Source organism: Chitinophaga vietnamensis, from assembly GCF_902167635.1.
Classification (GTDB): domain Bacteria; phylum Bacteroidota; class Bacteroidia; order Chitinophagales; family Chitinophagaceae; genus Chitinophaga; species Chitinophaga vietnamensis.
The window spans coordinates 60172-117842 of the sequence record NZ_CABHMS010000011.1; the positions used below are offsets into that span (position 1 = coordinate 60172).

Here is a 57671-nt window from a genome sequence, read left to right on the forward strand (position 1 = left end):
GCGGAGTGGCATCTTTGCGCCATTAAATCTTTTCATATGAAAATAGGTGTAATTGGTGCAGGCGCCATCGGGATGGCATTTGCCCGCAAGGCTGCAGCAGCAGGCTACGAAGTACTGATCAGCAACAGTCGCGGCCCCGCCTCGCTGGCGGCCGCTATCGGCGATACGCCGGGTCTCGCCGCCACTACAAATGAAGCAGTGGCCGCAGCGGATATCATTTTGTTATCAGTGCCCTGGCAACATCTCGATGCCGCCACGCAATCCCTGCCGGATCTCAGCGGCAAGGTGGTGCTGGATGCTACCAACCCCGTGATCCTGCCAGGTTTTATTTTGCCCGACCTGGGCGGCAAGGCTTCCAGTGAAATCGTGTCGGGAAAAGTAAAAGGCGCCGCCGTGGTAAAGGCCTTCAATACTTTATCACCCAAGCTGCTGGCGGCTCCTTCCTCGCAATTCGGCGGCCGCCGGGTGATTTTTTATGCTGGTGATGACGCTGCGGCCAAAGCCAGAGTAGCGGCCTTGCTGGAACAGATGGGCTTCGCCGGCATCGACCTTGGCGGCCTGCTGCAAGGCGCTGCTATGCAACAATTCCCGGGTGGCCCGCTGGCAGGATTACACCTGGAACTGTTCCCTTTTGAAAACTAGGTTCCCGCCCTTGAAGCGCTTGAAGCGCTTCAAGGGCTTTCTGCATTTCAGGTGTTTTGTTATGCGATAGATTTTGTTAATTCCCAAAAAATAATACCTTTGCAATCCTTTTTGAGCAACGAAAGGCAGCTCTTTTTATGTATTTTCGCGCGGCGTCCTTGAGGCGCGGCAAGTACAAAGCTCTTTTATTTAGCGGGTGTGGTGAAATTGGTAGACACGCCAGACTTAGGATCTGGTGCTTCACGGCATGGGGGTTCGAGTCCCTCCACCCGCACATCAACATATAATATTATGTGGCAATGTGTCAATATGGCAACGTGATAATGCTTCTGCTCTCCCTCACTATCATTGTCACTTCAGCACATGTTTGATACAGCCCCACCTGATTTATTAATTTTTTATTTCCTGCCATTCCTGCTTGCCGTTGTGACTTCATGGCAGAAAATCAAACAAGGAATCATTATTGCTTCATAAAGAACATTTTATACAATTCAATTATGGCAACCGTTACCAGAGAAAACATTGGTTTATTGAACGATAAGATCACTGTGAAAGTGAGCAAGGAAGATTACCTTCCTAATTTTGACAAGGCAGTAAAACAATTCAGCAAAAGCGCAAACATACCCGGCTTCCGTAAAGGAATGGTGCCCGCTGGTATGGTGAAAAAAATGCACGGTGCCGCAATTTTCAGCGATGAAGTGTTGAAAACTGTGGAAAAAGAGCTGATGGGTTATATCCAGACAGAAAAACTGGACCTCTTCGGCCAGCCACTGTCTATCGACAAAGAAGCTAAAAACCTCGACTTCAACGCCCCGGCTGATTATGACTTCAACTTCGAAGTAGGCGTGAAACCAGCTTTCAACGTAACACCACTCGAAAATAACAAAACCACCCTCACTAAATATAAAGTGACCGTTACCGACGACATGGTAAAGGACGAAATCGAGCGTCTGCAACTGAAAGGTGGTAAAATGACCGAGCCGGAAACAGTTGATTCAGAAGATAACGTGATCAACGTTACTTTCGAAGAATCTGATGCCAAAGGCAACCTCGTAGAAGGCGGTATCGTAAAAGAAAATGCCCTGCTGGTAAAATATTTCAGCCCTGCTATCCAGGAACAGCTGAAAGGCAAAAAGAAAGATGATTCCATCGTTTTCCAATTGGCTACTTCTTTCGACGAACAACGCCTCGGCTGGATACTGAAAGATCTCGGCTTTGGTACTGACGATAAAGAAGCTGCACAGAAATACTTCAAACTCACGATCACCAAAGTAGGCCTGATCGAGAAAAGAGCACTCAACGAAGAATTCTTCAAAGAAGTTTATCCTGCGGATAACATCACCACTGAAGAGGCTTTCCGCGCTAAACTGAAAGGAGAGATCGAAAAATACTGGGATAGCGAAACCCGTAACCACATGCACAACGACCTGTTCGAGATACTGGTTCACGAGACGCCCATAGATTTACCAAAAGATTTCCTGAAACGCTGGCTGCAGGTAGGCGGTGAAAAACCCAAAACCGCTGAAGAAGCAGAAAAAGAATTCCCGAGCTTCGACCATCAACTCCGCTGGACATTGATCAGCGATAAACTGGTTCGCGAAAATAAACTGGAAGTTTCTTTCGAAGAACTGAAAGAAAATGCCAAACAAAAAGTATTAGGCTATTACGGCGGCGCTGCTGCAGATGGTGCAGAATGGCTGGAAAGCTACCTGGAACGCCTGTTACAGGACGAGAAATTTGTTGACCAGACTTACCGTGAAATGATCACCCAGAAACTGTTCGACTGGGCTGAAAGCAAGGTGAATATTAAAGAAGAGGAAATCAAAGCAGAAGATTTTGTTAATTTACCTCATAAACATCACCATCATGAACATTAATAACGAATTTAGAAAATATGCCATCCAGCATCGCGGAATCAGCAGCCTGGTAGTAGATAGCTACGCAAAAAGCCACCAGATCAACAGCTTGACTCCCTATATCCTCGAAGAACGCCAGATGAACATGACCCAGATGGACGTTTTCTCCAGGTTGATGGCTGATCGTATTATTTTCCTCGGCGACCCTGTGAACGATTATGTAGCGAACGTGATCACCGCACAGCTGCTGTTCCTGGAATCATCCGACCGCAACCGCGATATTCAGATGTACATCAATAGCCCCGGTGGTAGCGTTTACGCCGGCCTGGGCATTTATGATACCATGCAGATCATTTCTCCTGATGTAGCCACTATCTGCACCGGTATGGCCGCCTCTTTCGGCGCTGTATTGCTGGTAGCCGGCACCAAAGGCAAACGCACTGCCCTGAAACACGCCCGCGTAATGATCCACCAGCCTCATGGCGGCGCAGAAGGCCAGACCTCCGATATCGAGATCACCGCCCGTGAGTTCGTTAAGTTGAAAAAAGAACTCAACGAAATCATCGCCGGCCACTGCGGTCAACCCGTGAAAAAAGTGGAAAAAGACTCTGATCGCGACTACTGGATGACTGCCGACGAAGCCAAAGAATATGGCATCATCGACGATGTGCTTCAGAAAAATCCGAAAAAACAACTGGATACTCCCCAGTAACCGGTTAAGATAACTTTAACAGTCCCGCCCGCAGCGGGACTGTTTTTATTTATCCCGGGCCGGGAATTTTAGTGTAAATTTGTAGGCCTGTGTTATTATCGCAGGAATGCCCAGGTTCGTCGAAAAATAATTTATTCCGAAATGAAAGAATCGAAAATTCGTTGTTCCTTTTGCAACCGCTCCAAGGAAGAAGTGCAGATATTGATCGCCGGTGCGGAAGGACACATCTGTGAAAACTGCGTCGCCAACGCCCAGGAGATCATCGACCAGGAGCTCTTCGCCCCCGGCAAAAAAGCTGCTGCCGCTGCTCCCTCCCACTTTGTGCCCAAAGTGTCCAAACCAATGGAAATTAAAAAGTTCCTGGATGAATATGTGATCGGACAGGACGATGCCAAAAAAATACTCGCTGTAGCTGTCTATAACCACTACAAAAGGTTGAACCAGCAGGTAGAAGATGATGAAGTGGAGATAGAAAAATCCAACATCATCATGGTGGGAGAAACCGGTACCGGTAAAACCCTCCTGGCCAAATCTATCGCCAAATTGCTCAACGTACCCTTCACCATCGTAGATGCTACCGTATTTACAGAAGCAGGTTACGTAGGCGAAGACGTAGAGAGTATCCTCAGCCGCCTCCTGCAGGTTTGCAACTACGATGTAGAAGCCGCGGAAAGAGGTATCGTATACATCGACGAGATCGACAAGATCGCACGCAAAAATGATAACCCTTCCATCACCCGCGATGTAAGCGGTGAAGGCGTTCAACAAGGCCTCCTCAAACTGCTGGAAGGCACCGAAGTGCTCGTACCACCGCAGGGCGGCCGTAAACACCCGGAACAAAAACTGATCAAACTCAATACCCAGAACATCCTCTTCATCTGCGGAGGCGCATTCGACGGTGTTGACAAGATCATTAGCAGAAGGATACAAACCCACTCCATCGGCTTCAATGTTAACAAGGAAAAAGAAGAAGAAAGCAAAAAACAGATCCTGCGCTATGTAAATTCACAGGACCTGAAATCTTTCGGCCTCATTCCTGAACTGCTGGGCCGTTTGCCGGTAGTCACCTACCTCAACTCTCTCGACAGAGACACCCTGAAAGCCATCCTTACACAGCCCAGAAATGCGCTCGTGAAACAATACAAAAAGCTCTTCAAGGTGGAAAACATCGACCTCGTGGTAGAAGACGATGCCGTGGAATATATCGTAGACAAAGCCATGGAGTACAAACTCGGCGCACGCGGCCTCCGCTCCATCTGTGAAGTGGTGCTTAGCGATGCCATGTTTGAACTGCCATCCGCCAATGAAACCACCTTCGTGCTCTCCAAAGAGTACGCACAGGCCAAACTGGAACAGTCTACCCTGGTAAAACTTAAAGTGGCGTAAGCACCATCATTCACCCGTCAAAAATTACTATTCACTATGCAAGAACTTATTCAACAATTACAGGAAAAGGCTGGTCTTACCGCCGAACAGGCCGAGCAGTCTATCAACGTAATCAAGGAATACGTAAAAGGCAAACTACCTCCTTTCATCGCAGGCACTGTGGATAACTGGTTCGCAGGCATGAGCGGCAATAAAGCCGAAGGCAAATCAGACAGCATCACAGACAAAGCCAGCGACTTCCTGGAAAATGTGAAAGACAAAGCGGAAGACTGGGTAGATGAAGCCAAACATAAAGTATCGGACTTCTTCAATAAAGAGAAAAAAGATTAAAAGAAAAACCCTCGCACTTGCGAGGGTTTTTCTTTTATAAAGATAAATTTGATTGATCAGGGGGCTAACTGAGGGAAAGCTCAGTACTACAGATAACGTGGGATTACAGGCTATAACGTCTACTTACATTTACATCTATCTGAAACCTTTCTTAAAGAAAAGCACCCTTTTACAGGGTGCTTTCATTTGCGTAAAAGTGTTTCAAATCTTGATTTGATTTTGTGTTAAGGTTGATAAACGGTAAAGAGTGATGAATTAACCCAAATTTAACCTTCCTTTTGCAATTTTCTATAACACTAAAGGGGTAATATTTCATTTAATTGTCAAAAAAGATGAACGGTTTGTATGACGTCTCTTTTTACATTAAAAAAATCAACATCTTAAAAACGGATCAGGATCAGCTCTTATTTATCACCTACTTATCTTAATGCCTCTCTGGCGATTACAATCTTCTGTATTTCCGAGGTACCTTCTCCGATGGTACATAATTTTGCATCCCGATAAAATTTCTCCACGGGAAAGTCTTTCGTATAGCCATACCCTCCGAACACCTGTACTGCATCATTGGCCACTTTCACGGCTACTTCCGATGCATAGTATTTGGCCATGGCGGCTTGCTGCGTCATTTTTACGTGCCTGTTTTTCATATCGGCCGCCTGCATGGTAAGCAGTTCAGCCGCTTCTATCTCCGTACACATATCCGCCAGTTTAAAGGAGATGCCCTGGAAGCTGGCAATAGGTTGATCAAATTGGTGGCGTTCCTGGGCGTATTTAAGGGCTGCATCACGAGCGCCCTTGGCAATGCCCAGCGACAGTGCCGCAATGGAAATACGGCCGCCGTCCAGCACTTTCATGGATTGTATGAAGCCATCTCCCACCGCACCCAGCACATTAGCTGCAGGTACGCGGCAATTATCAAATATCATTTCCGCAGTTTCAGAAGCGCGCATGCCGAGTTTATTCTCTTTCTTGCCGCCACTAAAACCTGCTGTACCCTTTTCCACTACGAAGGCCGTCATACCGTGGCTGTCGCGCACATCGCCTGTACGGGCGATCACTACGGCCACATCGCAGCTCTTGCCATGCGTGATCCAGCATTTGGTGCCATTGATGATCCAGTCATCGCCATCTTTTTTGGCAATGCATTTCATATTCATGGCATCGGAACCGGTGTTTGGCTCAGTGAGGCCCCATGCGCCGATCCACTCTGCAGTGGCCAGTTTGGGGAGATAACGCTGCTTCTGTTCTTCATTGGCGAATTGCAGGATATGACCGGTGCACAATGAATTATGCGCAGCCACGCTCAGCCCGATAGCGCCACAGAAGCGGGCTATCTCGCTCACCACCGTTACATATTCAAGGTATCCGAGGCCGCTGCCGCCGTACTGTTCGGGCACCAATACGCCCATCAGGCCCAGCTCGCCCAGTTTCTTGAAAAGAGGAACCGGAAATTCCTGGTGTTCATCCCATTCCAACACGTAAGGCTGAATGTCTGTCTTGCCAAAATCGCGGATCGTTTGGGCAATCTGTTTCTGTATTTCCGTAGGCTCAAAGTTCATAACGCGTGGTTTAAAGTTTGATCACGATGTAATGTTCAATTTTACGATAAATAATATCATCCACCAACGGGAGCGTCTTCAGCTCTTCCACCCGGCTGAAACCCGCATGGGCACTGCGATACTGCACAATGAGATGGGCCAGTTTATAGCGTATATATGGATGTGCCGCCAAAGATTTTTCATCTGTGAGGTTGAGGTCCATTTTTTTTAGAGAACCGTCACTGATCTTCAAAAAAGGTTGAATTTTTTTGAATGTGGAATCTGGCAAGCCATAGGTTTCGGCTATCTGCGCTGTTTCGTAGAAGCCGCCGAGCCGATCCCGGAAGGCCACAATGCGCCTGGCAAAGCCGGGGCCGATCCCCGGCAAGGTTTGCCAGGCCAGCGTATCCGCTGTATTGATATCTATCGGTGCGGCATGCGATTTACCATGATAACTTCTCTGCAAGGTGTCCCGTTTATACGTCACCGTTAGGGCAGGCTTGCTAGGGTGCATTTCTTCCTTGATCATCACATAGGGCTGAAGTTGTTGATACAGGCGGGCAGAAAGGCCATACACCTTTTGCAGATCGGCCGCTTTGCGGAAATGACCGCCCTTCGCCAGGTAACGGCCGATGGTACGTACCGTTCTATCCGGCACGCCTAAACGTAACCAGCCTTCCGGCGGCAATGTATTAGGATCGAAGCGGAACAAGCTGTGTTTAACTTCCATAAAAGCCTTTTCAGGCAAGGGTTCCACGTTCCTGAGCTGCGCCTCGAATGTTTGTACTGCCGCATAAAATCCGGCGGTATCGGCTACGGGTACACGACGAAAATAAAAGATGATATCTGGTGTATAACAACTGGCCAGCACCAGCGCCAGCAGGGTAACAATACCGGCCCGCTCCTTTTTCGACAGCCGGAACCAGGCCCTCACAAATGGTTTCAACATGGGTTAACAAATTTTGATCACTGCAAAATACGGCAGCGATCCAGTGCATTCCTTTAGCAGATGTTAATCAGATATCGATCGTGAGGCCATCGTAAGCGAGCGCCACACCGTCTGGCAGCTCTTTCATCACTTCATCATGCAGCCCCATCTGGTGACTGATATGCGTGAAATACACTTGTGGTATTTCCAGCTCGCGGCCCAGCGCCATGGCCTCTTCGAGGGTAAAGTGGGAAATATGTTTTTCGCGGCGCAGCGCGTTCAGCACCAGCACTTTTGAGCCGCGGATCTTCTCCTTTTCTTCCGGGGCAATGTAATTGGCGTCGGTGATGTAAGTAAAATCATGGATGCGGAAACCCATCACCGGCATCTTGTAATGCATCACCTGCACCGGGGTAATGCGAAGGCCATTCACCTCGAAAGGCGCGTCGTCAATGGATTTCAGGTTGATCTCCGGGATACCGGGATATTTGAAATCAGCAAAGGCGTAGGCAAATTCGCGCATGATCACATTTTGCGAAAATTCTGTCGCGTAAATATCGATGGAGCTTTGCTGGAAATAGTTAAAGGCACGGATATCATCCATACCGGCAATATGATCTTTATGGGAATGGGTGATGAGCACGGCTTCCAGGTGTTTCACTTCAGCGCGCAGCATCTGGTAGCGGAAATCTGGCGTGGTATCCACCACGATATTACCTGCCGGCGACGACAGCAGGATGCTGCTGCGCAAGCGCTTATCTTTTTTATTGGAAGAGGTACACACTTCACAACCACAAGCAATAACGGGCACGCCCTGCGATGTTCCAGTTCCAAGAAATGTAACTTTCATTCCGGTATCATTTGTCATTTAAACCTGCTCTGTTGTATCTTCTTCTGTTCCCTTTTCTGTTGCCGTATCTGCTATATTGCGGTTTTCCACGATCTGCCTGTACAGCTTGTGTGATTCAGCGGTCAGCAGGTCTTCTTCCAAGGGTAGCGTGGAGAGGATATCCAGCAAGGTATTGATGCGGCCTTCCAGGTTCAGGAATTTGTTGATCACCACTACCTTTTTATGTTCCAGGATACAATAGCCGGAGGTGAAAGTGCCTTTTTCAAAACGCAGTACATACTTGGCGTCTTCAAAGATTTTTTCCAGCTTGGTCAGGTTATTAGGCGTGATCTTGATATTCATTCGGCAAAAATAATTAAAAAAGGGCTGGTTTTATTTCGATACCATCCGTGCTACGGGTACGATCATCTCTTCCAGTGAGATACCGCCATGCTGGAAGGTATTGCGGTAATAATTTACAAAATAGTTGTAGTTATTGGGATAGCAGAGATAACCATCTTCTCTGGCAAAGATATAAGATGAGTTGACGTTGGGCTTTGGAAGTCCAGCCTCGCGCGGATCGCGGAAGGCCAGTACTTCTTTGGGATCGTAGTTAAGATTGCGCCCGTGCTTGTAACGCAGGTTGGTGGTGGTTTGTTTATCACCAATTACTTTCACAGGTGTTTTGACTCTTACGCTGCCGTGGTCTGTTGCTACGATCAGGTTGATCTTTTTATCTGCAATGCGTTTGAGCGCCTGATGCAATGGCGAATGTTCAAACCAGCTGGCTGTGATAGAGCGGTAGGATGGTTCGTCGCCGGCCAGTTCCTTGAGCACCTCCATTTCTGTGCGGGCATGGCTGAGCATATCCACAAAGTTGTAAACGATTACGCTCAGCGGGTAATCCAGCATATTGTGGATATTGTTGAGCATCTGCTGTGCGTCGGCGTGGTTGGTCACCTTGGTATAGGAGAACCGTGTATCCATGCGCAGGCGCTGCAATTGCGCGGCAAAGAATTTTTCTTCATACAGGTTCTTTCCTCCTTCTTCATCGTCATTCTTCCACTCTTCCGGAAATTTATGTTCAATATCGATGGGCAGCATGCCGGCGAAAATGGCGTTGCGACTATATTGCGTACTGGTAGGCAGGATACTGTAAAAAGTATCTTCCTCCACCAGGCGGAATGATTCCTGGAAGATAGGCAGGATGGCTTTCCACTGGTCGTAGCGCAGGTTATCTATCAGCAGGAAAACATTGGGCGCATTGGGATCCATGAAGGGCACTACCTTATCACGGAACAGGGTATGCGACATCACCGGTACTTCTTTGGCTTTCGGATTGAGCCAGTTGCTGTAGTGGCGGGCGATGAATTTGGCAAACTCGGTATTGGCTTCGGCCTTTTGCGCATTGAATACTTCCAGCATTTCCGGGCTGTTGGCCTTGGTCATTTCCATCTCCCAATACACCAGTTTTTTGTAGATATCCATCCATTCATTGTAATCGGGATTGGAGCTGAGCGCCATGAAGAGGCTGCGGAACTCCTGCTGATAGGCGATGGTGGTCTTTTCCGCTACCAGTCTTTTATTATCGATGATTTTTTTCAGGGAGAGTAATACCTGGTTGGGATTGACGGGTTTGATGAGATAATCGGTGATCTGCGAGCCGATGGCGTCATCCATCAGGTTTTCAGCTTCGTTTTTCGTGATCATCACTACAGGGATCTGCTGGTCTATTTCCTTGATCTTTCCCAGGGTTTCGAGGCCGGTGATGCCCGGCATGGACTCGTCCAGCAGCACTACATCCACTACCTGATCTTTCAGAAATTCGAGGGCGTCATAACCGTTGGTGAGGGCGGATACTTTGTAGCCTTTGCTTTCCAGGAAAATGATCTGTGATTTTAATGATTCTATTTCGTCGTCTACCCAAAGTATATTTATCTGGCTCATAATTCAGTTTAAGCGTCTTTAAAAAAGGAAATTACCCCATTTTCTCGTCAAAAACCATTCCCTGCGGCAGAGAGACCGGTAATTAAATGTTAAAAAGGTACCGTGCATTCAAAAATGCATTTCCGGGCCGGAAAGTTATTTACCTTCGTAAACACGGCATTTTTATACCTGTAATTTACCAGTCACCCTTGCGGGATAGGGGTTTAACAGTTTAAAAACGTCTTATAAGTAAAAAAAATACATATAATTAATTCATGGTGTAGTTTTGTACACATTTTTGTAAATGTTGGATGCGGAAAACCCGTCTGAAATTGAATAACTGAATGCAATGACCGAACGCAAGCGAAAAATTGTTAATGATCCGGTGTATGGCTTTATTACCATAGATCACCCGTTGATTTTTAACCTTATTTCCCATCCATATTACCAGCGTTTGCGCCGTATACATCAGATGGCGCTGGCACAACTGGTATATCCGGGGGCAATGCATACCCGTTTTCATCACAGTATGGGCGCTTATCATCTGATGAGTGGCGCTTTGCAGGAGCTGAGGAGCAAGGGCGTAGAGATCACAGAGGAGGAAGAGGTAGCGGCCAAGCTGGCGATACTCCTGCATGATATCGGCCATGGGCCTTATTCCCATGCGCTGGAACACGGCATCATCGAAGATGTTTCGCACGAAGAGATCTCCCAGTGGATGATGGAGGCGCTGAACCAGGAAATGGACGGGGCCCTCACCCTCACCCTGGATATCTTCAACGGACGTTACTATAAAAAATTCCTGCACCAGCTGGTATCCAGTCAGCTGGATGTAGACCGGATGGATTACCTGAACCGCGACAGTTTTTTCACGGGCGTATCGGAAGGGGTGATCGGTTACGACCGCATCATCAAGATGCTGACGGTACACAACGGCGAGCTGATGGTGGAGGAGAAAGGAATTTATTCCATTGAAAAGTTCATTATCGCCCGGCGGCTCATGTACTGGCAGGTATACCTGCACAAAACGGTGCTGAGTGCGGAAAATATGTTGGTAAAGATACTCGGCAGGGCTAAGGCACTGGCACAGGGCGGCACGCGCCTGTTCTGTTCCCCGGCGCTGGAATACTTCCTGTATCACAACATTACCCGGGAAAATTTTGAACGCGAACCGGAATGCCTGCGCCAGTTCTGTATGCTGGACGACTATGACATTATGGGAGCCATCAAGGTATGGGCCTCTCATGAAGACAAGGTACTGTCCATGCTGTGTAAATGGCTGATCAACCGCCAGCTTTTCAAGGTGGTGCTAAGCCATGAACCCTTTGACCAAAGCGCATTGGAGCTGCTCCGGCAACAGGTGGCACAGAAATGGGACATCCATGGCCAGGATCTTGATTATTTTGTATTCTCAGACGCTGCCACACTAAGGGCTTATAATATCAACGACGAAAAAATCAATATCCTTTTCAAAGACGGAACTGTAAAAGACATTTCCTCTATTGACAATGCACTGATTAGCCATACACTGGCTATACCGGTAAAAAAATTCTACATTTGTCATCCAAAAATCTAGGCTAATAACGTTTTACCTGGCACTGAAACGTTAAAATTTTAGTTTATATAAACATGAAGGGCCTGGAAAACATTACAATTTTAAACTATGCAGTTTAGCGCATTACAATTAGCTACCATGCTAAATGGTAAGCTGGAGGGGAATCCAGATGTGAAGGTGAGCAACATCGCCAAGATCGAAGAAGCCGGTGAGGGCATGCTCAGCTTTATAGCGAATCCTAAATATGAAGAGTTCATATATACCACCAATGCTTCCATCCTTATCGTGAATGAAAGCCTGGTGATAGAACGACCTGTGAAATCAACCCTGATCCGGGTAAAGGATGCCTATAGCAGCTTTGCCCTCCTGCTGGAACAATACCGTTACCTCACTGGTAACAAAACCGGTATCCAGCAACCTTCCTATATACCCTCTTCCGTAAAAGTGGGAAAGAATGTGTTTGTGGGCGCGTTCGCCTACCTGGGTGAGAATGTGGTGCTGGGCGATAATGTGAAGATCTATCCGGGCGTATATCTTGGCGACAATGTGATCGTGAATAATGACTCCGTTATATATCCTGGCGTAAAAGTGTATGACAACTGTGTGGTGGGCTGCCGCGTGATGCTGCATGCCGGCTGCGTGATCGGCGGCGATGGCTTCGGCTTTGCCCCTCAGCCGGATGGCTCTTACAAAAAAGTACCGCAAATCGGCAATGTGGTGATTCATGATGATGTGGAGATCGGCGCCAACACAACGATCGACCGTGCTACGATGGGTTCTACTGTGATCCGTAAAGGCGTTAAGCTGGACAACCTGATCCAGGTAGCGCACAATGTGGATATCGGCACCAACACCGTTATTGCTGCACAGACGGGCGTTTCCGGCAGTACCAAGATTGGTCAGAACTGCGTGATCGGCGGCCAGGTAGGTATGGTAGGTCATATCCATATCGCTGATGGTACAAAGATCAACGCCCAGAGCGGATTGTCTAAATCTATCGCTACGCCGAACACTTCACTCACCGGCTCTCCGGCGTACGACTATAAAAGTTCGCTGAAAAGTCAGGCAATTTTTAGAAATTTGCCGGACCTTGAAAAGCGGGTGAAAGAATTGGAAGAGATGGTAAAACAACTGCTTCAGGAGAGAGCAGGCGTTTAAGTTTTGAAAGCTCAAACAGTTATACATTAGTAATATGATTGAAAATCAACAGGTGCAGAACCAGCATACCCTGAAAGGCGAGATCAGCATTTCAGGCGTGGGTTTGCACACAGGCGCTAAAGTGAACATGACACTGAAGCCGGCATCACCGGGCTTCGGCATCAAATTTCAACGTGTAGACCTGCCTAACCAACCAGTGGTAAAAGCAGACGTAGATTACGTAGTGGACACTGCAAGAGGCACCACCCTGGAGCACAATGGCGCCCGCGTGAGCACCGTGGAGCACCTGCTTGCCGCCCTGGTAGGCACCGGCGTGGATAACGTACTGATAGAACTGGATGGCCCCGAGATCCCTATCATGGATGGCAGCTCCCTGCCCTTCATTGAAGCGATCGAAAAAACCGGCACCCAGGACCAGGACGCCAAAAAGATCTATTACACCATAGATACCAACATCAGCTATTACGACGAGCAGAAAAAAGTAGAGATGGTAGCATTACCTGCCGTTGACTACCGTATCACCTGCCTGATCGATTTCAACTCTCCCGTATTGGGCACCCAGCACGCGAAAATGAAAGGCATTGAAGCATTCCGGAACGAGATCGCCTCTTCCCGTACCTTCTGCTTCCTTCATGAGCTGGAATACTTGCTGAGCAACAATCTCATCAAAGGCGGCGATATCAACAATGCCATCGTAGTGGTGGACAGGGCCGTGAATGAAGACGATATGAAACGCCTGGCCAAAGCTTTCAATCGTGAAACCATGTCTGTTCAGCGTGAAGGTATCCTCAACAATATCGAGTTGCGTTTCCCCAACGAGCCGGCACGCCACAAGCTGCTGGACGTAGTAGGCGACCTCGCCCTGATCGGTTTCCCTATCAAGGCGCATATCATCGCCAACCGTCCTGGACATGCTTCCAACGTGGAGTTTGCCCGCAAGATCAAGGCGTATATCAAAAAGAACAAGCACAACAAAGACGTACCTGTATACGATCCTAACCAGCCACCGATCTTTGATACGCCACGTATCGAAAGAACGCTGCCGCACCGTTACCCGATGCTGCTGGTAGACAAGATCATTGAGCTGACAGACGAGCGCGTGGTAGGTATCAAGAACGTTACCTTCAACGAGGGCTTCTTCCAGGGCCACTTCCCCGGAAACCCGGTAATGCCGGGCGTTTTACAGCTCGAAGCACTGGCGCAGGTAGGTGGTATCCTTGCGCTCAACAGAGTACCGGATCCACAGAATTACGACACTTATTTCCTCAAGATAGATAACTGCAAATTCAAACAGAAAGTGGTGCCAGGTGATACCATGATCCTGAAGATGGAGTTACTCAGCCCCATCAGGAGAGGTCTTGTAGAAATGCGGGGTACAGTATTTATCGGCAATAAAGTGGCTACCGAAGCTGACATGGTAGCTCAAATTATAAAAACAAGAGAAGGCAATTAACAGCAAATGATCCACCCGCTTACATACATACATCCTGACGCCAAAGTTGCGCCTAATGTAAAAATTGATCCGTTTACCGTTATTCACAAGAATGTTGAGATCGGTGAAGGCACCTGGATAGGCTCCAATGTTACCATCATGGAAGGAGCCCGCATCGGCAACAACTGCCGTATCTTCCCGGGCGCCGTTATCTCCGCGATCCCACAGGATCTGAAATACGCGGGTGAGGAAACAATTGTGCAGATCGGCAACAACACTACTATCCGCGAATTCGTCACTATCAACCGGGGCACTAAAGACAAATGGAAAACAGTGATCGGCAATAACTGCCTGATCATGGCCTACAGCCACATTGCGCATGATTGCGAAGTGGGCGACTACTGCGTGTTTTCCAATAACACTACCCTCGCCGGACATATTACAGTGGGCAACCACGTGGTATTAGCCGGTATGGTGGCCGTACAGCAGTTCTGCAAGATCGGCGACCATGCTTTCGTAACCGGTGGTTCACTGGTACGTAAAGATGTTCCGCCCTTTGTAAAAGCAGCCCGTGAGCCGCTCTCCTATGTAGGCGTGAACTCCGTAGGATTGAAAAGAAGAGGCTTCTCTCTCGAAAAGATCAATCATATTCTGGATATCTATCGTGTCATCTTCGTAAAAGGATTTAAATTATCCAAAGCGATCAGCATTATAGAGGCAGAATTTCCTGCTACCGATGAAAGAGATGAGATACTCTCCTTCATCCGTGATTCAGGACGTGGTATTATGAAAGGTTATACTTCACGCTCCAATGACGATCTCCCTTAACCAGGCCGGTAAACGCTTCAACTACGACTGGATATTCCGCAGGATTACTTACCAGTTCGAACAGGGAGAACGTTATGCCATCCTGGGGCCCAACGGCTCGGGAAAATCCACCTTACTACAAGTGATCAGCGGCGCCATTCAACACAATGAAGGCACCGTTACATACAACACGCCGGAAGGATCCATCGCGCCCGATGTATTCTTCCGGCATTGCGCTATCGCTACCCCTTATCTGGAGCTCATCGAAGAGCTTACACTCACCGAGATCATACAATTCCATTTACAGTTCAAATCATTCCTGCCTGGCATTACACCGCAGAAGGCGATGGAGCTGGCAGGCCTCGGAAAGGCCGCCAGAAAGCAGATACGGCACTTCTCTTCCGGGATGAAGCAACGTATCAAACTGGCGCTGGCCATCTTCTCCAATGTACCCGTGCTATTGCTCGATGAACCCTGCACCAACCTTGATGCTGCCGGCACCGCACTGTACCAGCAACTCATCAAAGACTATGGCGGCAACCGGCTTATCATCGTCAGCTCCAATGATGAACAGGAATACTTCATGTGCCCTCACCGTATTCACATCACAGACTATAAGTAGTTAAATGACTGATGGTGTGAAACACACCGCCAGTCATTTAACCCTTTACGATAGATAAATTTGTACATTAGCTCCGCTATCAACAAAAGCGTTTCGAGCATATGCAAACTGCCAATAAGAAAGTGATCAATGGCTGGGCGATGTACGACTGGGCCAACTCTGTGTATAACCTGGTGATCACCACTACTTTTTTCCCTATCTATTTTCTCGCGGTAACAAAAGAAAAAGTATCCTTTCTGGGGATGACCTTTGTAAACTCCGCCCTGTACAATTACACGATGGCAGCGGCTTTCCTGCTGGTGGCCATCGCCTCTCCCATCCTCTCTTCCATTGCGGATACAAGAGGTAACAAAAAGAATTTCCTCGTATTTTTCACGTTGCTGGGGTCCATATCCTGCAGTGCCTTGTATGGTTTCCACAGCGGTAACCTGGCCTATGGCGTCGTTTTCTTTATGCTGGCTACTATCGGCTATTGTGGCGGACTGGTGTTCTACAACTCCTATCTGCCCGAGATCGCCGCGCCGGAAGATCGTGACCGGGTGAGCGCCAAAGGCTTCGGCATGGGCTATGTAGGCAGCGTATTGTTGCAGCTCGTCGGTTTCGCGCTGGTGATGTACAAGCCTTTCGGGATGGACGACAGCACCGCCGTACGCCTCACTTTCCTGCTCACAGGCCTCTGGTGGCTGGGCTTTGCACAGATCACCTTCACCAGGCTTCCATCTGTAAAGGCAACGGTGGAAAAGCACTATGCCAGCGCCATCACAGAAGGATTCACTGAATTAAGGAAAGTATATGCACAGGTAAAATTGATGCCCGTGCTCAAGCGTTTCCTGCGCGGTTTCTTCTTCTACAGCATGGGCGTACAAACCGTGATGCTGGCGGCTACTATCTTCGGCAGTAAGGTGCTGCACCTCGAAAGCGACAAACTGATCGCTACCGTGGTAGTGATACAGCTGGTGGCTATCGCCGGCGCATGGGGCATGGCAAAGCTTTCCAGCCTGTATGGCAATCTTCGTGTATTGATTGGCGTGGTAATACTCTGGATCGGCATTTGTGTAGCGGGATATAAAATGCAGACCGCCATGCACTTCTATCTGCTGGCTACCGCGGTAGGTCTTGTAATGGGCGGTATACAATCGCTCAGCCGCTCTACCTACGCGAAGCTGATGCCCGAAACAAGCGATACGGCCTCCTTCTTCAGTTATTATGATGTAACAGAGAAATTATCCATCGTGGTCGGCATGTTCTCTTTTGCGTATATAGACGACCTCACCAACGATATGCGCAAATCCGTGCTGGCGCTGGTAGTGTTCTTCGTGATAGGATTGATATGGCTGATATCTGCGCTGGACAAGCAAAAGAAGTTAGCGCAGGAAAACTTACCTTCGGTAAAACCTTTGTAATGAAATTATACACCATAGAAACAGGATTCTTTAAACTGGATGGCGGCGCCATGTTTGGCGTGGTGCCTAAAAGCATCTGGAATAAATTGAATCCAGCGGATGACAATAACCTGTGCAGCTGGGCCATGCGCTGCTTGCTGATTGAAGACGGCAAGCGCCTGATACTCGTGGATAATGGTATCGGCGACAAACAGGATGCTAAATTCTTCAGCCATTATTATCTCCATGGTGATGCTACGCTCGATAAATCTCTTGCTGCGCACGGCTTTCACCGGGATGATATCACAGATGTATTCCTGACGCACCTTCATTTTGATCATTGCGGCGGTAGCATTGTAAGAGCAGGCGACAAACTGGTGCCTGCCTTCAAAAATGCGACCTACTGGAGCAATACGGATCACTGGCAATGGGCCACAGTGCCCAATGACCGCGAAAAGGCTTCCTTCCTCAAAGAAAATATATTACCTATACAGGAGAGTGGTCAGCTGCAATTTGTAGAGCGTAAAGATGGCGTTGTCTTCACAGATAATATCTCCATCCGCTTTGCCAACGGGCATACTGATGCCATGATGCTGCCACAGATCAACTATAAAGGCCGTACCATCGTGTATATGGCGGATCTGTTGCCATCTATCGGGCATATCCCCCTGCCTTATGTGATGGCTTATGATATGTTTCCGTTGACAACCTTGCAAGAGAAAAAGACATTTTTGCAAGAAGCGCTGGAAGGCCAGTATGTGCTTTATTTTGAGCATGATCCTGTAAATGAGTGCTGTGTGCTGCAACAAACCGATAAAGGCATCCGGGCGGGTGATACCTTCCGCCTTGACGTCCTGTAAAACTGCCAGTATGGCACGCTAACCGGCTGCTGCATTATATTTGATGTACCTTTGGTACTGAAACAAAATAATCATGGCCATACATATAACACCGGATAACAAATTGAAAAAGCTGATCGTTGTAGGCGACCGGGTGTTGATCAAACTCACCACCCCGCATGAACGCACCAACAGTGGGTTATACCTGCCGCCCGGCGTGCAGGAAAAAGAAAAAGTACAGCAGGGGTATGTGATCAAAACAGGCCCTGGTTACGCGATACCAGTACCTGTAGAAGATGATGAAGCCTGGAAGCCGGAAGAAGAAAAAGTAAAATATATCCCTTTGCAGGCGAAAGAAGGAGACCTTGCTATCTTCCTCGTCAGTGGTTCTACTGAAGTGGTTTACCAGGATGAAAAATATTTCATCGTGCCACAAGGCGCCATTCTGATGCTTGAAAGAGAAGAAGAGTTATAAGTTATTCTTTGCAAGAAGAAATAGATCCCGCCGCATGCCGGCGGGATTTTTTATTTTTATGTAAACTTGTAGCAGTAATGACTCACGACGAATTAAACCAGTATGCGAATTATGTACTTAATCTGTCAGATGTAAACACCAGTGAGCGGGAGATTATCAGGCACCTGCAAACAGCGGGACTATCTGATGAGGACATTACTACCATTGTCATCCATGTGTACGAACAATATCGTCAACATCAGAAAGCCCAGGCTAGGGCTGTATTCTCTGAAAGTTTGATATACTTTCTCATCACTGGTCTACTATTGGTTGTGATCATTGTTTGCTGGATATACGCACCACTGGAAGGTAGCATCAATACGCTGATTACTCCCACCTTGATCATTTCTTGGCTATTTCTCCAAAAGGGTATCATACCGATGATCATCAGTATCAGAAAATACCGCCATTATGAGGCGCTAACTCACTAAAAACTACATTTTCCTCATTCCCCATTTTTGCTATCTTCATAAAAAAAAACAAACGCCATGTCCAATAAAGACGCATTTCTTGAGAGTATAAAGAATGGTTACACTTTTAAAGGCGAGCATTTCAAACTCGGCTGCGCCATGCTGGATGGTGAAGTGGTGGCAGGCGCGGATGTATACCTTCCGCTGAAGACCATGAACCGTCATGGTTTGATCGCCGGAGCCACTGGTACCGGTAAAACCAAAACCTTGCAGGTGATTGCCGAAGGCCTCAGCGATGCCAGTGTGCCCGTATTACTGATGGATATCAAAGGTGACCTTAGCGGCATTGCCGCGGCAGGCGCCAGCAACGATAAAATAACAGAGCGCTACCAGAAGATCGGCGGCAGCTGGAGCCCCGCAGCCTATCCTGCCGAACTGCTCTCCCTCAGCCAGGAGAAAGGAGTGCGCCTGCGTGCTACCACCAGCGAATTCGGTCCTATCCTGCTTTCTAAAATATTAGAGCTGAATGATACGCAGGCAGGCGTTGTAGCCATGCTGTTCAAATATTGTGATGATAACAAACTGCCGCTACTGGACCTGAAAGACTTCAAGAAAGTACTGCAATATGCCAGCGATGAAGGAAAAGCCGATCTGGAAAAAGATTACGGCAAGATATCCACCACCTCCACCGGCACCATCCTCCGCAAAGTGATTGAGCTGGAACAACAGGGCGCCGAGCTTTTCTTTGGTGAAAAATCCTTTGAAGTGGATGACCTCCTGCGCATCAGCGATGATGGCCGCGGCATGGTATCTATCCTCCGGGTGAATGATATACAGGACCGCCCCAAACTCTTCTCCACCTTCATGCTCAGCCTCCTGGCCGAATTATATGCCACCATGCCGGAAGAAGGCGACCTCGATAAACCCAAGCTGGTAATGTTCATTGACGAAGCGCACCTCATCTTCAACGAAGCCAGTGATGCATTGCTCAAACAAATAGATACAATCATTAAACTGATACGTTCCAAAGGTATTGGCATCTTCTTCTGTACACAGAACCCGATGGATGTTCCGGCCTCCGTGCTCGGACAGCTGGGACTCAAAGTGCAGCATGCCCTCCGCGCATTCACGGCCAATGACCGTAAGTCTATCAAGCAAACAGCGGAGAACTACCCGCTGTCCAATTTCTACAAAACAGATGAGCTGCTGACGCAGATCGGTATCGGTGAAGCCCTGATCACTTGTCTGGACGAAAAAGGCGTACCCACCCCGCTGGCCGCTACCATGCTGGTTTCCCCCCGCTCACGCATGGACGTGCTCACCGATGGCGAGATCGACAACATCGTAAACAGTTCCAAACTGGTGAAGAAATACGCCGAAACAATCGATAACGAAAGCGCTTACGAAATACTCACTGCCAAATTGCAGGAAGCTGCGGAAAAATCTGCGGCCGCTCCCGCATCCGGTGGTAAAGCGAAAGAAGAAAAGAGTGTGCTCGACCAGGTGCTCGACAGCTCCGTTGCCCGCCAGGTGGGCCGCACCGCCGCCAGTGTCATTACCCGTAGCATCCTCGGCGCACTCGGGCTTGGTGGCAAAAGCAAAAGACTTTTTTGATTTGCGAATTTTCATATTTAGAAATTGTATTGGTATTTTGTTGTTTGACAAATCAAAAAATTCGTAAATCAAAAAATTCATAAATCTTTATGGGCAGAGTTATTAAGACCGGTGTTTGCTCCTATGGTATGTCAGGACAGATATTTCACGCCCCCTTCCTGCATGTAAATCCGGGTTTTGAATTTACCGCAGTAGTGGAGAGAAGTAAGCATACCGCGCAACAACGTTACCCTGATGTGAAAGTATACGCCAGTGTACCCGATATGCTGGCCGATCCATCGCTGGACCTCATCGTGGTGAACACGCCCAACTATACCCACTTCGACTACGCCAAAGCCGCGCTGGAAGCAGGGAAAAACGTGATCGTGGAAAAGCCGTTCACCGTAAAACAGGAAGAAGCAGCAACATTGATCAAACTGGCGGAAGAAAAAAAATTATTGCTCAGCGTGTATCATAACCGCCGCTACGACAGCGATTACAAAGTTGTGAAAAGCGTGATCCAATCCGGCGACCTTGGTGAAATACTCGAAGCAGAAATACACTACGACCGCTTCAAGGAAGAGCTGAGTTATAAAAAACACAAGGAACAGGCATTGCCCGGAACCGGCGCCCTGTACGACCTTGGCTCACATCTGATCGATCAGGCGCTCACTATTTTTGGCTTGCCAAATGCCGTGTGGGCGGACATCCGCATCATCCGCAAAGATTCTGTGGTAGATGATTATTTTGAACTGGTACTGTATTACGACAAACTGCGTGTACGCCTGAAATCCAGCTACCTGGTGCGGGAAGCGCTGCCAGCCTACCAGGTGCATGGCCGTATCGGTTCTTTCATCAAATCAAAATCAGATATACAGGAAGCGCAGCTGCAAAAAGGCCTCTTCCCTAACAGTCACGACTGGGGCGCCGAAGCGCCGCATGAATGGGGATTGCTGCATACAGAAAAAGATGGTAAAGTACTGAAACAGTATATTCCCGGCGGCAGCGGCAATTACATGGACTATTACCAGGGCATCTATGAAGCGCTGGTAAATCATGCGCCCAATCCGGTTACACCACAGGACGGCGCTAATGTAATACGTGTGATAGAAGCTGCTTTTGAAAGCAGCAACACAGGGAAAGTAGTGCCTTTCAAATAAATACTTCTTTTAAGCCCCGCTCCTTGCGGGGCTTAGTTTTCCCGTCTCGTCTCTTTTTATCAATCCCTCCTCTTCCATATACTGCAATACTTCCAGCAGGTCGTTTGTACGTACATCCGTCATTTTTGCCTGTAGGTCTTTATAGGGTAAAGATGTGCCGTTCAACAGCGATATAACGTGATCGGATATACGTTTAAAAGCAGCGGCATCCAGTGGAACCGCTTTTTTCCGCAGACAGGCATCGCATACACCGCAGGCGGGCGTATCCTTCTCCCCGAAATAGGCCGTGAGCTGCTGTGTGCGGCAGGTATGGCCATTGCGGGCATAGGCAAACATGGCTTCCAGTCTTTCGGTGTAAGCCTTCTTTCTGATCTCTACCCGCGCCATATTGATGCGCAGGTTGGCAGCTGATACACGTTCCTGTAAAAAGCAGAGCTGTGGCTCATCACGGCGGGGATAGTAATGTATGATGCCGTATTGATGTAACTGTTGCAGTTGCGCCGCGATATCGTCATCTTCCATCAACATAATGCGCCCGATCTGTCTTTCATAGATGGGCACCGCATGATCGAAGATGCCTTCATAGGTACGGAGCAATGTTTGAATAATTTCTACGAGAGAAGGGACCGCGCTTTCAAATTCATACAGCGCATCCTTGTTGGTCACAAATTCCGCACGGGATGGCAGCAGCACACTTTCGCTCAGTTGCAGCAATCCTTCCTGTTCCAGCAGGCGAATGGCGCTGTAGGCGATCGTGAGGTTGAGCTGGAAGGTGCGGGCGAAGTCGTTGATATCAAAATCGAAGTACACGCCCTCTGCGCTGCCCACAGGCACTTGCAAATAGTTGACGATACATTGGTATACTTCCCGGATCTGCTCGAGTGAGGGGAATTGCAGGGCAATGCGTGTGTGCATGTCCGTTAGTTCCTCTTCATTATAGAGCAGTACGGCATAGGCTTTCTGTTCGTCTCTGCCGGCACGGCCGGCTTCCTGATAATAGGCTTCGGGGCCATCGGGCATGTCATAGTGCAGCACGATACGCACATCGGGTTTATCGATGCCCATGCCGAAAGCATTGGTACATACCATTACACGGGTATCGTTGTTGATCCAGGCTTCCTGCCGGGAGGCGCGCTCCGCCTGCGGCAGGCCCGCATGATAGTGGCTGGCAGGGATACCCTGCAACTGCAACAGCGAGGCGATCTCTTTGGTGCGCTTGCGGTTGCGGCAATAGATGATAGCGCTGCCGGGAACACGGTCGAGGATATGTTTGATCTTATCGATCTTGGTGGTTTCTTCCAGTACGCTATAGGAGAGATTGGCGCGGGCAAAGCTTTTCGTAAAAATCTGCGGGTCCTGCATCAGCAGTTTATCACAGATATCTGCCTGCACTTTAGGAGTGGCAGATGCCGTGAGCGCCAGCACCGGCGTGCCGGGGAAGAAGCCGCGTATCTCTGCGATCTGCAGATAAGCAGGCCGGAAATCATATCCCCATTGGGAGATACAATGCGCTTCGTCTACCGCGATCAAGTTCACGGGGAGACCATCGCAATAGGTCTGAAATAATTTACTCTGTAACCTTTCCGGCGATACATAGAGAAACTTGCAACGTCCGCGGCGAGCCGCTTCCATGGCCTTTTCTACTTCTTTGTAATGCATGCCGGAATAGATGGAATAGGCGGTGATACCCCGTTTCTTGAGATTGGCCACCTGGTCTTTCATGAGGGCGATGAGTGGTGTGATCACCAGGCAGAGCCCGGGTTTCATCATGGCTGGCACCTGAAAGCAAATGGATTTACCACCGCCGGTAGGTAGTAATGCGAGCGTGTCGCGGCCCGCCAGTACAGCATTTACAATATCTTCCTGTAAAGGTCTGAACTGGTCGTATCCCCAATATTGCTTCAGTATGGCGACAGGTGTGCCCAAAGTGATAATGGTCATTGGTAAGATTGCAATTTACCAATAACTGCTGTTAACTCACGCGCTTATAACGTAATCTTATAGAATTTACCGCCAGTATAACATCTGAAATACCCATCACGCCGGCGCCGATAACAGGATTGAGATATCCCAATGCCGCTACAGGAATGGCCACTACGTTATAGATAAATGCCCAGAAGAGATTTTGTTTGATGGTAAGATAGGTATGTTTGCCCAGTCCCATCGCGAGTGGTAATGCACCGAGATGATTGTTGAGCAGCACCACATTGGCGCTCTGCATCGCTACCTGTGTAGCATCGCTGAGCGAGATGCCGATAGTTGCTTTCGACAGTGCGGGCGCGTCGTTGATGCCATCGCCAACCATGGCGGTGGGCGCGGTTTTCATCAGTTCGTCGATCTTTTGCAGTTTCTGTTCGGGAGATTGTTCCGCATATACTTCGGCGATGCCCAGTTGCTGAGCCAGTTCCTGGCACTTGCGGGTGGTATCGCCGCTGAGCAGCACCGGGCGGATGCCCATGTGTTGTAGTTGTTTGATAACGGTCGCAGCTTCGGGACGCACTTCGTCAGTGAAGTTGATCCAGCCTGCAAGCCGGCCGTTTTTGATCAGGTAAAGATGATGGCTGTCATCGGTTGTGAGGCCTGCGGCCATGCGGTACGAGCCGAGTTGCCATTCGTTGCCCGCTTTATCTACCGCGCGCATACCTAAGCCTTTGTGCTCGCGGACCTGCTGCAGCGGCACTTCTCCGGCGTTTTTCCAGATGCCGGCGATCGATCTGGCGATGGGATGGGAAGAATATTTTTCGAGACTATACACGATCTGTTTAAACTCCACTTCGCTCATCTCTTCCATATGAAAATCGCCCATCTGCAATTTACCGGTGGTGAGCGTACCTGTTTTATCAAATACGATCTGCCGGATATTTTTGAACATTTCCAGCGTGTGACCGCCTTTGATAAGGATGCCATTGCGCGCGGCGCGGCCCAGGCCTACCATTACGGCGGCCGGCGTAGCCAGTCCCATGGCGCAGGGGCAGGATATAACGAGAACGGCTATACTCCGCATCATGGCGGTGCCCAGTGTAGTATGGCCAATGAAGTACCATCCGAGGAAAGTAAGCGCTGCGATGCTGAGCACCAGTGGTACAAAGATGGCGCTGATACGGTCTGCCAGCTTTTGCATCGGGGGTTTATCGTTCTGCGCCTGTTTTACCAGTTCGATGATATACGACAGTACGGTGTCTTTGCCGGTAGCGGTAATATATACTTTGATGCTGCCATCTTCGAGGATGGTGCCGCCGATCACTTTATCTTTTTCCTGTTTACCTACGGGAGCGCTTTCGCCGGTGATCATGGATTCGTTTACATGGCCGCTACCCCAGTAGATAGTGCCATCCATGGGGATCTTGTCGCCGGTATTAACGAGCACGCAATCGCCGGGGCGGAGGCTGCGGTTATCTACTTCATGAATATGCTCATGGCCATGATCGGTATTGATAAGGCGGGCGGTGGTTACCTGCAGCTGCGCCAGCTCGGAAATGGCCGTGGTGGTCTGTTTCACGGAACGTTCTTCCAGCAGGTTGCCCAGCAATACCAGGGTGATGATGGCGGCTGTGGTTTCATAGAACATGTAATCGGTGTTGCCATAGATCACGGTGCCTACGAAGCTGTAAACGAAAGCGGCGGTAGCGCCGATGCTCACCAGCACGTCCATATTGGCCATGCGGTTAACCAAGGAGCGGAAGGCGCTGCGGCCGAAGTGCCACATCCCTGTGATGAATACGGGTAGCGACAAGGAGAGCTGTACCCATGGATGATGCAGCCATGGCCAGTTTACCCACATATGGAGTAACAAGGGCAGGGTAAAAACGAGGCAGAAGAAGAATTTAAAGGTAAGGGTAGAGAAGGGAGATACTTTTTGTGGCGCCTGGTCGGGCAATACCACACGATATCCCAGCTGGTTGATCCCTTCCAGCACCTCCTTTGAATCGGCGCCTGCAGGCAGGCTGAAGCTCACCTCTTCTGTGGCGAAGCTCACATTTACATCCTGCATTCCTTTTTTCTCCAGGTACCTGGAAACGCTCGCTGCACAATTGGTGCAATGCATTCCTTCTACCTTGCAACTGATTGGTGTCATCTTGATACAAAGGTACCCAGCGCATGATTAATGGGGTAAAATATTAATGCAACCCCGAGGCATTTTGGGATGGGAGAATTTAGGGATTTACGGATTTACGGATTTACGGATTTACGAATTTGAGGATTTACGGATTTATTTGCTATATAAATATTTAAATTAATCTAAATATATCCATCCTCTTTAAATCAAAAAATTCGAAAATCCGAAAATCCTTAAATTTGTAAATGCATTGGACGTTTACGTTGGACCAACTACCGGAAACTGCGCTTGATTTCTGGAAACATTATCAGGACAAACAAATATTTACCCTGGAAGGCCCTATGGGTGCGGGCAAAACCACACTGATCAAAGCGTTGTGCGCTGCGGCAGGTGTGAAAGATGCCACTGCCAGTCCTACGTTCTCCATCATCAATGAATATGCTTATACAGATGCAGCGGGCCTGTCGCGCCGGATCTATCATCTCGATCTTTACCGCTTGCGGGATGAGGAAGAGGCGATTACCGCAGGCGTGGAAGACACGCTGTACCAGGATGCCATCAGCTTCATAGAATGGCCGCAGGTGATAGCGCCTATCCTCCCGCCGGGTACCGTACACCTGCAACTGAGCGTGCTTCCCGACCAAAAAAGGATGCTGCGCGAGGTCGCCGCAACTGACAAATAATGTATCTTTGAAAAGGACCAATTAAACACAACACAGACCGTTATGGAGCAAAGGCAAAAACCTGTAGTGAGTGCCGGCTTTACTTATTCACCGCTGGAAGAGACGCTGGATATACCGCAAAAAAACTCCCGCTTATACATTGGTATCCCGAAAGAGGTATCCTTCCAGGAAAACCGTATTGCCCTGACACCCGATGCAGTAAGCATTTTGGCTGCCCACGGACATCATATCGTAGTGGAACATAAAGCCGGCGATGGCTCCCATTACTACGACACCGACTATTCCGAAGCCGGTGCGGAAATCGTTTACGACAAGAAAGAAGTGTTCAAAGCGGAGATCATCGTGAAATCCGCCCCCCTCACTGATGAAGAGATAGAGATGCTGCACCCGCACCAGATCATCATCTCCCCCATCCACCTGGCCGCCCTCAAGGCACAACAGGTGCAGAAGATGATGGACAAACGTATCACGCTCCTCTCTTTTGAAAACCTCAAAGATGATGCTGGTACCTACCCTATCGTGCGCGCTATGAGCGAGATCGCCGGCGGCGCCGTAATGCTCATTGCCGGGCAATACCTGAGCAATGGCAACAAAGGTAAGGGCATCCTGCTGGGAGGCATCACCGGTATCCCTCCCACCAAAGTGGTGATCATCGGCGCAGGCATCGTAGGGGAATTTGCCGCCCGCACCGCCATGGCGCTGGGCGCATCTGTAAAGGTATTTGACAACAATATCTATAAACTGAAACGCCTGCAGAACAATATCGGCGTTCGTGTATTCACCTCCGTTATACAACCCAAAGTACTGGCCGAACAACTGCGTAATGCCGACGTGGCCGTAGGCGCGCTGTCATCACAAAGCGGCCGTACGCCAATTGTAGTGACAGAATCGATGGTGAGTAATATGAAAGCCGGCTCTGTGATCGTAGATGTGAGCATCGACCGAGGCGGCTGTTTTGAAACCTCCGAGATCACCAGCCACGAAAACCCGGTATTCAAAAAGTACGACGTAGTGCACTATTGTGTGCCCAACATACCATCCGGCTTTGCCCGTACCGCTTCAGAAGCCATCAGCAACGTACTGATGCCGCTGCTCATAGAAGCCGCTGACGACGGCGGTTTCGAGAACCTCGTATGGATCAAGCGTGGCGTACGTAATGGCATCTACCTGTATAAAGGTGCGCTCACCAATTACCACCTGAGTGAAAAATTCAAATTGAAATATACTGACCTGGAACTGCTGCTGGCAGTGAAGGGCTAACCAGGATTAAACGGATTTATAAGATTAATAAGATTTTACGGGGAGATTTTCTGGAAGATTAAAATAATCTTCCAGAAAATCTCCCCGTAAAATCTTATTAATCTTATAAATCCGTTTAATCCTGGTTCAGACCTCTAATTGATACCCCATCAATATCGCGGCAATGATCACAATCCCCACTACAATGCGGTAATAGCCCCACATTTTAAAACCATATTTCTTCAAGGCGCCGATAAAGAACCTGATGGCCAGCATGGCTACGATGAATGCCACAAGGTTACCTACCAGCAAGAGTTTCAGGTTTTCGTGGTGGGCAAAAAGCAGTTCTCTTCCTTTGAGCAGTTTGTAACCCGTAGCGGCAGCCATGGTAGGTACAGCCAGGAAGAAAGAAAATTCGGCGGCTTCATTGCGGGTGAGCTTTTGTTGCATACCACCGATGATGGAAGCAGCACTGCGGCTTACACCCGGGATCATGGCAATACATTGATAAAAGCCGATACGGAGCGCATTGAAGATGCTGATCTTTTCATCGGAATCAATGGTGGGCGATTGGAACCAGCTGTCTACAAACAAAAGGATGATACCTCCCAGCAGCAGCGTGATACCCACGGTGAGCGGGCTTTCCAGCAGTTTATCGATCTTGTCGCTGAACAGGTAGCCGATGATCAGCGCAGGCACCACCGCTACGATCAGTTTAATATAGAAACTCAGGCGGTTCTTGTCGAACACAAAGAATTTTTTCCAATACAGTACCACTACGGCGAGAATGGCGCCCAGCTGGATACATACTTCGAACAGTTTGGTAAATTCATCTTTGCTGATACCTAACAAAGAGCTCACGATGATCATATGCCCGGTGGATGAGATGGGCAGAAATTCAGTTAGTCCCTCAACGATGGCAATGATGATAGCCTGAAGAAAAGTCATGAAAAAAGTATGGTTAAGTGAAAAAAAAAGCGATGACGGTAGTTCATCGCTATAAGTATTTACGGAACATTCAGCATGTTATGCGTTGGTTTTCGGACGGCGCATGATCGCGTATACTTCTACCAGCAGGCCGAATACGATCACGATCGGTGCGAGGGTGATACGGCGGAAGCTATACACTTCTTCCGGTTTAAACACCTTGGGATCGTTGCTGGCGCCACCCATCATCAGCAGGAAGCCTATTGCCACTACAACGAGGCCGGCCACCATGATCTTGTAATTTTCTTTCGGAAAAATAGGGCGGCTGTCAGTTACCGGTGCATCGGCAGCAGGAGTAGTTTTCGCCGCAGCAGGTTTTACAGTTGTTTTAGCCATAGTGTGTAATTATCTTCAGTTATAGATTTCAAATTAATAAAGATCATCGAGTTTCAGGCGCAGGTATTTCATCACCGAGCGGTGCGTGCTGAACAGGGAGATGGCGATACCGATCACGATCATGCCCAGGAAAAGCAGGCCTATCATGAGATTATCGCGCATGCCGTTCAGTTCAGGCAGCACATTATCGGCAAATGAGAGGATGCCCAGCAGGCCGGCAATAGCCACCACAGCGCTGATGGCGCCGTTGATGATACTGCGCAGATCGAAGGGCTTGGCAATGAACCAGCGGGTAGCGCCTACCATCTGCATGGTTTTGATCAGGAAGCGGTTGCTGAACATGGCCAGGCGGATGGTATTGTCGATCAGGAAGATCACTACCAGCGCCAGCAGGCCGCTGATGATCAGGATGATCATACCAATGCGGCGCACATTCTCATCCAGCTTGCTCACCAGCGTGCGTTGATAGGATATTTCCCTTACAATGCTCTGCTGGGTGAGGTTATTCTCAATGATCTTGAGACTGTCAGCATTCACATAGTTGGCATTCGCCTTTATGTTGATACTGGCGTAAAGCGGATTATATTGGAGCAGGTTGATGAAATCTTCCCCAAACTCCTTTTTAAAGCGCTGCGCCGCCATATCCTTGGATACGTATTCAATGGATTTGATATAAGGCTTCCGGGCAACAGAATCGCGCAAGGCCGTGGCCTGGCTCTCTTTCACATTATCTCTCAATATCACCTGGATCTCTATGCTCTCCTTGAAATATCTGCTCAGCTTATTTGCATGAATTACCACCAGTCCGAGGGTACCCAATAAAAACAGTACCAGTGCCACCCCGATGATAGAGTACAGGTAGGATGGTTTGGACTTCTTTGCTGATGATCTTCCCGATTGCGCCATTAATCTGTAGTTTATCGGCGAAAATAATAAAAATTAGTAGTTATGTGTTTAATTTTGCCGCCTGATCCTGATGACAGGACCCGGTGAACAAGACGGCAATATAAAAAGATGTCGGGGTTCGACCTTGCTGTATTAATGATTTTAACATTATTTTGCTGATCCGGCATTCAACAGATTTTAAAAATTTTACTGATAACGCTGTAAAGGGAAGATGTATTGTTGTCATCTCCCGGATTACAGCCCATCTACAACAGATATGGAATACAATTTCAGGGCAATCGAAAAAAAGTGGCAGGAACAATGGGTAGCATCCCACGCATACCGCGTGAGCAATGACAGCAGCAAACCTAAATGTTATGTGCTCGATATGTTCCCCTACCCCTCCGGCGCGGGCCTGCACGTAGGCCATCCGCTGGGATATATCGCCACAGATATTTATGCCCGTTATAAAAGGCTCAAAGGCTTTAACGTGCTGCATACCATGGGCTATGACGCCTTTGGCCTGCCGGCAGAACAATATGCCCTGGAAACAGGCCAGCATCCAGCCATTACAACGGAGCAAAATATCAAGGCATTCCGCCAGCAACTTGATAATATCGGCTTCTGCTTCGACTGGGAGCGGCAGGTGAACACCAGCGATCCATCTTACTACAAATGGACACAATGGATATTCCTCCAATTGTTCGAAAGCTGGTACAACCGTGCGGAGAAGAAAGCAGCCTCCATCAACACCCTGGTAGCCATCTTCGAAAAAGATGGTAACAAAGATCATATCTGCCCCGGCGACCGCTCCATCCGCTTTACCGCAACTGACTGGAAAGGCTATACGGAAACGGAACAGCGCGACATCCTCATGCAGTACCGCCTGGCTTACCTGGCCTATGCAGAAGTGAACTGGTGCCCCGCCCTCGGCACCGTACTCGCCAACGATGAAGTAGTGAACGGCGTAAGTGAACGCGGCGGCTATCCCGTGATCAAAAAGAAAATGCGGCAGTGGTTCCTGCGTATCACCGAATACGCCAACCGCCTGCTGGAAGGCCTGGAAACCGTGCAGTTCAGCGAAGCCATGAAAGAGATGCAACGCAACTGGATCGGCAAGAGCCAGGGCGCCGAAATCAGCTTCGCGCTGAAAGGCAGTAACCTGCATCTCAACGTATACACCACCCGCCCCGATACCATCTTCGGCGTGGACTTCATGGTGATCGCACCGGAACACGACCTGGTACAACAGATCACCACACCAGAACAAAAAGCCGATATAGAAAAATACCTCGAATACGTGCAAAGCCGCTCTGAGCGCGAACGTATGGCCGATGTAAAACAGATCACGGGCTGCTTCACCGGCGCCTATGCCATCAATCCCTTCGATGGCCGCGAGATTCCGGTGTGGACAGCAGAATACGTGCTCGCCGGCTATGGCACCGGCGCCATCATGGCCGTGCCATGCGGCGACCAGCGCGACTTTAGCTTCGCACAGCATTTCGGCATCCCCATCACCAACATCATCGGTGATGCCTTCAACGGCCAGGAAGCCAATCCTACCAAAGATGCCCAACTGCAAAACAGCGGCTTCCTCAATGGCATGGACATGAAACCCGCCATGGATGCCGTGATCAACAAAGTGGAAGAAATGGGCATCGGCAAACGCCAGATCAACTATAAAATGCGCGACGCAGGCTTCAGCCGCCAACGCTACTGGGGCGAGCCTTTCCCGATCGTCTATAAAAACGGCGTTCCTTATGCGATGGATGAAAAAGACCTCCCGCTGGAACTGCCCCATGTGGAAAACTATAAACCCGGCGAAGAAGGCGAAGGCCCCCTCGCCAACATCACCGACTGGGTGAACGTCGCTCCCGGCATCAAGCGCGAAACCAATACCATGCCCGGTTACGCCGGCAGCTCCTGGTATTTCCTGCGCTATGCCGACCCGCACAATACCCACGAATTTGCCAGCCGTAAAGCCACCGACTACTGGAACCAGGTAGATGTATACGTAGGCGGCACCGAACACGCCGTAGGCCACCTGCTCTATTCCCGCATGTGGACCAAAGCGCTGTTCGACCTCGGCTACATCGGCTTTGATGAGCCTTTCAAATCCCTGATCAACCAGGGCATGATCGGCGGCAGTTCCCGGCTCGTATACCGTATCCGCGGCACGCAGCAATTCGTTTCCCATGGCCTGAAAGACCAGTACGAAACCGACGAGCTGCACGTAGATGTGAATATCGTTGACGGTGTAGAGCTGGACCTGGAAGCATTTAAAAAATGGAAGGCCGACTTTGCAGATGCTACCTTCATCCTCGAAGATGGTAAATATATCTGTGGCGTGCTGCTCGAAAAAATGAGCAAGCGTTTATTCAATACCGTTAACCCGAACGACCTCGTGGAAAAATACGGCGCAGACACTTTCCGTATGTACGAGATGTTCCTCGGGCCGGTAGAGCAGTCGAAACCCTGGGATACCAAAGGCATCGAGGGCGTACACCGTTTCCTGAAAAAGCTGTGGCGCCTCTTCGTGGATGAGCAGAAAGGTATCATCGTTAAAGACGATGCCCCTACCCCGGAAGAGCTGAAGGTTTTACACAAAACGATCCACAAGATCGATCACAATACCAACTCCTTCTCTTACAATACCGCGGTGAGCTCTTTCATGATCTGCGTAAACGAACTGGCTACCATGAAATGCAGCAAACGCAATATCCTGGAGCCTTTGCTGATACTGCTCACCCCTTACGCGCCACACCTCTGCGAAGAGCTGTGGCAACTGATCGGGCACAATGAGAGCATCCTGAACGCGCTGTATCCTGTATACAACGAAGAATATACCCGGGAGAGCGCCTTCAACTACCCGATCGCTATCAACGGTAAAACCCGCACTGAAATGGGCTTTGCGCTGGATGCCGATAACGGCGCCATCGAAAAAGAAGTACTGGCCAGCGAAGTAGTACAAAAATGGCTCGAAGGAAAAGCGCCTAAAAAGGTGATCATTGTTAAAGGCAGGATGATCAACGTGGTGATATAAACGAAAAATATAATTATAGCAAAAGCCCTTGAAGCGCCTTGCTTCAGGGGCTTTTTATTATTTAGCGCCTCCCGGCTTTTTTATTTATTATACGCAAAATAATTATTATATTTAACAGCCCCGATACGGGCCATACACTATGTTAAGGGACGTTTTAAAGAAGTATCAGTCCACATTCCAGCCGGTGATTGCCCTCAATAACCCGGAAGAGCGTTTGCTTGTCATGGATTTCACCAGTAATAACCGCTCGCTGAATGATAGCATCCTTACCGATATCACGAAATTCTGCAAATACATCGACCGTACCTTGCTGGCGCATCATTGCCGGCTAGGCATTGGCGGCTATGCTGAACACCGCACCATCTATTCTATTACGCCGCATTTTGACGCCGGTGAAGAGCCCCGCAGGCTGCACCTCGGCATCGATGTATGGGGCGCCATCGGAACGCCCGTTTTTGCGCCGCTAAATGGCCATATCCACAGTTTCCGGTATAATGATCATTTCGGTGATTATGGCGCTACCATCATTGTGCAACATAAACTCGACGGACACACTTTCCATACTTTGTACGGACACCTGAGCATCTCTAACCTCCAGGGGCTATACGAAAATATGCCCGTTACCGCCGGCCAGCTACTGGCTCATTTCGGCGCGCCCGGCGAAAACGGCGGATGGCCGCCACACCTGCATTTCCAGGTAATAGAAGATATGCAACATTTCCGGGGTGATTACCCCGGCGTATGCCGCTACAGCGAAAAAGAAAAATACCTGCAAAACTGTCCCGACCCGGATCTCATCCTTCAGATGAATGCCAATGCCCGCTGATCTCTTGTGATCAAATCATCAACACTATATATCTCCCTGGCGATTGTCGGTGACGCTTATTATTTTTACCCGCTAAACAGATACCGACATGAGAAAAACAGTACTCACAGCTCTTTGCTGTTTACTGCTCAGCGCCGCTTTTGCACAGGCGCCACTGCACGTGATCACCTTTAACATCCGCATGAACACACCCGACGACAGCCTCAATGCATGGCCTTACCGCAAAGACAAAGTAGCCGCTACCGCCCTGTTCTACCAGGCCAGCATACTGGGTGTGCAGGAAGCGCTCTATGAACAGATGCAAGACCTCCGGCAGCTGTTGCCACAATATAAGTCCGTAGGCGCAGGCCGGGACGATGGAAAAAACGATGGTGAATTTTCTGCTATCTTCTATGATACCACCCGCCTGCAATTGCTGCAAAGCAATACCTTCTGGCTGTCGGAAACGCCCACCGTGGCGGGCAGCAGAGGCTGGGACGCCGCCTGCAACCGTGTGGTAACATGGGCGCAGTTCAAGGATAAAAAAACCGGCAAGGCTTTCTATCACTTCAATACGCACTTCGATCACAGGGGCAAGGTGGCCCGCCGGGAAAGCGCGCATCTCCTGCTGAAACAGGTGCATCACATCGCGGGTAAAACACCCGCCATCATCACCGGCGATTTCAACGCCACACCTGATGATGAGCCGATACAAATAGTAATGGATAGCAAAGATCCATTACATCTCACCGATAGCAAGGCGGTCAGCAAAACGCCACACTTCGGCCCCACCGGCACTTTCAACGGATGGCACATGGCGGAAGAAGAAAATAAACCGATCGATTATATCTTCCTGAAAGGAAAATTCAATGTATTAAAGCATGCAACGATCTCTGAAACCTGGGGAGGAAGATATGCTTCAGATCATTTTTCAGTATACGCGGAGTTAACAATGTAATTTGGTTATTTGATTATTTGATCATTTAGATATTTAGGGTCAAGGAAGATCTTCCTTGACCCTAAATATCTAAATGATCAAATAATCAAATACTAAAATCAATCATGTTCGTGGTCAACAGACAGGCAATTGTCGTCTTCCAGCTCTTTCACTACTTTGTCGTGTAATCCGCTGTTCACGTCAACATTGATCTGGAGCTTTCCATCCTGGAAGGAGCCAGTGAAATCGCCCACTTGCAGTTTGCTCAACACCAGGTCCATAGAGAGTTTGAGCTTGCCATGCCAAACAGTGCTGCTGTCAGTAACAACAACATCTTTGCCCATAGCTTTCAATTCAATAACGCCACTCAGTTTTACTTCTACCGGGATCTTTTTACCATCCCAGGTAAGGCGTCCTTTCAGGAATACAGCCGGGTCTTTCTTGTCGCCTTGTACTTTCACAAATACCTTTACAAACTGGTAGGTTCCCACAGGAATTTTGATGGCACCAATTTTTCCGGGTAAAGTCAGCAGGTCAACATAACGATCAGTAGTAAGTTTGAATTCAACTTGGTCTTTGCCTCTTTTGGCATCGAAACGAATTTCTTTCAAACGTGCTACTGCAGTGTCCCAGGTGATGTCGAAACGGCCGGAAGTAGATTTAGCCATTGCTTCATTACCTGTGATCACAGCCAAACGGCCTGATGCATCAGGGCTCAGAGAGGAAGTAGTGTTCGTCGCTGCGAGTTCATAGTTGACACTGGCTGCGTTCTTCTCATCCATGGGCGCCTGGTCTGGCTTGGCCATGTCGGAGGTGGTACATGAGTACAGCATTGTAGATGCCACGCCCATTGCTCCGAATAAGTGGAGGATTCTGGTCTTCATTATGATATGGTTTTAAATGACGAAATGGGTATTCGCTCAGAAGTAAAAATAAATAAGAAATCTGTAAAAAATAGCAATGAGAGATTAAATTAAAAAGAAAAGATCCGGTTGAGTTAGCTCAACCGGATCTTTATATGATGCGGGTTTTACTCGGTTAGAGGCTTGATTCGTGTAGGCGTATCCGTGCCATTTATAATCGTACCTGCACTCACCGCAATCGCCTTGATGATGTCTGCAATATTCGTCATATCCAGGGTATTGATCTCATCTCCAACAGTATGATAGAATTTATCTTTATCAATCTGTGTAGTGGAAATGGTATGCGCCGGCACTCCCAAACGCGCCAGGGTAGCGTTATCCGAACGATAGAACAAATGTTGCTCCGGATAAGGATCAGGATAGAAATGGAAGGAAGATCCGGTAAGATTACGTTGTAATATCTTGCCAAAATCAGACAGATCGAAGCCGGTGATGAAAGCATTGTTCTTTCCGAATTTGGATTCCTTACCAATCATTTCGATATTGAACATCGCTGTAAGCTTTGCCGGATCGAGCTTGCGGGAGAAATACTCCGAGCCTTGTCCGCCTGTCTCTTCTGCCGTGAAAGCTACAAAGATAATAGAACGAGCCGGGTGTTGCTTGCCGAAATAATGCGCCAGCATAATCACCGCCGTAGTACCGGAAGCATCATCGTCTGCACCGTTGGCGATGCTGTCGCCCGCCATGGCAGGCAATATGCCGAGATGATCATAGTGACCGGAAAAGATCACATACTCCTCTGGTTTGCTGCTGCCCCTGATCATACCAGCGATGTTTGCAAATGAGATCACATGCACATTCCTGCTAACATTCACCTGCCAGGTATCGTTGTCGGATACCGGTTCTTTCTCCAACACCACCACAATATTCTTGCGGGTTTCAGCAGGTTCCTGGTTATCGATCTCTTCTGTGGAATTATAAAATTTTTCAGAGAAAGAAGACTGGATATGTTCCATGTATAGTTGAAGCGACTCAGACAACCATATCAATGTATTATGCTCAAGCGATTTGGTTTTCCTCAACAGCGAAAAAAGTGTGCGCAGGTCTTTTACATGATATTCTTTATAAGCGCTGGTATCCCGCTTCCAATCAATATTACGGGCCTTGCCAACAACCGCCACGGGCCAGTCTTTCTTCACGCCGTTGATCTCGAAGGATACGCTATTTTGCCGCAGGCTGTATTTATTGAACTCCTGCCGGTAACTCTGTTCGCCGGGAATAGGCTGCAGGCCTGCCTTCCGGAACTCTTCTGCAATAAAGTTCGCTGCTTTCTCCGCGCCGGGCGTACCGGGCTTACGGCCTTGCATATCATCGGCAGCCAATGTGCCAATAACGCGGGCCACGTCTTTCTCTTTGATATTTTGCGCAAAGGCGCTTACCGCCAGACTTCCGGCGGCCATCAGTAGTACAAGTGTTTTCTTCATATAAGCGGTTAGTCTTTCTCTTTTGGTGTCAGTGCCGACGACGCTTGCTCCGGTTGAAAGTAGGCGTTGTTGAACGCTTCCAGGATGGAGCGGTAATCTTTCCCGAACTGTAATGTTAGCATTTTTCCTTCTGGTGAAATTAACACTTTGGTAGGATAACCAGCTACTTTATAATCCTTTTCCATGCGGCCATCGGAATAGCCGGAAACCAGGTGATATTGATGTTGCTGGAGGAACTTGCGGGAGATGGCCAATTCTTCACGACAGGCTACCGCCAATACCGCCGTCCGTGGCAGTTTTCCGCTGATGGCATCATCTGCCACTTGCTGCAATTGAGGCAGATCGGCCCTGCACGGGCCGCACCAGCTGCCCCAGAAATCGAGCAGCAGCCATTTGCCGCGGTAGTCTGATAATTTATGACGGCCTTTGTCCAGGTTCGGGATATCAAAGTCGGGCGCGGCTTCCCAGCTTTTGATCACCACCGTTTTTAAAAAATCGGTAAACGACCTGCCGGGAAATTGCCGCCTGAACAGGGCGATGGTACTGTCGAGGCGGTCCGGCGCAAATTGCAGCGATTTCGAGATCACTTTCATCGCTGCTTCCTTCTCCCCCATAGACGACAGTTCCGAGGCAAAGAGCTGACTGTAGTCTTCCTGTCCGTTTAAAAACTCCTGATCGTATGAGCTGCCATGCGCGCGGTCTTTCGGGCTGGCCGGCGTGAGTTCTGCGGCATGGGCGAGGTAGCCCATGGCGGCTTCCTTGTTCGCCGGCAAGGCAGCTTTGTATTTGAGATACCAGGCATGCGAGAGCAAATACCTGCTAACGTTCCTGTCATCTCTTTTGGTGGCGGTATCTTCCATGGCGCCTTTCAAACTGTTGATGGTACGATCCAGCAGGGCGCCGGCAGCTGTATGAAGCCCCGCATCCTGCAGGAGGCTATACGTCAGCATAGCATAGCGGCCCGCTTTACCCTTAAGCACTTCATCGGTCTTTTCCTGGCCGAAGGTGGCGGCCAGCTTTTTTAGTGTAGCCGTATCCGTTGTATTGGTTGCAGTGTACCATCTGTATAAAGGATCGATCTCCATCTGCAAGTTTTTATCCGCTGAGGCGTGTAATCGTTCCAATAGCTCGGCAGCAACAGGTTGGCGGGCCTGGAGGCCCTGGAAGAACGAATCGTGTATCCAGGAGTGTAATGATGAGCCCTTAAGCATCCCTGCCAGCCTGCTGGCGGTATCGGCATTGCGTTCATACACATTTTGCAGTTTATTGAAGAGATGAGTGTTCTGACCTTTCAGCAATGAATCCGGCACACGATCGAGCAGTTGACTATATTCTTGGTAATGCCTTGCCTGTTGCCAGGCATGGGCTATCCCTAAGAGATAAGCGCCATTGTTGCCGAAGCGGGGATCATTTTCAGCGGCATATTGCGCAATGCGCGTGGAATCGTATTCTCCATTTACCTTGAGCGCCTGGCTGAAACTACTTGCCCTGCTAGTTACCGCAATGAGCGCAGTATCCACGAGAGGCAGTGGTGTGGCGGGATCCAGCTGTGTGATACAGTCGTACAACACAAAGGTGGGCTGTCCGTGGCGATAAAATTGTTTCTTACTGTCTGCCCTCAGCAAAGCATGATTATAACGGGAAAGCACATACGAAATATGTTCCGAAGTAGCGGAAGTATCTGTCGATTCCGTCCGGTCGCAGGCCACCATCACGCTATCCGGCGTAACGGCCGTAACGCGGTATTGGCCATTGTTGTATTGCCAGGTATAGCCGGCTTTTTCTTCTGCCGGCGCGGGTTGAAACAATTTCGGCGGCAACATGGAGCGGTGTGCGGAGCGGTAATTGGCCAGCAAGGTCGCGGTCATCTCATTACTGAGCCCCCATCGCTTTCCCATGGCGGCCAGGATGGCTTCTCCTTGTGTAAAGCCCAAAGCAGTATCACGAACGATCGTAAAATGTAAAGGTATTTTCAGAAAGATAAAATCGTCCAGCATGCCGGAGGAATTGAATTGCCAGGATGATGGTTCACTACTGTTGTAATAGATGTCAAAGTCTGTAAACACCATATGCTGCAAGGCGTTTTCCAGAGTAACATGGCCGGTGGTATGGCCTTGTTTATCAGCGTCCGTGACGTATACGCGGAAAATGCGCTCTTCCTTTCCTGACTGTGTGAATGTGAGCGCCGTATAATGGCTTTCAATGCGGTACAAGAACTGATCGCCCTTTTTGAAAATAGTTTGTGATATAGCGGAAAAGCTGCACAACAGCAGGCATAGCGATAAGATTCTGGTCATGGCGGGGGGATGTTTGTATAAATATATCCATATAAACTGAGAGAAGAAATACCCTGATTATTTGCGTATTTTTGGGCAGTATGTCCAATCAGCATTTAAGACCAGACGAGAACCGGCTCAGTGCTGCCGAGAAGGAGTTCGAGAACAGTATCCGGCCGAAGGAGATCATGGATTTCTCCGGGCAGGAACAGATCATCGAGAACCTGAAGATATTTATCAAGGCGGCCAAAATGCGGGGCGAAGCGCTCGACCATGTATTGTTCCATGGCCCTCCCGGCCTCGGAAAAACCACGCTGTCGCGCATTGTAGCCAATGAGCTGGGTGTGAACATCCGCGAAACATCCGGACCGGTGATCGAAAAACCCGGCGACCTCGCCGGTTTGCTCACCAACCTGGAAGACAAAGACGTTCTATTCATCGATGAGATACACCGCCTGAGCACTGTGGTAGAAGAATATCTTTATTCTGCCATGGAAGATTATCGTATCGATATCATGATCGACACGGGGCCTAGTGCGCGTTCCATACAGATCAACCTGCAACCGTTCACGCTGATAGGCGCCACTACGCGCTCAGGGCTGCTCACCGCGCCGCTGCTGTCGCGCTTTGGGATCAAATCGAGGTTGGAATATTATTCTGCTGCTACCTTGCAACAGATCATCTGGCGCGCCGCGGGCCTGTTAGGCACCAAGATCACCTCCGATGCTGCGAATGAAATCGCCCGGCGTTCCAGGGGCACGCCGCGTATCGCTAACGGACTGCTGCGCCGTGTGCGCGACTTTGCGCAGGTGATGGGCAATGGCGTCATCGATCTGGGCATTGCGGAGTTCAGCCTGAAAGCGCTCAACGTAGATGAATACGGCCTTGATGAAATGGACAACCGTATCCTGCAGGTCATCATCGAAAACTTTAAAGGAGGTCCGGTAGGTATCACTACCATCGCTACCGCAGTAGGAGAAGAGCCGGGCACACTCGAAGAAGTATATGAACCATTCCTGATACAGGAAGGCTTTATCAAACGTACGCCCCGTGGAAGAGAAGTAACGGAAAAAGCCTACACCCACCTGGGCAAAACGCCCTACAGCCGCGGTAATAATTTACTATTTTGATATTTGGTTATTTAGATATTTTGATAAAATGAAGACGCTCCTGAGATTTCAGGAGCGTCTTCATTTTATCAAAATATCTAAATAACCAAATAATCAAATGTTTAATCCTTCACTACCAGCCTGAATCCATTTCCGTGGATATTTACGATTTCGATATTGTTATCATCTTTCAGGTACTTGCGTAGTTTAGCGATATATACGTCCATGCTGCGGCCGTTGAAATAAGTATCGCTGCCCCATATTTTTTTCAGTGCCAGTTCACGGGGAAGCAGGTCGTTCTTGTGTTCGCAGAGCATGTGCAGCAGCTCATTTTCTTTGGGCGACAGCGTATGCGTATCGCCATTGCGGGCGAGGGTGCGCAGCCTGGAATTGAAGGCATAAGACCCGATCTGGAACTCATGCGTTTCTTCTTCCTTGCTGTTGAGCTCCTGGTTGCGTTTCAGGATCGCTTTTATTTTCAGCAGCAGCAGTTCGCTGTCGAATGGTTTGGAGATATAATCATCTGCGCCCAGTTTATATCCCTGGATAATATCTTCCTTCATGGTTTTTGCGGAGAGGAAGAACAGGGGAATATCGGGGTCTACATCCCGTATCTCTTCTGCCAGTTTAAATCCGTCCATATTGGGCATCATGATGTCCAGCAGGCAGATGTCGAATTTCTCGCGGCGGAAGGCGGCCAAAGCGAGGATACCGTCGCGGCACAGCTCCACATCATAATCATTCAGCTCCAGGTAATTCTTCAATACCATCCCGAGGTTGGTATCATCCTCTGCCAGTAATATTTTCGGTTTACGTTCTTCCATGATCATAAAGGATTGATTATAACAAATATAAGTTTTTTCTGTGGCACAAAAGGTCGTCAAAATTCGGCCTTTATTGCGAAAAAGAATTGTTAAAACTATGGCTGGAAGCGGTATAACGGTAACACCTATACGTGCAAAAAGGTTTATTTTTTATCCAACAGGGAGCTGAAAGGGTATCGCAGGTTGTTGTATCCGATCATATCCACGATGATATTGCCGACAGAGATAGGGCTTTCGATGCGCAGTGGTACTTTGTTGGCATCGTCGCTCACCCATACGGTCATCTTCTCCCCGCCTTCGAAGATAGTGCCTTTAATGAGCAGGGGCTTGAATTTGATGGCGCGGAATTTTCCGAATTTGGTATTCACTTCTTCCTTGCCCATATACCGGATGTAGATGTTATAGACCTGATCGTCGAGGAACATGGCGAAAGGTATCTTGTCGCCTTCCTTGTATTTGTTGAAATCGATATTGCGGGCGTAGTAGATGGCGCTGATCACGTCTTGCACGCAGGGTGGTACGGTGAAGGTGCCATTGGTGCTGATGGCCTGGTGTGCGGCCTGGTTGAACACTACGTTGTTATAGATCTTATAGCCGCCTTCGCTCACATTGCGGAGGAACTTGAGCGGTTGTAAGGTGGCGGTATCTACAAAGCTTTCATATTTATCGCGCACTTTGAAGAACCAGTCGTAAGCGCGGTAGGTTTTGCCATCGCCGGTGATATGATATACATCGCGGTTGGCGAATTTTTCGAGTGCGACGTTGAAGGTGGCTTCACCTGCGCCCACATACATTTTACCGAGGTTATAGAAAACTTTGAGGGTAATGCTTTCGCCAGTGTTGAAGCTGGTATTGCGGATAGAGCAAAAGTCGGATTGCGCTTTAGCGGGGCCAATACAGGATAAACCTAAGATGATGAGTAGAAGATACCTCATTGCTGGAAGCTATTTTTCCTTAATAATTTTTACGCCCAGCAGCAACACACTTCCCAGTACTGCCGGCAGGAACAGGTTGATGAACCATATTCCACCAGTGGCCGCTGCGATGGCTACGGTATTGGAACTAAGCAAGCCGAGAAAATAGATACTTACCTTTCCACGGACTCCCAGTTCTGCGATGGCAATAGTGGGTACTACGGCCATTACCAGGTAAATTATACTGTTGAGCAGGAAGGCCTGCCACCATAAGAACTCCATGCCCAGTGCGTCCAACAAAATCAAATACTGTGCCGAGAAGACCACGTACCGGAGGGCTGAAAGCAGCAACAGGTAACGTAAATCGGCGGCGGAGTATCTCCCGATGATCTGTACAAAAACACTGGCTTTCCGGAGGAATCTTACCTTTTTGAATACAGACAGAATAATCTCCAACCGAAAATATAACATTATAATCAGCACACAAATAATGGCGAGCGCACCGATCAGTATTTTTCCCCAGATTGTGGGGGCCAGGTAGCTGCTTCCCGTTGCTGGTGCGAACCTGACCATATAGAACATGAGGCCAATTAACCCAAATATAACAGTTACGATCAGCTGGCTGAAACTCCCGACGATCGTGGCTGCGATCGATTTGAGCTTGTTACCGTTCTTCAGGTAGAGCATACGGCCACCGTATTCGCCTATACGATTCGGGGTGTTGATAGCCAGTGAAACGCCCGACAGGATAGCGCCGAAGGCCCTGATAAAGGAAACGTCTTCCAGCGGCTTTACCAGCTTTTGCCATTTGCGGGCTTCCAGCCCCCAGTTGAATATCATGAGCACAAGTACCAGCAATAACGCCACCCAGCCTTTCTCATGCAGCGATGCTTTCATCTGCTGTAAGGATGCCTGCAGGTTATCACGACGCACCAGCTGCGTGTAAATAGAGTATGCCAGCCATGTAAAAAGCCCTGCCCCTAATAAGTAATTGAGAATTATTTTGGTACTTTTGTTCAGATATCAAGATTTTGGCAAAAATAACCTGTGGTTGGCAAACAAGTCAAAAATAATTCTGGGCATTGACCCTGGGACCATTGTAATGGGCTATGGGCTTATTCTCGCAGAAGGGAAAAAAGCCAGCCTGATCGAAATGGATGTAATAAAATTATCCCGGTTTAAAGATCACTACGAACGGCTGCAACTGATACACTCCCGCGTAAATGAACTGATCAACACCTACAAGCCCGACTGTTGTGCGATTGAAGCGCCCTTCTTCGGCAAGAACGTACAGAGTATGCTCAAACTCGGGCGGGCACAGGGTGTAGCAATAGCCACCGCTATGCAGGCCGGGTTGTTGGTTAGCGAATATTCCCCGAAAAAAGTAAAACAATCTGTCACAGGTAATGGTAACGCCGATAAGGAGCAGGTATGGCTGATGCTGAAACGTATCCTGCAATTGCAGGAACGTCCGGACTATTACGATGCTACCGATGCCCTTGCCGTAGCCGTCTGCCATTTTTATCAGGAAAGCAACCCGCTTTCAGGCCTCTCTAAATCAAAAGGATGGGAAAAATTCCTGCAACAACACCCTGAACGCATTGTACGCTGACAAAAGGTAATTTCATAAATTCGGAAATTGTAGTTACTTTGGTTAAAATTGTTCATCCTATTAAACAACAGCTACGCAGGGCGATGTACTTGCTAAATAGCTTCACTATGAAAAATGACCATCATTTGTTGTACAGCACTGGTACAACGAGCTTTTTTATTTTAATCAGCATCAGGCAAATATGAAAGCAAGAATCCTATTGGTGGAAGATGATCAGTATATTGGTGCCGTAACAAAGAAAAGATTGGAAGAATCAGGCTACGACGTAGTACACAGTACCGACGGGCAGGCTGCCTGGGAGCAATTCCAAATGAGACCATTTGATATTTGCCTGCTGGATGTGGTAATGCCCAAAAAAGACGGATTAGCCCTGGCCCAACAGATACGTGAAGTGAATGACCACGTCCCTATATTGTTTCTTACTTCCAAAAACGAAAAAGAAGACAGGATCGCCGGATTACAAACCGGTGCTGATGATTATATCAGCAAACCTTTCAGTATGCAGGAACTCATCCTGCGTATTGAAGTATTCCTGAAACGCACCCGCAATCAAACTACAGACCGCTCCGTAGACCGTTCCAATGTTTTCCACATCGGCAAACTTACTTTTGACTACGAAGATCTCCGCCTGTACAACGAAACCGGCGAAATATCCATCTCCCTCACCCAGAAAGAGGCTGAGTTGCTCCGCTATCTGTGCAACAACCCCAATAAAACCCTCAAAAGGGAAGATATCCTTTCCCATGTATGGGGAAAAGATGACTATTTCCTCGGCCGCAGTATGGACGTATTCATCACCAAACTTCGGAAACACTTCAAGTCAGATCCGCATATCAGGCTGGAAACGCTCCATGGCGTTGGCTTTCGCTTCAATGTACCCGGTCGTTAAGCTGGTAGTTTAGCTGTAATTAACGACTGGATATCTTTAAACTCTTCTACAGACAATTTCAATTTGCTGCGGGAAAAGTTCATGTCATCGGCCGAGTTGATCGGGATCAGGTGCATATGCGCATGCGGCACCTCCAGCCCTACTACGCTCACGCCTACACGATTACAGGGGATCACGGCTTCAATGGCCTGGGCAATAGGCTTGGCAAATACCAGCCATTCCCTCATCAATTCATCTGATACATCAAAGAATTTGTCTGTCTCTGTTTTTGGCACGATCAAGGTATGGCCTTTTACCAGCGGGAAGATATCCAGGAAAGCATAGAAATGCTCATTCTCGGCAATCTTGTAACTGGGAATTTCTCCCTTGATAATTTTTGTGAAGATGGTCATAAGATTTAGGAATTTGAGGATTTCCTGATTTCTTGATTTAAATGCTCACATCAATAAATCAAAAAATCCCAAAATGAAAAAGGGTTTACACGAAGTGCAAACCCTGCAAATATCGGGAAAAGTATTTTAGCGCTTACGCGGAAATATTTTCGATCTTGAATTTAAGATTGCCGTTCGGCGCCTGTACATCGGCGATATCGCCTACTGTTTTACCCAACAGCCCCTTGCCGATGGGAGAAGTAACGGAGATCTTGCCGGCCTTCAGGTCTGCTTCTGTTTCAGATACGAGCTGATAGGTAACAGTTTTTTTATTGGCCACATTGGTGATGGTCACTTTACAGAGTATGGAAACTTTGGAAGTATCAATGGAATCAGCCTCCACAATGCGTGCAGTAGCAATTGCATTTTCCAGCGTTGCAATCTTGGCTTCGTGCATGCCCTGAGCTTCTTTGGCGGCATCATATTCGGCATTCTCCTTCAAGTCACCCTTTTCCCTTGCTTCTGCAATGGCCTTGGCAATCTCTGAACGACCTTTGGTTTTAAGCATGTTCAGTTCGCTCTTCATTTGTTCGAGGGTTTCTTTGGTAATGTAGTTTATGCCAGACATAACCTGCTGTGTTTTTATGGTTATAAGAAAAAAAATCAACGCCTCCATTTGCATGAAAGCGTTGCCAACTGGTATTATTGCAAATATAATAAATTCCGGATAAAGAAAAAAAGACACCTTACCAGATCAGATGAGTTGAAAACCAACTATTTAATCCGGATCAGACAGGTATTGCCTGCTTAAATGATGTTCAGCTTTTCGAGTACTACCTTCGCCATTTTGACACTGGCTTCATGGGAGTAACCGGCGATATGCGGCGTCACCACCACATTGCTGGCCTTCAGGAAAAAGTCCAGCTGTTCTTTATCTTCTGCTGAATAGGAACCGAGTTTTTCGTTCTCCAATACGTCCAGGCAGGCGCCTACCACGTTGCCGTTCTGCAGTGCCTTGATCAGGTCGTGATTGTTTACCAGCTTGCCCCTGGCAGTATTCATGAACACCAATGGCCGGCTGAAGGAATTGAAGAACGCTTCATTGGCAATGTGCAGCGTTTCATCAGTGAGCGGCAAGTGCAGGCTCACGATGTCGGCTTCGCTGAAAATGCCTTCCAGCGTGGTTTCCGTAACATCGGCATCGCCAAATCCTTTTTTGTATTTATCGTACGCAAGGATCTTCATATCAAAACCTTTGAGCTTGCGCGCGAGGGTGCTGCCGGTATTACCGTAACCAATGATACCAATGGTTTTACCACCCAGCTCGAATGCCCGGTTACCATCGCGCTCCCATATGCCCGCACGCAGTTCCAGGTTGCTTTTTAGAATATTATGACGCAGGCACAACAACATTCCTACGGCTTGCTCCCCTACTGCATCGCGGTTGCCTTCAGGGCTGCTCACACAGTGAATGCCTTTGCTTTCTGCATAAGGTACGTCTATCAGCTCCATGCCGGAGCCCAGGCGGCCGATCCATTGCAGCTGTCTGGCCTGGTCGATCACATGCTTATCCACACGGATGCGGGTGGTCACGATCAAACCGGTACAATCCTTGATGGTAGCGGCTACTTCGTCATAAGAAATAGAAGGTTGATACAATACCTCATATCCATTGGCTTGCAGCTGATCTGTTAAATACGGGTGTGCCTTGGCTGTTATTAATACTTTCCTGCTCATATCATCTTATGGGATAATGCTGCAAAATCTGCTACCGTAAGCTGTTCGGCTCTTTTACTGAAGATCGGATCCTGCAGGGTTTCTTTATTGAATAATGGTTTCAGCGGGTTGCGCAACTGTTTGCGCCGCTGGTTGAAAGCTGTTTTTACGAGGACGAAGAACTTGCGTTCGGAAGCCACGTCGGCCGGCTGTTCCAGGCGGGTGAGGCGGATCACGGCGGATTTTACCTTGGGTGGCGGATTGAAGCAATTTTCGTGTACCTCAAACAGGTATTCGATCTTGTAATAGGCTTGCAGCAATACGCTGAGGATACCATATTCCTTGTTACCATGCGGCGCGGCGATGCGCTGTGCCACTTCCTTCTGGAACATACCTACCACTATATCCACATGGGAACGCCATTCCAGCACTTTGAACATGATCTGAGTGGAGATATTGTAAGGGAAGTTGCCGATCAGCCGGAAAGGGCCCTCGAAGGGCAGTGGAGCATCCAGTATGCTGACGTTGATCAACTTACCCTTGATGGCCGGGTAGGTTTTTTCGAGGTATTCCACCTTTTCGGTGTCCAGCTCGATGGCCTTGAAATGGATGCCAGGCAGCTCCAACAGGTATTTGGTGATGGCGCCCCCGCCGGGACCCACTTCCAGCACCTGCTGGCCTTCTGTTACAGGTAACGACTCAACAATTTTCCTGGATATGTTCTCATCTTTCAGGAAATGCTGGCCCAGTGATTTCTTTAATGTATACATGATCGAAACGCAAAGATAAGAGAGAATTTACGGATTTGAGGATTTGAGAATTTACGGATTTAGGGATTTACGGATTTATGGATTTGGATAAATCCGTAAATCCATAAATTCGAAAATCCTCAAATCCGTAAATTCTCTCTTATCTTTGCTACATATGAGTACTCCACACATCAACAAACCGGTTATAGGCATCACCATTGGTGATATCAACAGTATTGGCGCAGAGATCATCATCAAAACCTTCCTGGATGGCAGGATGATGGAATTCTGTACGCCTGTGATCTTTGCGTCTAACAAGACCATCAACTTTTACCGCAAGCTGATGAATGAGAATAACTTCAACTACCAGTCCATCAAAGACTTTACCCGCCTGAATCACAAGCAGGTAAACGTTTTCAATTGCTGGGAAGAAGAGGTGCAGATCACACCGGGAGTACTCAACGAAGCAGGCGGCAAATACGCTGCCCGCGCGCTGGAAACAGCTATCCAGTGCCTGAAAGACGGTCATGTGCAAGGCCTCGTTACAGCCCCTATCCACAAGAATAACGTACAAAGCGAACAATTCAACTATACCGGCCACACGCCCTACCTCAAAGCGGCTTTCAATGCCAGGGAGGTGCTCATGTTCATGACAGCCGACAACATGCGCGTGGGCCTGCTCACCGAACATGTACCGGTAGCAGAGATCGCGAAATATGTTACCAAGGATAATATCCTGTCGAAGCTGCAACTCATGAAAGAGAGCCTGATAAAGGATTTCGGGATCGACAAACCACGTATCGCAGTACTGGGGCTCAACCCGCACGCCGGCGACGATGGCCTGATAGGCTCTGAAGAAATAGACCAGATCATCCCTGCCATCAAGCAGGCTAAAAATAATGGCATCCTCACTTTCGGCCCCTACAGCGCCGACGCCTTCTTTGCCCGTGAAATGTATCGCCAGTTCGATGGCGTACTCGCCATGTACCACGATCAGGGCCTGATCCCTTTCAAATCACTCGCCAACGGCGAAGGTATCAACTTTACGGCAGGACTCCCGATCGTCAGAACATCTCCCGATCACGGTACTGCATTCGATATCGCAGGTAAAAACGTAGCGGATGCCAATTCATTCCGGCAAGCCATCTTCAGCTGCCTGGACATCCTGCACCAACGTGAACGCTACGCAGAGAACACTAAAAATCCCCTGAAGAAAACAGAACTGGCCTCCGAATAAGGCATCAGTTCTTAGCCCGGCCGGGCCTGAAGTAAGACTGGATAGAATCTATATAATTCTCAAAGGCTTTCTTGCCTGTGGGCGTTATTTTGCAAATGGTCCGCGGGTAATTGTCTTTAAATTGCTTCACCACTTCTATGTAAGCTGCATCACGCAGCTTATTGATCTGCACACTCAGATTGCCAGCGGTCGCATTGGTTTGCTCTTTCAGATACGTGAACTCTGCTTCTTTCTCACTAACCAATACCGACATGATCGCCAGGCGCAACTGTGAATGTAATACCGGGTCAAGCTCTTTAAAATCCATGCTGTTGATATTTAAGTGCTCGCAAAGCGGCGTAAGGAGCAAAGCAGCAAAGACGCGCTTCGCGCAGATGATCACATTATTTTCTTACGCGCGAAGCGCGTCTTTGCTGCTTTGCTCCTTATGCTGCTTTGCGGGAACAAATTAATAAAAAATTATTGTGCCCTGCGCAAGAGCCCTTTCGCATAAGGCTCGCCCCAGTGCGGATGTATAGCTGATGCTGGTTTGAAGGCCGCAAATTTCTGTAAAGCCAGTTCCAAAGTTGTTTTCGCTTGTGATTTGCTGCCACCGAATTGCTCGGGTGTAAACAGCAGCGACTGTCCCTGCAACACGTATACACGCGGGTTTTCAGGATCGAGCTGTTTGGCTTGCTCCAGCAGCGAACCTGCGAGGGGCCCGTATTTCATGCCACGGGTCATCGGGTCAACAGTCAGGCGCGCAGATGCCACCAGCGAGCGGATGCAAGTAATTTCAGAATTTTTCGGGCTCAAAGTTTCCGCCTTATCAAGGTTCTGTTCTGCCTGGTCTGCCAGTCCGTCTACCTTGGTTTTATCGGATTGCATAAAGGCCAGCATCACTTCGCAATAGCTGGCATAGTAATAAGGCAGCCACTGTGTTTTCTCGGCCTCGCCAATGCGTTCAAAGGTGTTGGCTTTCTGTTGCAGGTTGGCAGGCGTGAAGGTACTGCTGCTATCGAGGTCAGAAGTTTGCTTTGCCATTGCATCCTGATATTGGGCACTTTGCGCCATGGTAGCGGAATACAGGCCACCAATGCATAATAAAGATAAAATGATACGTTTCATATAATTGGATTTTTTGGGAATTAAAGATTGTTGATCACGTCTTGTCTTCTGTCTATACCAAAATTCATGAACATGCCGATATACACAAACCTGGGCACGTTGGGCGTTATCTCACTTCTGCGCAAACCATCTGTTGAATAGTGATAACCAAATACCTGCTTGTTGCCCAACACATTGCTTACCGATAACACAAATATGGTGAATGCCTTACGGATGCTGGTCAGGTAGCTGGCACTCAAACCCAGCGCATTATAATCGATCGTTTTTTCAGACATGAATTTGTCCTGCGGCAGATTGGGATTATAGTACGGCCTGCCGGTGGCAAATGTATAAGTAGCCCCGAGGTTAGTAGAAATTTTCGGGAAGAAATGCTTGTACACCAGGCTGGCCGTATGATTGGCGGCGAAGTCGGGCATTACACGGAACGGATAGTTCAGGTAATCGCGTTTGGTATCGAGATAAGAATAGGATACCCAATAATCCACATTCTTGAAAGTTTTGCGGTCGCGCCAGAACAATTCAATGCCTTTCGCATAGCCGTCACCGTTATTGTTGTAATCAGGTACTGTTTTTACGAGATCATGGTACTGTTTGTAAAAGGCTTCAATGCGGAATGTATAGAAGGGCGCCACACGCTGGTAAGTAGCGATGTAATGTGTAGCTTTCATATAGCCAAGACCGTTATTAAGCCGGATATACTGTGGCTCGGGCTTCTGGTAGTAATCACCATAGGCAACGGAAAACTGGCTGTAGTTATCCACTTTATAAGCGAGTGATACGCGCGGTGCGAAATTCATTTTACCCAATACAGAAGCGTATTCTGCCCTGCCGCCCACACGCCCTACAAAGCTGGGTGTGAAGTACACATCTGTTTCAGCGAAAGCGGCGGTGTAATTATCCACATAGTTCGCCTGCCGGCTGTTGAAGGCTGATTTTTCTATTGCATACTGGTATTCGCCGCCGAAGCGCAGCTGGGAGAACTGTCCGAGGTTTTTGGTGAACATGGCGCGCAGCTGACTGAGGTCTGAACGTACGATGATGCTGGTAGGCGCAGGGTTCTTCTGTAAAGTATCCGCCTTGATATTATCAGTATTGGTGCTGTAAGACGCGCCCAGGTCCACACGCCAGCCATTGCCCAGGCTTTCCCGCCAGGTGAGGTTCGTATAGGCGTTATTGTTACGAAGTTTGAAAGATTCTTCATAGCCGGGATATTCGATGCTCGGGTTCTGGAAGCCCATCTTGCTCCAGTTGCCATAGCCATAGAATTTCAGCATGCCGGTGGCCGATGTTTTATGGCGGAAGTTCGCGGAGGCGCCGATGATCTCCGGGCCAAGATTCACTTGCTGCTTGGGTTTCACCACATCGAAATAAGGCGCCAGGTTGGTATAATCCGCCTCTACGCCGTAAGATGTTTTCTTGTCTTTTGAAAGATTATCTATGCCGGCGTTTGCGCCTATAACGGAAACGCCTACACTGGAAGAAGAGCGCTCCGGCAGGTCTATCGATTCGAGGATCAGGGCAGATGACAGCGCCTGTCCGTATTGTGCGGAATAGCCGCCGCTGCTGAAGGTAGTACCTTTGAAGAGGAAGGGTGAAAAACGGCCACGGCCGGGGATATCAGGCAGGCTGCTATAGAAAGGATTCCTGACCAGCATACCATCGATGAGTGTTTGTGTTTCGTAGCCGGTGCCGCCGCGCACAAAGAGGCCTTCGCGGTCGTTGGTCTGTTGCGCTCCTGGCAAGGTTTTGATGGCATTCACAATATCGGCGCCAGCACCTGCCGTAGTCACAATATCCAGTGGTTTCAGTACGGTGTTCTTCTTTTCATCACTGGCTTCAAAGCTGCCCGCAGAAATAGTTACCACCCGCAATGCGTTCACGGCATCTTTCATTACAATGTTTACCTGCTGATCTCCTACGGTGCTTACTTTCAGCTCCAGCGGCTGATAGCCGTTGAGGGTTGCTGCCAGCACCTGGTCGCCTTTGGCAGTGGTGGTGAAGGAAAAAGTGCCATCCGCTGCGGAGGTGGCGCCATCATAAGTGCCTTTTATGGAGATGTTCACACCCGGCAGGGCGCGTTTCTTATTATCTGTGACTTTACCGCTGATCCTGGCCTGGGCCAATAACCATACAGGTAAACAGAGAAATATTGCGAGATAGAGGTTGAGCTTCCACATACGAAATAAGGATAATTGAACAAATGTAAACTAGTTTATATTATAAACCAAATTTAAAAGATCAACGGCAAATCAAGGGTAAAAAAAAGACCTTTACCAATACTGGTAAAGGTCTTCCTTTATATTCTTTCAGCAATTGTTGCTTATGCGAATCTTGGTTTCAGTTCATTCACAAGCGTAACCATTTTCTTGATACCATCATCTGGCAGGTTACCTTTCTTGAATTCAGTGAGTACATCCGGCAGGCGCACTTCCATTTCGTTCAGGAAGGCTTCTTCGAATGCGCGCACTTGTTTAACAGGGATATCGCGGAGCAAACCGTTGGTACCGATGTAGATCATCGCTATCTGTTTTTCTACCGGGAACGGATTGAACTGTGCTTGTTTCAGGATTTCCACGTTACGGGCGCCTTTGTCGATTACCGCTTTGGTAGCCGCATCGAGGTCGCCACCGAATTTGGAGAACGCTTCCATCTCACGGTATTGTGCCTGGTCCAGTTTCAGGGTACCAGATACTTTCTTCATGGATTTGATCTGCGCGTTACCACCCACACGGCTTACAGAGATACCTACGTTGATCGCCGGGCGGATACCTGCGTTGAACAGGTTACCTTCCAAGAAGATCTGACCATCGGTAATGGAGATCACGTTGGTAGGAATGTAAGCAGATACGTCACCAGCCTGGGTTTCGATGATCGGCAATGCAGTGAGTGAGCCACCACCTTTTACCAGGTGTTTGATAGACTCTGGCAGGTCGTTCATCTGTTTCGCGATCTCGTCTTTGTTGATGATCTTCGCGGCACGCTCGAGCAAACGGCTATGCAGGTAGAATACGTCACCAGGATATGCTTCACGGCCGGGAGGACGTTTCAGCAGCAGGGATACCTCACGGTAAGCAACTGCCTGTTTAGACAGATCATCATACACGATCAGTGCAGGACGGCCGCTGTCGCGGAAGAACTCACCGATAGCCGCGCCGGCAAATGGCGCGTAGAACTGCAGAGGAGCTGGTTCAGAGGCAGAAGCGGCAACGATGGTAGTATAAGCCATTGCACCTGCTTCCTGTAATGTTTTCATTACACCGGCAACGGTAGACGCTTTCTGACCAATCGCTACATATATACAGTATACAGGTTTACCTGCGTCAAAAAATTCTTTCTGGTTGATGATGGTGTCGATACAGATCGCGGTTTTACCGGTCTGACGGTCACCGATCACCAGCTCACGCTGGCCACGGCCGATAGGGATCATTGCATCGATCGCTTTCACGCCTGTTTGCAGTGGTTCTTTTACTGGTTCGCGGAACAGAACGCCCGGCGCTTTACGCTCCAGCGGCATTTCATACAGTTCGCCAGTGATAGGGCCTTTACCGTCGATCGGCTCACCCAGTGTATTGATCACACGACCTACCATGCCTTCACCTACGTTGATAGATGCGATCTTTTTGGTACGACGTACTTTATCACCTTCTTTAATACCTGTTGATTCACCCATCAATACCACACCTACGTTGTCTTCTTCCAGGTTGAGGGCGATCGCTTTTACACCATTCTCAAACTCTACCAGCTCACCATAACCTACATTGCCCAAACCGTAAATGCGGGCGATACCATCACCCACGTTCAGTACTGTACCTACCTCTTCGAGGTCGGCAGCAGCATTGAAGTTGCTTAACTGCTGGCGTAATATCGCCGAAATTTCATCAGGTTTAATATCAACCATAATTATGCTTTTTAAAAAGAGTCGTTAGATAAAATTGAATAACGACAACAGCTTTGCGTGTACGCAGCGGCTGCTGTATGTTTAACGTATCTGGGATACGTAAATGTTCTTGTTGAATTGTTGTTTGATGTCTTTCAGATCACGAAGCACAGAAGCATCATACAGGTTGTCTGAAGCTTCAAGTACGAAACCGCCGATCAGGTCTGCATTTACCGCGGTTTCCAGCCTGATCTGCTGATCAGAACCAGCGGCTACTTTCTGCCGGATCACTTCCAGGGTGGCTTCATCCAGCGGCACCGCAGTAGTGATTTTCACTTTGCTGATATTCTTCAGTACATCGTACTGACGGGAAAATTCAGTAGCGATTTCGGGCAGGTTGCTTTCACGGCCTTTGTTTACCAGCAGGTTTACAAAAGCGGTGGTAGTACCGCTTACACGGCTACCCAGGATAGCGGCGAGTATCTTCTGTTTCTTGTCAGCCTTGATGATCGGGCTTTTCAGCAGGTTCACCACGTCTCTGTTGGACTTCATCACCTGTTGTAAAAACAGCATATCGTTATGCACCTCTTCCAGCTGGTTCTTTTCCTGAACCAGGTCTATCAATGATTTTGCATACCGGGATGCTAAACGGGGATTCTGCATATAGCTAACTTCTTAGTTCAGTTTAATTTCTTCTGCCAGTTGTTTAACGTAACCTTCCTGTGCTGTTTTATCAGCCAGTTCTCTTCTCAGCACTTTCTCTGCTACTTCGATCACGAGGTTACCTACCTGGTTTTTTACATCCGTTAACGCAGCCATTTTCTGGTTCTCGATAGCGGTGTAAGCTTCAGCAATGATCTTCTTCGCTTCTGCCTGCGCCTGCGTTTTGGCTTCCGCGATGATCTGATCTTTAGCGTCTTTTGCTTCTTTCAGGATCTTGCTTCTTTCTGCTTTGGCTTCAGCCAGTACATGCTCATGCTCTGCTTTCATCTGCGCCATCTCTTCTTTCACTCTCTCAGCAGAAGCAATAGAGTCAGCAATGGAACCTTCTCTCTCTTTCAAAGTGGCCAGGATCGGTTTCCAGGCGAACTTTTTCAGGATCAGGAATACGATGATAAAGATCAGAAACGAAATAAGAAACAAGCCTAATGCGGGCTGCAACAGATCCATATAAAGAGGATTTTATTATTTGGTTATTTAGTCATTTTTAAATTTTCGTTTAGTATACCGGAAGTAAATATCAAGATAAATCCCGGAATATCTAAATGAAATTACTGCATCCCTTGCCCTGTGCGCAGGATGCAGTAAGAAGTTTGGCTTACAGAACTACCGCCAACAGACCAGCGATTACACCGAAGAGAGCAACACCCTCTACCAGCGCAGCAGCCAGGATCATGTTTGCACGGATGTCGTTAGCAGCTTCTGGTTGACGAGCGATAGACTCCAGAGCGCTTTTACCGATGTTACCTACACCGATACCAGCTGCGATAGCAGCGATACCAGCACCAACAGCACCACCAGCTTTAGCTAAACCAGATGCAGCAGCAGCCTGCAATAAAACAGTCAAAAGTGCCATAATGAATATGTATTTGTATTTAAAAAAGTTTCCTAATTAGTGATGATCATCATGTCCGCCTTCCATGGCCTGACCAATAAACACTGCGGTCAGGTTAGCGAAGATGAACGCCTGGATAAACGCTACCAGTAACTCCAGCATCATCATTACAATGTTGAAGAGGATCGTGATAGGCAGGAAGCCGTAACCAGCTACCTTGTTCAGAGAACCAAATATAAATACCAGGGAGATAATACTCAGAATGATAATGTGACCCGCCAGGATGTTGGCAAACAATCGGATCATCAGGGATACCGGCTTGGTGAATACACCGATCAGCTCAACCGGCGCCAGGATCAGCTTCACACCGAAAGGTACAGGAGGATTGAAGATGTGAGCCCAGAAATGTTTGTTGGAACTGATCAGAATAGCGATAAAGCTGATAATAGCCAGTGCCGCCGTTACCGCCAGGTTACCGGTTACGTTGGCAGAACCTGGTAACAGACCCAACAGGTTATTGATAAGAATAAAGAAGAAGATCGTCAGAATAAAAGGCGTGTATCTTTCATAGTGCTTGCCAGGAATGTTAGGCTTCACTACTTCGTCACGCATAAAGATAATCACCGGCTCCATCAGGCTCTGGAAGCCTTTGGGCGCCATCTTGGAACCACGGGTCTTGTATGCTTTCGCTACGCTCAGCATGATCACAACCAACAAGATCGCTGCGATCAGCATAGACGTAATATTTTTAGTCATAGAAAGATCGTAGATCTTTTCACCGGTGGGATTATCATTGGCATCCACAGCAATCACCTGGCCATCCATGTATTTGGCAGGGTCCAGTCCTTTCTCATGCAGATAGTGCGCATTCACCAGACGATAACCATCATGCGCTGCATGACCATGATGGAAAGCAGATGACATGAATACAGATGTACCACGTGCAGGATTATATATAATTACAGGTAAAGGCATAGTCACATGCGTTTCACCAATGCTCAGCAGGTGCCAGTCATGCGCATCCTTTACGTGTCCGAGAATTACTTCCTTAGCATCAAATTTCTTTGGCTCGGCTTCCTCTCCATGAGCAGCGGCATCAGCAACGTGTTCTGTCGTGGCCGGATGCGCCTCTTCTGCAAAAGAAAAATTACCAAAACCGTGAAGGCCTAAAACCATCACAAGTGCTACCATTCTATGTTTGAACTGACTGAAAGAAATCACCGTTTTCTGAAATTTTGCGCAAAGATAAACGTTTTTATCTCAAAAATTCAGCGACTATGAAAAAATATGGTGGGAAGTTTTAACTATATTGATAAACAAGCACTTAGGAAGAGATTTAGTACCTGAAAATATTCTTTAATATATGCTGTTTTTTAACAAAGGATAGTGTAAAAATCACACATTGATCTATCGGTAATCTTATTAAAAAAAATCATCAACTACACCTTCGTCGCGTTAAACTGCATACTGTGCAGCTTGTAGTAAAATCCTTCCAGCTTCAACAACTCCTCGTGCGTACCCATCTCCTTGATCTCCCCCTTATCCAGCACAATGATCTTGTCTGCCTTACTGATCGTCGACAAACGATGCGCAATGATAATCGCCGTACGCCCCGCAATCAACTTGTCAATTGCCCGCTGGATCAACATCTCTGACTCGGTATCTACAGACGATGTAGCCTCGTCCAGAATCAGGATAGACGGATCGTACAACAAAGCCCGCACAAAAGAGATCAGCTGCCGCTGCCCCAGCGATAAAGTACTGCCACGCTCCATCACCTGGTAATCGTAGCCGCCCGGCAATTGCATAATGAAATCATGAATACCGATCAGCCGCGCCGCATCCTCCACCTGTTGCCTCGAAATCGCCGCATTATGCAAAGTGATATTGTCGTAAATAGAACCGGAAAACAGGAACACATCCTGCAATACCACCCCGATCTTGCTCCGGAGCGCATGCAGGGAGTAATCAGGCAGGCTCACGCCATCTATCTTGATACTACCCTGCTGTATCTCGTATAAACGATTCAGGATACTGATGATCGTGGTTTTACCAGAACCAGTATGCCCCACGATCGCCACCGTATCGCCCGGCGCCGCATGGAAATTAATATCCTTGAGCACATAACGGTCTTCCACATACGCAAATGACACATGATCAAACGTGATCGCCCCTTTCATGCCATCGGCAGAACGGGTGCCTTTATCCGCAATATAGTCCTCGTTATCCAGCACCTTGAACACACGGTCGCTGGCCACCATGCCCATTTGCAGGGTATTGAACTTGTCCGCCATCATCCGCAGCGGACGGAACAGCATGTTCAGGTACATGATGAAAGCGATCATCACTCCCTGCGTTACCTCATAGTTCAGCACCTTATTGGAACCCCACCATACCATCAGCCCCAGCGAGATAGCCAGGATGATTTCCACTACCGGGAAAAATACAGAGTACGCAAAAATGGCGTCTATATTGGCTTTGCGGTGCTCCCTGTTGA

Annotated in this window: 54 protein-coding genes and 1 tRNA gene (2 of these 55 only partly in view); 26 read left to right on the forward strand and 29 right to left on the reverse strand. The window is 48.4% G+C overall.

Annotated features, from left to right (window positions below):
- The 6 genes from FPG75_RS24435 to FPG75_RS24460 form a co-directional block, all read left to right on the forward strand.
- On the forward strand, window positions 1–642 hold the 3' portion of the coding sequence (locus tag FPG75_RS24435; RefSeq protein WP_394348564.1) for an NADPH-dependent F420 reductase. It extends 15 nt beyond the left edge of the window; only the last 642 of its 657 coding nucleotides appear in the window; its start codon lies off the left edge, out of view; the stop codon is at window positions 640–642.
- 192 nt (window positions 643–834) lie between these two features.
- Window positions 835–916 (forward strand) — tRNA-Leu (locus FPG75_RS24440).
- Between the two features lie 223 nt (window positions 917–1139).
- A complete protein-coding gene (gene tig / locus FPG75_RS24445; RefSeq protein WP_143310670.1) occupies window positions 1140–2519 on the forward strand; it encodes a trigger factor in 1380 nt (459 codons plus the stop codon).
- Window positions 2509–3210 (forward strand): ATP-dependent Clp endopeptidase proteolytic subunit ClpP, encoded by a 702-nt coding sequence (gene clpP / locus FPG75_RS24450; RefSeq protein WP_143310671.1) that lies wholly within the window; start codon window positions 2509–2511, stop codon window positions 3208–3210. The genes tig and clpP overlap by 11 nt, the downstream gene beginning before the upstream one ends.
- A 141-nt stretch (window positions 3211–3351) precedes the next feature.
- The gene (clpX, locus tag FPG75_RS24455) at window positions 3352–4596 is read left to right on the forward strand and encodes an ATP-dependent Clp protease ATP-binding subunit ClpX (protein WP_143310672.1); all 1245 of its coding nucleotides are present in this window, start codon (window positions 3352–3354) and stop codon (window positions 4594–4596) included.
- 36 nt (window positions 4597–4632) lie between these two features.
- A complete protein-coding gene (locus FPG75_RS24460; protein WP_143310673.1) occupies window positions 4633–4926 on the forward strand; it encodes a hypothetical protein in 294 nt (97 codons plus the stop codon).
- Between the two features lie 419 nt (window positions 4927–5345).
- Here FPG75_RS24460 and FPG75_RS24465 read toward each other — a convergent pair whose 3' ends face one another.
- The 5 genes from FPG75_RS24465 to porX form a co-directional block, all read right to left on the reverse strand.
- Window positions 5346–6485: an acyl-CoA dehydrogenase family protein gene (locus tag FPG75_RS24465; RefSeq protein ID WP_143310674.1), complete on the reverse strand. Its 1140-nt coding sequence runs from the start codon at window positions 6483–6485 to the stop codon at window positions 5346–5348.
- A 10-nt stretch (window positions 6486–6495) separates the two neighbouring features.
- On the reverse strand, window positions 6496–7413 hold the full coding sequence (locus tag FPG75_RS24470) for a ComEA family DNA-binding protein (protein ID WP_143310675.1): 918 nt from the start codon (window positions 7411–7413) through the stop codon (window positions 6496–6498).
- 67 nt (window positions 7414–7480) lie between these two features.
- On the reverse strand, window positions 7481–8242 hold the full coding sequence (locus FPG75_RS24475) for an MBL fold metallo-hydrolase (protein WP_143310676.1): 762 nt from the start codon (window positions 8240–8242) through the stop codon (window positions 7481–7483).
- Window positions 8243–8260: 18 nt separating this feature from the next.
- Complete coding sequence (locus FPG75_RS24480) at window positions 8261–8584, reverse strand: hypothetical protein (RefSeq protein WP_143310677.1); 324 nt, start codon at window positions 8582–8584, stop codon at window positions 8261–8263.
- Window positions 8585–8614: 30 nt separating this feature from the next.
- Window positions 8615–10168, reverse strand: coding sequence for a T9SS response regulator signal transducer PorX (gene porX, locus FPG75_RS24485; protein WP_143310678.1), 1554 nt, complete (start codon window positions 10166–10168; stop codon window positions 8615–8617).
- 433 nt (window positions 10169–10601) lie between these two features.
- Between porX and FPG75_RS24490 the strand changes: the two genes are divergently transcribed.
- The 11 genes from FPG75_RS24490 to FPG75_RS24540 all read left to right on the forward strand — a co-directional run bounded on the left by FPG75_RS24490 (window position 10602) and on the right by FPG75_RS24540 (window position 21619).
- Window positions 10602–11723 (forward strand): HD domain-containing protein, encoded by a 1122-nt coding sequence (locus tag FPG75_RS24490; protein ID WP_236652888.1) that lies wholly within the window; start codon window positions 10602–10604, stop codon window positions 11721–11723.
- Window positions 11724–11810: 87 nt separating this feature from the next.
- Entirely contained in the window at window positions 11811–12860 is a 1050-nt protein-coding gene (lpxD, locus tag FPG75_RS24495; protein ID WP_143310680.1) for a UDP-3-O-(3-hydroxymyristoyl)glucosamine N-acyltransferase, read from the forward strand.
- A 34-nt stretch (window positions 12861–12894) separates the two neighbouring features.
- The gene (locus FPG75_RS24500; protein WP_143310681.1) at window positions 12895–14313 is read left to right on the forward strand and encodes a bifunctional UDP-3-O-[3-hydroxymyristoyl] N-acetylglucosamine deacetylase/3-hydroxyacyl-ACP dehydratase; all 1419 of its coding nucleotides are present in this window, start codon (window positions 12895–12897) and stop codon (window positions 14311–14313) included.
- Window positions 14314–14319: 6 nt separating this feature from the next.
- Window positions 14320–15120 carry an acyl-ACP--UDP-N-acetylglucosamine O-acyltransferase gene (gene lpxA, locus FPG75_RS24505; RefSeq protein WP_143310682.1) on the forward strand — a complete coding sequence of 267 codons (801 nt, stop codon included), beginning with the start codon at window positions 14320–14322 and terminating at the stop codon, window positions 15118–15120.
- Window positions 15104–15721 (forward strand): ABC transporter ATP-binding protein, encoded by a 618-nt coding sequence (locus FPG75_RS24510; protein WP_143310683.1) that lies wholly within the window; start codon window positions 15104–15106, stop codon window positions 15719–15721. Before lpxA ends, FPG75_RS24510 begins: the two co-directional genes overlap by 17 nt.
- 101 nt (window positions 15722–15822) lie before the next feature.
- Entirely contained in the window at window positions 15823–17124 is a 1302-nt protein-coding gene (locus FPG75_RS24515; RefSeq protein WP_143310684.1) for an MFS transporter, read from the forward strand.
- On the forward strand, window positions 17124–17963 hold the full coding sequence (locus FPG75_RS24520; protein WP_143310685.1) for an MBL fold metallo-hydrolase: 840 nt from the start codon (window positions 17124–17126) through the stop codon (window positions 17961–17963). Before FPG75_RS24515 ends, FPG75_RS24520 begins: the two co-directional genes overlap by 1 nt.
- A 73-nt stretch (window positions 17964–18036) precedes the next feature.
- A complete protein-coding gene (locus tag FPG75_RS24525; RefSeq protein WP_236652889.1) occupies window positions 18037–18417 on the forward strand; it encodes a co-chaperone GroES in 381 nt (126 codons plus the stop codon).
- A gap of 8 nt (window positions 18418–18425) precedes the next feature.
- Window positions 18426–18887, forward strand: coding sequence for a hypothetical protein (locus tag FPG75_RS24530; RefSeq protein WP_143310686.1), 462 nt, complete (start codon window positions 18426–18428; stop codon window positions 18885–18887).
- 57 nt (window positions 18888–18944) lie between these two features.
- Window positions 18945–20480, forward strand: a complete 1536-nt coding sequence (locus FPG75_RS24535; RefSeq protein WP_143310687.1) for a helicase HerA-like domain-containing protein — start codon at window positions 18945–18947, stop codon at window positions 20478–20480.
- Between the two features lie 89 nt (window positions 20481–20569).
- Complete coding sequence (locus tag FPG75_RS24540) at window positions 20570–21619, forward strand: Gfo/Idh/MocA family oxidoreductase (protein ID WP_143310688.1); 1050 nt, start codon at window positions 20570–20572, stop codon at window positions 21617–21619.
- Between the two features lie 9 nt (window positions 21620–21628).
- Here the strand turns inward: FPG75_RS24540 and FPG75_RS24545 are convergent, their stop codons facing one another.
- Both FPG75_RS24545 and FPG75_RS24550 read right to left on the reverse strand, forming a co-directional pair.
- The gene (locus FPG75_RS24545; protein WP_143310689.1) at window positions 21629–23560 is read right to left on the reverse strand and encodes a RecQ family ATP-dependent DNA helicase; all 1932 of its coding nucleotides are present in this window, start codon (window positions 23558–23560) and stop codon (window positions 21629–21631) included.
- 31 nt (window positions 23561–23591) lie between these two features.
- Entirely contained in the window at window positions 23592–25694 is a 2103-nt protein-coding gene (locus FPG75_RS24550; RefSeq protein ID WP_143310690.1) for a heavy metal translocating P-type ATPase, read from the reverse strand.
- A gap of 227 nt (window positions 25695–25921) precedes the next feature.
- Here FPG75_RS24550 and tsaE point away from each other — a divergent pair, with 227 nt between their 5' ends.
- Both tsaE and FPG75_RS24560 read left to right on the forward strand, forming a co-directional pair.
- Complete coding sequence (gene tsaE / locus FPG75_RS24555) at window positions 25922–26359, forward strand: tRNA (adenosine(37)-N6)-threonylcarbamoyltransferase complex ATPase subunit type 1 TsaE (protein WP_143310691.1); 438 nt, start codon at window positions 25922–25924, stop codon at window positions 26357–26359.
- 42 nt (window positions 26360–26401) lie between these two features.
- Window positions 26402–27619 (forward strand): alanine dehydrogenase, encoded by a 1218-nt coding sequence (locus FPG75_RS24560; protein ID WP_143310692.1) that lies wholly within the window; start codon window positions 26402–26404, stop codon window positions 27617–27619.
- Between the two features lie 126 nt (window positions 27620–27745).
- On the opposite strand, the gene FPG75_RS24565 is transcribed toward FPG75_RS24560, so the two are convergent.
- The 3 genes from FPG75_RS24565 to FPG75_RS24575 all read right to left on the reverse strand — a co-directional run bounded on the left by FPG75_RS24565 (window position 27746) and on the right by FPG75_RS24575 (window position 29827).
- The gene (locus tag FPG75_RS24565) at window positions 27746–28546 is read right to left on the reverse strand and encodes an undecaprenyl-diphosphate phosphatase (RefSeq protein ID WP_143310693.1); all 801 of its coding nucleotides are present in this window, start codon (window positions 28544–28546) and stop codon (window positions 27746–27748) included.
- 78 nt (window positions 28547–28624) lie between these two features.
- A complete protein-coding gene (locus tag FPG75_RS24570; RefSeq protein WP_143310694.1) occupies window positions 28625–28921 on the reverse strand; it encodes a DUF3098 domain-containing protein in 297 nt (98 codons plus the stop codon).
- A gap of 33 nt (window positions 28922–28954) precedes the next feature.
- Window positions 28955–29827, reverse strand: a complete 873-nt coding sequence (locus FPG75_RS24575; RefSeq protein ID WP_143310695.1) for a cell division protein FtsX — start codon at window positions 29825–29827, stop codon at window positions 28955–28957.
- Between the two features lie 256 nt (window positions 29828–30083).
- Between FPG75_RS24575 and leuS the strand changes: the two genes are divergently transcribed.
- From leuS to FPG75_RS24590, 3 genes are all read left to right on the forward strand, one after another.
- The gene (gene leuS, locus FPG75_RS24580) at window positions 30084–32849 is read left to right on the forward strand and encodes a leucine--tRNA ligase (protein ID WP_143310696.1); all 2766 of its coding nucleotides are present in this window, start codon (window positions 30084–30086) and stop codon (window positions 32847–32849) included.
- Window positions 32850–32988: 139 nt separating this feature from the next.
- Complete coding sequence (locus tag FPG75_RS24585) at window positions 32989–33675, forward strand: peptidoglycan DD-metalloendopeptidase family protein (protein ID WP_143310697.1); 687 nt, start codon at window positions 32989–32991, stop codon at window positions 33673–33675.
- Between the two features lie 88 nt (window positions 33676–33763).
- Complete coding sequence (locus FPG75_RS24590; RefSeq protein WP_143310698.1) at window positions 33764–34612, forward strand: endonuclease/exonuclease/phosphatase family protein; 849 nt, start codon at window positions 33764–33766, stop codon at window positions 34610–34612.
- 98 nt (window positions 34613–34710) lie between these two features.
- On the opposite strand, the gene FPG75_RS24595 is transcribed toward FPG75_RS24590, so the two are convergent.
- The 3 genes from FPG75_RS24595 to FPG75_RS24605 form a co-directional block, all read right to left on the reverse strand.
- The gene (locus FPG75_RS24595) at window positions 34711–35475 is read right to left on the reverse strand and encodes a hypothetical protein (RefSeq protein WP_143310699.1); all 765 of its coding nucleotides are present in this window, start codon (window positions 35473–35475) and stop codon (window positions 34711–34713) included.
- Between the two features lie 146 nt (window positions 35476–35621).
- A complete protein-coding gene (locus FPG75_RS24600; protein ID WP_143310700.1) occupies window positions 35622–36938 on the reverse strand; it encodes a M28 family metallopeptidase in 1317 nt (438 codons plus the stop codon).
- Window positions 36939–36946: 8 nt separating this feature from the next.
- On the reverse strand, window positions 36947–39235 hold the full coding sequence (locus FPG75_RS24605; RefSeq protein ID WP_143310701.1) for a TlpA family protein disulfide reductase: 2289 nt from the start codon (window positions 39233–39235) through the stop codon (window positions 36947–36949).
- Window positions 39236–39315: 80 nt separating this feature from the next.
- On the opposite strand from FPG75_RS24605, the gene ruvB reads away from it, so the two are divergent.
- Complete coding sequence (gene ruvB, locus FPG75_RS24610) at window positions 39316–40344, forward strand: Holliday junction branch migration DNA helicase RuvB (RefSeq protein ID WP_143310702.1); 1029 nt, start codon at window positions 39316–39318, stop codon at window positions 40342–40344.
- A gap of 101 nt (window positions 40345–40445) precedes the next feature.
- Here ruvB and FPG75_RS24615 read toward each other — a convergent pair whose 3' ends face one another.
- The 3 genes from FPG75_RS24615 to FPG75_RS24625 all read right to left on the reverse strand — a co-directional run bounded on the left by FPG75_RS24615 (window position 40446) and on the right by FPG75_RS24625 (window position 43081).
- Window positions 40446–41147 (reverse strand): response regulator transcription factor, encoded by a 702-nt coding sequence (locus tag FPG75_RS24615; protein WP_143310703.1) that lies wholly within the window; start codon window positions 41145–41147, stop codon window positions 40446–40448.
- Between the two features lie 143 nt (window positions 41148–41290).
- Complete coding sequence (locus FPG75_RS24620) at window positions 41291–42082, reverse strand: DUF3108 domain-containing protein (RefSeq protein WP_143310704.1); 792 nt, start codon at window positions 42080–42082, stop codon at window positions 41291–41293.
- A 9-nt stretch (window positions 42083–42091) separates the two neighbouring features.
- Window positions 42092–43081 (reverse strand): lysylphosphatidylglycerol synthase domain-containing protein, encoded by a 990-nt coding sequence (locus tag FPG75_RS24625; protein WP_143310705.1) that lies wholly within the window; start codon window positions 43079–43081, stop codon window positions 42092–42094.
- 31 nt (window positions 43082–43112) lie between these two features.
- Here FPG75_RS24625 and ruvC point away from each other — a divergent pair, with 31 nt between their 5' ends.
- A complete protein-coding gene (gene ruvC / locus FPG75_RS24630; RefSeq protein ID WP_201748007.1) occupies window positions 43113–43673 on the forward strand; it encodes a crossover junction endodeoxyribonuclease RuvC in 561 nt (186 codons plus the stop codon).
- 181 nt (window positions 43674–43854) lie between these two features.
- Complete coding sequence (locus FPG75_RS24635) at window positions 43855–44562, forward strand: response regulator transcription factor (RefSeq protein ID WP_143310707.1); 708 nt, start codon at window positions 43855–43857, stop codon at window positions 44560–44562.
- Here FPG75_RS24635 and FPG75_RS24640 read toward each other — a convergent pair.
- The 4 genes from FPG75_RS24640 to rsmA all read right to left on the reverse strand — a co-directional run bounded on the left by FPG75_RS24640 (window position 44559) and on the right by rsmA (window position 47419).
- A complete protein-coding gene (locus FPG75_RS24640; RefSeq protein ID WP_143310708.1) occupies window positions 44559–44954 on the reverse strand; it encodes an HIT family protein in 396 nt (131 codons plus the stop codon). The genes FPG75_RS24635 and FPG75_RS24640 overlap by 4 nt on opposite strands.
- A gap of 133 nt (window positions 44955–45087) precedes the next feature.
- Window positions 45088–45561: a transcription elongation factor GreA gene (gene greA, locus FPG75_RS24645; RefSeq protein ID WP_143310709.1), complete on the reverse strand. Its 474-nt coding sequence runs from the start codon at window positions 45559–45561 to the stop codon at window positions 45088–45090.
- A 179-nt stretch (window positions 45562–45740) separates the two neighbouring features.
- The gene (locus FPG75_RS24650) at window positions 45741–46670 is read right to left on the reverse strand and encodes an NAD(P)-dependent oxidoreductase (protein ID WP_143310710.1); all 930 of its coding nucleotides are present in this window, start codon (window positions 46668–46670) and stop codon (window positions 45741–45743) included.
- Window positions 46667–47419: a 16S rRNA (adenine(1518)-N(6)/adenine(1519)-N(6))-dimethyltransferase RsmA gene (gene rsmA, locus FPG75_RS24655; protein WP_143310711.1), complete on the reverse strand. Its 753-nt coding sequence runs from the start codon at window positions 47417–47419 to the stop codon at window positions 46667–46669. The genes FPG75_RS24650 and rsmA overlap by 4 nt, the downstream gene beginning before the upstream one ends.
- A 154-nt stretch (window positions 47420–47573) precedes the next feature.
- Here rsmA and pdxA point away from each other — a divergent pair, with 154 nt between their 5' ends.
- Window positions 47574–48635 carry a 4-hydroxythreonine-4-phosphate dehydrogenase PdxA gene (pdxA, locus tag FPG75_RS24660; RefSeq protein WP_143310712.1) on the forward strand — a complete coding sequence of 354 codons (1062 nt, stop codon included), beginning with the start codon at window positions 47574–47576 and terminating at the stop codon, window positions 48633–48635.
- A 4-nt stretch (window positions 48636–48639) separates the two neighbouring features.
- Here the strand turns inward: pdxA and FPG75_RS24665 are convergent, their stop codons facing one another.
- From FPG75_RS24665 to FPG75_RS24705, 9 genes are all read right to left on the reverse strand, one after another.
- Complete coding sequence (locus tag FPG75_RS24665; RefSeq protein WP_143310713.1) at window positions 48640–48942, reverse strand: winged helix-turn-helix domain-containing protein; 303 nt, start codon at window positions 48940–48942, stop codon at window positions 48640–48642.
- A gap of 152 nt (window positions 48943–49094) precedes the next feature.
- The gene (locus FPG75_RS24670; protein ID WP_143310714.1) at window positions 49095–49742 is read right to left on the reverse strand and encodes a hypothetical protein; all 648 of its coding nucleotides are present in this window, start codon (window positions 49740–49742) and stop codon (window positions 49095–49097) included.
- A 20-nt stretch (window positions 49743–49762) separates the two neighbouring features.
- Window positions 49763–51919, reverse strand: coding sequence for a TonB-dependent receptor (locus FPG75_RS24675; RefSeq protein ID WP_143310715.1), 2157 nt, complete (start codon window positions 51917–51919; stop codon window positions 49763–49765).
- A gap of 143 nt (window positions 51920–52062) precedes the next feature.
- Window positions 52063–53640: a F0F1 ATP synthase subunit alpha gene (gene atpA / locus FPG75_RS24680; protein ID WP_143310716.1), complete on the reverse strand. Its 1578-nt coding sequence runs from the start codon at window positions 53638–53640 to the stop codon at window positions 52063–52065.
- A gap of 81 nt (window positions 53641–53721) precedes the next feature.
- A complete protein-coding gene (gene atpH / locus FPG75_RS24685) occupies window positions 53722–54282 on the reverse strand; it encodes an ATP synthase F1 subunit delta (RefSeq protein WP_143310717.1) in 561 nt (186 codons plus the stop codon).
- Window positions 54283–54294: 12 nt separating this feature from the next.
- Window positions 54295–54789, reverse strand: coding sequence for a F0F1 ATP synthase subunit B (atpF, locus tag FPG75_RS24690; protein ID WP_143310718.1), 495 nt, complete (start codon window positions 54787–54789; stop codon window positions 54295–54297).
- 148 nt (window positions 54790–54937) lie between these two features.
- Window positions 54938–55195 (reverse strand): ATP synthase F0 subunit C, encoded by a 258-nt coding sequence (gene atpE / locus FPG75_RS24695; RefSeq protein ID WP_078670146.1) that lies wholly within the window; start codon window positions 55193–55195, stop codon window positions 54938–54940.
- 36 nt (window positions 55196–55231) lie between these two features.
- Window positions 55232–56365 (reverse strand): F0F1 ATP synthase subunit A, encoded by a 1134-nt coding sequence (atpB, locus tag FPG75_RS24700; RefSeq protein WP_236652891.1) that lies wholly within the window; start codon window positions 56363–56365, stop codon window positions 55232–55234.
- Window positions 56366–56613: 248 nt separating this feature from the next.
- Window positions 56614–57671 carry the 3' portion of an ABC transporter ATP-binding protein gene (locus tag FPG75_RS24705; RefSeq protein WP_143310720.1) on the reverse strand. 703 nt of this gene lie beyond the right edge of the window, so only the last 1058 of its 1761 coding nucleotides appear in the window; its start codon lies off the right edge, out of view — the gene reads right to left on this strand; it ends in the stop codon at window positions 56614–56616.

Coding starts and splice junctions, on each gene's coding strand:
- tig (WP_143310670.1), top strand. CDS start 1,140: ATGGCAACCGTTACCAGAGAAAACATTGGTTTATTGAACGATAAGATC.
- clpP (WP_143310671.1), top strand. CDS start 2,509: ATGAACATTAATAACGAATTTAGAAAATATGCCATCCAGCATCGCGGA.
- clpX (WP_143310672.1), top strand. CDS start 3,352: ATGAAAGAATCGAAAATTCGTTGTTCCTTTTGCAACCGCTCCAAGGAA.
- FPG75_RS24460 (WP_143310673.1), top strand. CDS start 4,633: ATGCAAGAACTTATTCAACAATTACAGGAAAAGGCTGGTCTTACCGCC.
- FPG75_RS24465 (WP_143310674.1), bottom strand. CDS start 6,485: ATGAACTTTGAGCCTACGGAAATACAGAAACAGATTGCCCAAACGATC.
- FPG75_RS24470 (WP_143310675.1), bottom strand. CDS start 7,413: ATGTTGAAACCATTTGTGAGGGCCTGGTTCCGGCTGTCGAAAAAGGAG.
- FPG75_RS24475 (WP_143310676.1), bottom strand. CDS start 8,242: ATGAAAGTTACATTTCTTGGAACTGGAACATCGCAGGGCGTGCCCGTT.
- FPG75_RS24480 (WP_143310677.1), bottom strand. CDS start 8,584: ATGAATATCAAGATCACGCCTAATAACCTGACCAAGCTGGAAAAAATC.
- porX (WP_143310678.1), bottom strand. CDS start 10,168: ATGAGCCAGATAAATATACTTTGGGTAGACGACGAAATAGAATCATTA.
- lpxD (WP_143310680.1), top strand. CDS start 11,811: ATGCAGTTTAGCGCATTACAATTAGCTACCATGCTAAATGGTAAGCTG.
- FPG75_RS24500 (WP_143310681.1), top strand. CDS start 12,895: ATGATTGAAAATCAACAGGTGCAGAACCAGCATACCCTGAAAGGCGAG.
- lpxA (WP_143310682.1), top strand. CDS start 14,320: ATGATCCACCCGCTTACATACATACATCCTGACGCCAAAGTTGCGCCT.
- FPG75_RS24510 (WP_143310683.1), top strand. CDS start 15,104: ATGACGATCTCCCTTAACCAGGCCGGTAAACGCTTCAACTACGACTGG.
- FPG75_RS24515 (WP_143310684.1), top strand. CDS start 15,823: ATGCAAACTGCCAATAAGAAAGTGATCAATGGCTGGGCGATGTACGAC.
- FPG75_RS24520 (WP_143310685.1), top strand. CDS start 17,124: ATGAAATTATACACCATAGAAACAGGATTCTTTAAACTGGATGGCGGC.
- FPG75_RS24525 (WP_236652889.1), top strand. CDS start 18,037: ATGGCCATACATATAACACCGGATAACAAATTGAAAAAGCTGATCGTT.
- FPG75_RS24535 (WP_143310687.1), top strand. CDS start 18,945: ATGTCCAATAAAGACGCATTTCTTGAGAGTATAAAGAATGGTTACACT.
- FPG75_RS24540 (WP_143310688.1), top strand. CDS start 20,570: ATGGGCAGAGTTATTAAGACCGGTGTTTGCTCCTATGGTATGTCAGGA.
- FPG75_RS24545 (WP_143310689.1), bottom strand. CDS start 23,560: ATGACCATTATCACTTTGGGCACACCTGTCGCCATACTGAAGCAATAT.
- FPG75_RS24550 (WP_143310690.1), bottom strand. CDS start 25,694: ATGACACCAATCAGTTGCAAGGTAGAAGGAATGCATTGCACCAATTGT.
- tsaE (WP_143310691.1), top strand. CDS start 25,922: ATGCATTGGACGTTTACGTTGGACCAACTACCGGAAACTGCGCTTGAT.
- FPG75_RS24560 (WP_143310692.1), top strand. CDS start 26,402: ATGGAGCAAAGGCAAAAACCTGTAGTGAGTGCCGGCTTTACTTATTCA.
- FPG75_RS24565 (WP_143310693.1), bottom strand. CDS start 28,546: ATGACTTTTCTTCAGGCTATCATCATTGCCATCGTTGAGGGACTAACT.
- FPG75_RS24570 (WP_143310694.1), bottom strand. CDS start 28,921: ATGGCTAAAACAACTGTAAAACCTGCTGCGGCGAAAACTACTCCTGCT.
- FPG75_RS24575 (WP_143310695.1), bottom strand. CDS start 29,827: ATGGCGCAATCGGGAAGATCATCAGCAAAGAAGTCCAAACCATCCTAC.
- leuS (WP_143310696.1), top strand. CDS start 30,084: ATGGAATACAATTTCAGGGCAATCGAAAAAAAGTGGCAGGAACAATGG.
- FPG75_RS24585 (WP_143310697.1), top strand. CDS start 32,989: ATGTTAAGGGACGTTTTAAAGAAGTATCAGTCCACATTCCAGCCGGTG.
- FPG75_RS24590 (WP_143310698.1), top strand. CDS start 33,764: ATGAGAAAAACAGTACTCACAGCTCTTTGCTGTTTACTGCTCAGCGCC.
- FPG75_RS24595 (WP_143310699.1), bottom strand. CDS start 35,475: ATGAAGACCAGAATCCTCCACTTATTCGGAGCAATGGGCGTGGCATCT.
- FPG75_RS24600 (WP_143310700.1), bottom strand. CDS start 36,938: ATGAAGAAAACACTTGTACTACTGATGGCCGCCGGAAGTCTGGCGGTA.
- FPG75_RS24605 (WP_143310701.1), bottom strand. CDS start 39,235: ATGACCAGAATCTTATCGCTATGCCTGCTGTTGTGCAGCTTTTCCGCT.
- ruvB (WP_143310702.1), top strand. CDS start 39,316: ATGTCCAATCAGCATTTAAGACCAGACGAGAACCGGCTCAGTGCTGCC.
- FPG75_RS24615 (WP_143310703.1), bottom strand. CDS start 41,147: ATGGAAGAACGTAAACCGAAAATATTACTGGCAGAGGATGATACCAAC.
- FPG75_RS24620 (WP_143310704.1), bottom strand. CDS start 42,082: ATGAGGTATCTTCTACTCATCATCTTAGGTTTATCCTGTATTGGCCCC.
- FPG75_RS24635 (WP_143310707.1), top strand. CDS start 43,855: ATGAAAGCAAGAATCCTATTGGTGGAAGATGATCAGTATATTGGTGCC.
- FPG75_RS24640 (WP_143310708.1), bottom strand. CDS start 44,954: ATGACCATCTTCACAAAAATTATCAAGGGAGAAATTCCCAGTTACAAG.
- greA (WP_143310709.1), bottom strand. CDS start 45,561: ATGTCTGGCATAAACTACATTACCAAAGAAACCCTCGAACAAATGAAG.
- FPG75_RS24650 (WP_143310710.1), bottom strand. CDS start 46,670: ATGAGCAGGAAAGTATTAATAACAGCCAAGGCACACCCGTATTTAACA.
- rsmA (WP_143310711.1), bottom strand. CDS start 47,419: ATGTATACATTAAAGAAATCACTGGGCCAGCATTTCCTGAAAGATGAG.
- pdxA (WP_143310712.1), top strand. CDS start 47,574: ATGAGTACTCCACACATCAACAAACCGGTTATAGGCATCACCATTGGT.
- FPG75_RS24665 (WP_143310713.1), bottom strand. CDS start 48,942: ATGGATTTTAAAGAGCTTGACCCGGTATTACATTCACAGTTGCGCCTG.
- FPG75_RS24670 (WP_143310714.1), bottom strand. CDS start 49,742: ATGAAACGTATCATTTTATCTTTATTATGCATTGGTGGCCTGTATTCC.
- FPG75_RS24675 (WP_143310715.1), bottom strand. CDS start 51,919: ATGTGGAAGCTCAACCTCTATCTCGCAATATTTCTCTGTTTACCTGTA.
- atpA (WP_143310716.1), bottom strand. CDS start 53,640: ATGGTTGATATTAAACCTGATGAAATTTCGGCGATATTACGCCAGCAG.
- atpH (WP_143310717.1), bottom strand. CDS start 54,282: ATGCAGAATCCCCGTTTAGCATCCCGGTATGCAAAATCATTGATAGAC.
- atpF (WP_143310718.1), bottom strand. CDS start 54,789: ATGGATCTGTTGCAGCCCGCATTAGGCTTGTTTCTTATTTCGTTTCTG.
- atpE (WP_078670146.1), bottom strand. CDS start 55,195: ATGGCACTTTTGACTGTTTTATTGCAGGCTGCTGCTGCATCTGGTTTA.
- atpB (WP_236652891.1), bottom strand. CDS start 56,365: ATGGTAGCACTTGTGATGGTTTTAGGCCTTCACGGTTTTGGTAATTTT.